Source organism: Nostoc sp. JL33 (genome assembly GCF_017114985.1).
Lineage (GTDB): Bacteria > Cyanobacteriota > Cyanobacteriia > Cyanobacteriales > Nostocaceae > Nostoc.
Window position 1 is genome coordinate 1 of the sequence record NZ_JABXKP010000060.1, and the last position, 57,671, is coordinate 57,671.

Genomic DNA, 57,671 nt, shown 5'->3' on the forward strand with positions numbered 1-57,671 from the left:
CAAACCAGAGCCAACAGCGATCGCACCTGCAAATATACCACCAGTACTCAAACCACAGCCAACAGCGAGCGCACCGACTATTAGATCACCAGTACCCAAACCAGAGCGAACAGCGATGTCTACAAGGGGCTTCTCTACGAGAGGCTACGCCAACGCCAACGCACCTGCTATTAGATCACCAGTACTCAAACCAGAGCCAACAGCGAGCGCACCTGCAAATATACCACCAGTACCCAAGCCGAAAAAAATTGCAGTAGTGCCTAATATTACACCACCGCCAGCCCTACCGCGAAAAACAGCGATTGCACCTGCAACCATACCACCAGCACCCAAACCTAAGAAGTTAGCCCAGGCGGGAACTAGATTAAGTGGGCGAACACCGTCTCAAGCTCAGTCATCTCGGAAAACAGGAGCAGCAAGCTTGCTGGGTGGTACTGTGAGTGTATCTGGTCGGAATTTTAGCCGTGATTATCTGGCAGGTTTACCTAATTCCAACCGCGATCGGCAAGCGACTTCTGGTATTGATGCCAGCAGTCAAAATATAGATATCACCTTTTACTTAAAGCAACTACAGCAACAAGTTAAGCAGCAGTGGCTACCAGAAGTGAGCCAGTCTTCCCGGCGAACGGTGCTTAACTTTACTGTCAATCGTTCCGGGCAACTAAGCAATCTCCAGCTTGCCCAAACTTCTGGATTCAGCGTAACTGATCAAGCGGCACTCAAGGCTATACAGCGAGCTGCACCTTTTGCACCTTTGCCCACAGGATATACGAGCAACCACATCGATATTCAATTTACATTTAATATCAATGTCTATGGGCAGCTAAATTTATCGGGGGATGGTGGCTGACAACAGGCAAGCAATTAATTCAAAGATTGAAGAAGAATACATTCGTCAGAATCAAGACGCTCGTTCCTCTCTACCGCTACGCTATCAGTCTCTTATTCAGACCCGCGACTGAATTGTTGCACCACAAAACAAGAAAATTTAGTGGGGGTGCAAAAACGCCGATTATTCAGACGCTACGCACAGTCGCTCTAAGCGTTCGCGTAGCGTCTCCAAGAGTTGCCATACCGTAGGCTTTACGCTACGCTATCCGCTTTATCGAACAGAATACCTTTCCTGTATTCTGTTCGATAAATTCGCTTGCTCTGGGACTTTTTTAAATAATGGAACGCAAGAATCTTCTCTTTTTAGGCAACGCCCAACAATTCCATTTTCCAAAATTTAAAATCTAAAATTCGGTGATATAGGAATCCTATTTGATTTTTGAAAAAACTCAGTACAACTCGAAAAGGCTGATTCCCCATTCCCTACTCCCCATTCCCTACTCCCAACCTACGCAAATAAGTTCAAAAATAAAATCAGATTGCTATAGAAGCATTACTACCCAATCTCCAATTTCTATTAACTGGATAATACTCCTGCAATACTCGTCAATTCCATAATTTTCTCAAACTGAAAATCATGAGCGAAATTCTTGATAGAATTTCGCAGTGCAGCATTTTCAGAAGGAATTTGCTCAATCAATTCTAAAATCAGGTCATCACTGCATTGGGCTGCCGCAGTGTAGACCTGTTTCACCCATTCAGGCGACATTTGAGAGAATAGAGTCACCAAATCCGTAAGCGTCAATATTGATTCTATTTCCTCTTGCCTTGTATCTGCTATCTGATAGCTTTCTTCTTGATAAATATATTGAACTCCTAAATATTCGCTCAATTTTTCTAGTAATTGTTCCTCGCGGAAGGGCTTGTTAATATAATCATCACAACCTGCTTTGATCATTGCCTCTCGCTGTTCCTCAAAGACATTAGCAGTTAAGGCAATAATAATAGTATGGTGACTCGGCAAACTGTTTTCTTCATACTCCCTTTCTCTAGTTTTAATAACTTTTGTGGCTTCATAGCCGTCCATAATCGGCATCCGCATATCCATCAAAATTAGGTGTGGTTGCCATTTCTGCCAAAGTGCGATCGCTTCACTACCATTTGTTGCTTCCTGGACTGCAAAGCCGATAGATGTGAGAATTTTCATTAGCACTAAACGGCTGTCTGTAGAGTCATCAACCACTAAAATGCGGTATTCACTTTGATCAGGCGCTAAACTGATAACTTGGCGTCTAGTTTCTTTGATCTGGATTTCGCTGGCTGCGGCTAGACCAATTTGAATATTAAAGGCAAATTTACTTCCCTTGCCAATAATGCTGGAGACGCTAATATCTCCCCCCATTAGTTGCACGTATTTGCGGCTAATTGCTAAACCTAGTCCTGTTCCCTGTTGCGATTTCCTTCCGGTTTCAGTTTGCCCAAAAGCTTCAAATAGCAAGTCAATTTCTTGTGAGGCAATACCGCGACCAGTGTCTTGTACCTCGAAGAAGAGATGAGGAAGAAGTTTCTCCCCCTGCCCCTCTTCTCCCCCTGCCCCTCTGCCCCCCTGCTTCCCCTGCCCCATCCGCAGGATCACCCTCCCAGTATCGGTAAATTTGATTGCATTTCCTAAGAGGTTAAGTAACACTTGACGCAGTTTACTTTCGTCAGCTTGGACGTACTGGGGGAGGTAAGATTTATATTCAAAAACTAATTCTAATCCTTTGGAGGTGGCGCGGGAGCGCAACATCTCTTCGAGGTTTTCCAAGAGACGAATTAAGTCAAAACTGTTGAGATTTAATGTTATTCTACCGGCTTCGATTTTAGACATTTCCAAAATGTCGTTGATTAAGTTGAGGAGATGTTCGCCAGCACGATTGATGATTGTTAGATTTTGCTGGTGTTCAGTGGATAAAGCATGATCATGGCTCATGATTTGGGTAAAACCGAGGATGGCGTTGAGTGGGGTACGCAGTTCGTGGCTCATGTTGGCGAGGAATTCGCTTTTGGCGCGGTTGGCAGCATCAGCAATGATCACAGCTTCTTGCAATGCTTGTGACTGCCTTTGGGTTTGTGCGAGCAATTGTCCCTGCTGTAAAGCAACACCCAACTGATTGCCAATTTGAACTACGATGTTGACTTCTTCTGGTTTCCATTGACGGGGAGCGGAATTTTGATAACTCGCCAGTAATCCCCAAAGCTGACTACCATAGAAAATAGGAACAATAATGTAGGCTTTAGCTTGAAAGCGCTCTAAGAGGTTGATATAAATAGGATGAAACCCAGCGTTGTAAATGTCTGGGACACAGAGGAAACTTGTACCTGGGGTTACTTGCAGATCAGGATTTTCCACCTGGTTATCCGCGCTATCCAAAATTTTTGCTAGGCAACGCCCATCTTGTAAGACACCTTCTGTGAGATGAGGGTCATTGTTGTATTCTTCAATCAGAGAAATCCAACCATTACCCACCGACTCGGAGGCAAATTCGCCACTCCAGTGGGAATTCAAACGATAGACAACAACCCGATCGCAGTTGAGTACTTGCCGTAATTCTTGGGTTGTAGCCGCAAATATCGTCTCTAAATCCAGTGTTTGGCGCATCCTTTGAATCACTTGGGCGATCGCTCTTTCTCGTTCTGCACTCTCACGCAAGGCTTCTTCTGCCAATTTTCTCTCGGTAATATCTGTAATTGTACCGATGTAACCTTGAATTTCTCCATGTTCGCCAAATTCTGGCAATGCTTGAGCAATTACCCAGACAACCGTACTATCATTACGCAAGAATCGATGTTCATATTTATACATTTTTTGGGCGAATCTTGCTTGATTCCATACCAACAATAGCTGCTCGCGGTCGTCTGGATGTACGGCATTTACCCAACCTGTTAAGAGAGACTCTTCTAAACTGCATCCAGTAATCTCGCTCCAGCGTTGATTAAAATATAAGATATTGCCATCTATATCTGCGTGAAATATACAAGCTGGTGAGGCTTCTGCTAAAAGTTGATATCGCTGTTGACCTGACTGCAAAGCTAATTCTGCCAATTTGCGATCGTTAATGTCTGCCCAATAACCAACGCATTCTATAGGATAATCAGCTTCGTCACGGATTAACCTCATCTTTTCGTAGAACCAGTGATAAGTTCCGTCAGCGTGTAACCACCGATATTCGTAGGAGATGTACTGCTGCTCAACAAGCTCGTTAAATTTTCCCGATATCAGTTCAATATCTTGGGGGTGGACATGCTGGAGCCAGAAACTGGAATCCTCGATAAATTCCCGTGCTTCGTAGCCCACCATTGCTTTAATGTTCTCACTGATAAAGGTAGTGCTAAAATCTTCTGATGTTTTGCTGCTATAAATGACTACAGGGCTAGAGGTGAGGAGATATTGTAGACGTTCGTTGGCTAAACGCAGTTCTTGTTCGATACGTTTGCGTTCGCGCAACGCGGCTTGCAGTTCACTAATTTCTACTAAAACAGTGCCGATACCAGAGGGGCGATCGTCCTCACCAGGAATCGGAAAATAAGAAGCTAGGAAGTGGCGGATAATATTTGGTTGTTTAATTGATGCGCCGCTTAATTCTTGATTGAGAATGGGTTGACCAGTCAACAGAACTTGTTGATAAATTGGTTCCACTAGAGAGGCCATGTGGGGTAAGATTTCATGGATGGTCTGGCCAATATGATCTTGCTGGGGTAGTCCATTAATCTCCGCCAGTAATTGGTTGATTTGCACAAACCGCAGCTGGTTATCTACAATGTTCATGCCGAGGGGGGCACTACTAAAAAAGGCATTCAGGCGAGCTTCTCTGAGTGCTAGTTCTTGTTCTAGGGTTTTGCGCTCAATCAACCCACCTAACTGAGCAGCAACAGCACTTACTAGCAAGAGCAAACGTTTATCTACCAATACTGAGCTACGTTTAAAAAACACTAAAACAGCTAATACTTGGTTTCCAGCCAGTATGGGAACACCAAAACTAGCTTTTAATCCTACCTTTACGGCTTGTGGCGATGCCTGCGGGGGGCTACGCCGGAGCAAAAAAACTGGCTGTGTAACTTGCGAAACATCTTCTATCCATTCTGGTTCCTGGCTTTGCCAAATTCTTCCTGGTAGTCCCACTCCCAGAGCAAATTTTACAGTTTGGCTTTGGCGGCAGAATTCTGCTAAACTACTCTCCTCACCGTACCAGCTCAGACTGTGTTCTAAAACAGTACCATCTTTATTAGGTATCCATGCTTCACCAAAATCCCAGCCAATGGTCTGACAAATTAAGCGCAAGACCACTGCTAAAGCGCTGTTGACATCACTGGCGCGAGCGATCGCTTGGGTTGTCAACAGTAGCAAACGGCTTTCATTTTCTGCCTGCTTGCGTTCAGTAATGTCTTTCGCTGTACCCAGTACGTACCATTCCTGATCAATCTCGATCATTTCCGCACTAAACAGTGTCGTCCTAATTTCTCCTGTTGAAGTGCAGACATCAACTTCGTAGTTGCGGATGGCTTTTGTTTTTTGCAGCATCTGGGCGAGGAAATTATATTCTTCTGGATTGGCCCAAATATTCAAGTCTTGATCGGTGCGATCAATCACCTGAGAACGAGGATAACCAAAAAACTCACAAAAGCTGTCGTTAACTTCGACATAGCGTTTGTTGCGAACAGTAATTAAGCCAATTGGGTCAGGAGATGACCGAAAAGCTGATGCTAACTTTTCTTCAGAAGCCCGTCGCGCTGCTTCTGCGCGTTGGCGTTCTTTTGCCTCCAACACCAAGGATACTAAATTGCCCAGAGAGCGAGCAAAATTTTGGTCTTCTAGCGTCCAATGATGAGTAAGTCCTACTGCCTCCAGACATAAAACTCCTACGGTCTTGCCCTCCAGCCTAATAGGTGTATCGAGTATAGAGGTGATGTTTAATCTTGAGTAAAATGCAGAAAATTCTTTAGTTCTGGGATCGGTATGGGCATCATCTGCGGCGATTGGTTGGTCTTGCTGCAAAGCTGCAAAATAAGCTGGATAGTCTGTCGCTGATAAGGAAAGTCCTTGGCTATGTTGATTGCGACTGGCCTCAAATAAGTCAAAACACTCGATTTTCATCTCTGTTTCGTCATACAGCCAGATACTGGTTCGTTCCACCTCAATATTTTTGACAGCCGTTTCTGTGATTTTACTCAAAGCTGCTTTCAAGTCACCCTGATAAAGCGTCTGATTTTGTGCCAGTTGGGTTAGGACTAGGTTATGATTGCGGAGCTTAATCGCGCTTTCTTGGAGTAATTTTTCTACTCCGCGACGCTGCGTAATATTACTAGCAGTGCCTGTCATGCCTATAACCAGACCCTCTTCATTGCGTAAGGCGATCGCATTAAACATTAGATAAAGTAAACTACCATCTTTAGCGACACAAGTAGTTTCATGCTGAAAGATCGGCTTTAAAAGAAAAACACGCTCAAAGGCTACTTTATCTTTAGCAACTTGTGTAGGCGAGATGAAATCAGTCAAGGTACGCCCGATCATTTCCTGGGGTTCGTAGCCATAAATCTGCTTGACTGCCGGGTTGACAAAGGTAATTAGTCCATCAATATCCACCGACCAGATCATATCCTGGGATGTCTCCACTAAGTGGCGATATTGACTTTCACTCTTTTTTAGCGCGGCTTTGGCTGCGCCAACGCTTTGATAAACTTCTCTACTAGAGGCTTTGCCAATGCTAACGGGAATTTCTTTGAAAATCTCTTTTATTTGTTTGTTCTGAATATTTAACTCAACAGCAACCCGTTGACGCTCTTGAATCTCCTCTTGCAGTTGGGCTTTTTGTTCTTTTAACTGTTTTTTTAGCCTTTGGAGACTGAGTTGATTTTGTACGCGTAATAAAACTTCTTTAGTTTGGAATGGTTGACTAATATAATCAACATCACCTAAATCCAAGACGTTTATTTTGTCAGATAATTTATCTAAAACACCGAAAAAAATTATCGGAATCTCTTGAGTTTTATAGTTAGCTTTCAAATGTTGACAAACTTCATAACCATCCATCTCTGACATGAGAACGTCTAGCAAAATCAAATCAGGAGGAGAAGCCAGCGCCGTATTGATTGCCAATTGTCCAGAAAAGGCACTTTGCACCTGATAACCTTGATCTTGAAGGATGTCTGATAAAAAATGTAAATTCTCTAGCTTATTATCAACTAATAAAATTTTTACTTTTTGAGCATTCATATCAATTACTAAGTTACAGAAATAAATTATTAAATAAAACTGAACATGAAATTAGAAAGCAAAACTCTGTTACAAAATTGTAAATAAAATTATCGTCTCTTACCACCATACTTCAGCGCCGGGTGTAAGTAAGTCGGCGAGAAAAAATCAATGTATATGAACAAATATAAATTAGCCTACGGCTAACGCACCTTGGATTGTTGACGGTGCGTTGCGCCCTGCGACAACACACCCTACATTAAAATTCCTTAACATAGCTGGAAATATTAGCACCGCCAGAGTTCACGGCACAATCACCCTTCACCACAGCTGATGTCTAAGAACGTTCTCGCTTCAAGTTAAACTACAACTTCTACAATAGCTCTGTCTGTGACAAGAACACGGTTCTCAAGAAGCATGTCATTTTCGGCTATTGTTTGGGTAAGTCCTGCTTTTTTTGTTTGATACGGTAAATTCAACCTATGTCTGTACGGTTTACCCAACTGCTTTTAGATTTTTATTTTACTAAATTACTTACTAGAGAGAAGAAACAAAGTAAATAAAGCTCCTCTCAAAAAAACTAGAGGTTCGATAATTGCCTAAATATCTGAAACCTCTAAATACCTCTAAAACTTTGTTTGATTACCCAAACTTGAATTAGAAAGTTAAGGAGAGATTGAGATATGGCATTCATTCGTTGGGAACCATTCCGTGAAATGGAAATTCTGCGTCGTCAAATGGATCAAGTATTCTCTGAGCTTACAGCAGTTGAGCGCGGCAACTCCGAGATTTCTTCATCACCGAGAACAGCGTGGGTTCCTGCTGTGGAATTATCTGACAATGGTTCCGAGTTGCTATTAAGAGTTGAGATTCCAGGTGTGGAAGCTAAAGACCTGGATGTTCAAGTTACTCAAGATGCTGTTTCGATTGCTGGTGAGCATCGTTACGAAAAACATTCCCAATCTAACGCTAAAGTTCATTCGGAATTCCGCTATGGCAACTTCACTAGAGTAATTCCTCTGCCAACCAAAGTTCAGAATCAGCAAGTTAAGGCAGACTTGAAAGATGGGATTTTAATATTGACTTTACCCAAACTGGAGCAACAGAGTAAGGTATTCAAAGTGAATTTAGGCCAATCTCAAAGTCCTACAGCTTCTATAGAAGCTGGCAATGGTAACGCACAACCCAGCATTACATCACAATAAAGCCTTCAAACTCCTGAGAAGATGTTCTATTTTCTGATTCAATGCTTCCTATATCTTTGAAATAGGTCAATTTCGATATAAACCCCAGCTAAACTTATCGGCTGGGGTTTTTATTGCTTTTTTTACTCACCACTGTTTCAGTAAATTCAGGGAAAGGGTGCTATTCCTCTTGCACATCAACCCAAATACTTCCTTCTTCCACACGAATCGGAAACACTGGCAATGCTTTTTGTTCTGAAACCAACGAGAGTACCTTACCTACGCCAGGTGGCCAAGAACACCATCCTTGTACCTCACCAGTCCGCAGGTCAAAAGCGCTGCGATGGAAGGTACAAACAATTGCTCCATTTTCAGTGATTTTCCCACTTTTGAGTGGTAATTTTAAGTGAGGACAGTTGCTATCTACAGCATAAAGCTGATTTTCGTGATTCAAAACCAGAATTTTCCGGTTGCCAACTTTCACCACTTGTCGCGCACCTGGGGAAAGTGCTTCGACTGCAAGAACTTTAGTCCAACTCATTAGGTTCTCCTCTCCTAATATATCTGCTTTCAGTTTCCCGCAATTTTGACCAGCGCGATCGCCTTTCAGTTGTAGAAGTAGGCAGAGACGCGATTAATCGCGTCTGTACTGGGGAGTAGGGAGTGGGGAAGGATAAAGTCAGGAGTTCACAAACTTTTTCCAAAAGAGCGATGTCTACGACGGGCTTTGCCTACGCTGATGAGATGTCAAAACTATAAAATATTACATATAATACCATTTGTACACTGACTACTGATTTCTGGCTAAACTAAAGAGAGCGCTTCCTGTCCCAGCATAATCAGGATTGTGGCTCATAACAGACAATTTTGAGCGATATAAAAAATGATTAAGACAAGTTACGAATTTGACCAGTCTATCCTACCCGCAGGATCTTCATTAAAGACTAATATTCTGCTACGTTTTCGGGCTGAGGTAGCTGAATCTCCCCGACGTAACCTTAATCTTTCTCTGGTAATTGACCGTTCCGGCTCTATGGCTGGCGCTCCCTTGCATCACGCACTCAAAGCCGCTGAGTCTGTGGTGGATCAACTTGAGCCAGATGATATTCTCTCAGTAGTTGTTTACGACGATGAAGTGGACAGCGTTGTGCCACCCCAGGCTGTGACTAACAAGGCTGCACTGAAAAATTCTATCCACAAGGTGAGAGCCGGCGGTATTACCAACTTATCGGGGGGATGGCTCAAAGGCTGTGAACATGTAAAGACGCGACTTGATCCGCAAAAAATAAATCGTGTTCTTCTGCTTACCGATGGTCATGCCAATATGGGCATTCAAGACCCGAAGATACTGACGGCGACATCGGGGCAAAAAGCTGAGGAAGGCATTATCACAACTACGTTAGGCTTTGCTCAGGGTTTCAATGAAGACCTGCTGATTGGGATGGCAAGAGCCGCCACGGGCAACTTCTACTTCATTCAAAGCATTGATGAAGCAACGGAAGTGTTTAGTATTGAGCTAGACAGTCTTAGAGCAGTAGTGGGACAGAATCTCAAGGTGATACTTGAGTTGGCTGATGGTGTCAGCCTTGTTGATACCTTAAGTCTTGCTAAAGTTAGCCAGAATGACGCTTCTCAAGCTGTCCTCACCTTGGGAGAGCTTTATGAGGGCGAAGACAAACTTCTCGGTTTGAGTTTGGTGATATCAAGCGCTCAAATTGGTGAGTTACCTGTGATGAAACTACATTACAGCGCCGATGTTGTGCAAGATGACCTGATTCAAAGCGTATCAGGTACAGTAGATGTCATCGCCAAAGTTGGTACTGTCGAGGAAGCAGCTTTTGCCTCTACGAGCCATATCATTCTGGAACTGAGTCGCCTGACGATCGCTAAGGCCAAAGAGATTGGACTGAATCTAGCTGAACATGGCAAGCATCAGGAAGCTGAACAAACCCTGCGGGCGCTTGTGAAAGAGTTGCGGGATAAAGGGTTGAACGAGAATTTTGAAATTGCTGAAGAGATCGATCAGCTTGAGTATTTTGCAGGTCGGATCGCCCAAAAAGCTCTAGGCAATGCCGGACGTAAAGAGATGCGGGATCAGTCTTACCAGACGATGACGCGCAATCGCAGCGATCTGGTGGGTCGCGGTGTCACTGCTGGCGATGAAGTCTACGCGATACCGATTGTGAATGAAGTCGGTTCAGGTGTTGAATTGTACTGCGTTCGTGAAGGGGGTAAACTGCGGATCAAAGTCATGTCCGAAGGCTACGATTCAACCAAAAACATCCAGTTTCCTCGCGCCATTCGTGCCGAGGGAGCACGCTATGTTGTTGAAGGACTGGAACTCTCAAGCGAACGCACTTTCTATCGTGTACGTGGTAATATCACCCGTTTTGCTCAACCCGGTGAAGCAGATATCTTCGTTGCCCCTAGACAATCGAATCTAACTAACACAGGCAAAGCCTCCAAAGGCCCTGCCAGTGCTGCCGATCTGATCACAACTGACAGTGTAGGGGACAGCATTTTAGTTCAGTGTGTCAAAGATGGCAGTAAGCTACGTGCTAGGGTAGTTTCCGACGGATATGAACCGGATTGGAATATGCGTTTTCCGCGATCGGTTCGCGAGGAAGGAATGCTTTACGTCGTTGATGAAGTCAAAACCGCACCTGATGGCAAGTCCTATATTGCGTGTGGTGAAATTAAGCGATTTGTGCAGCCTAACAGTACTAATTAGACATCTCCAGAAATTAATCATACGTTACCTGAAACCCTTGTAGAGACGTTACATGTAACGTCTCTGCATTCTTTTCGGAAAATCCCGAATTGAGGTTATATCATCTTTGCCAAATTACCCATAATAAAAGAACCCCACTCCTAACGCCTAAGAGCCAATACGGTTCAGTTAAGGCTTAACTCTTTGTCAAAATCAATTTTTTTAACGAACCGCGTTCGCGCAGCGTCTCGTAGAGAAGGACACGTTCGCGTAGCGTCTCGTAGAGAAGGACGCAAAGGAAGAGAAGAAAGAGAAGGAAGAAATGCTTAACTGAACTGTATTGGCCTAAGAGCCTGCTCTTAGAGGAGACAAAGCACAGCTTTGGCTCTTTGGGGTTCTCCGGGTTTAATAAGTGATCAAGCGGACATAATATTACGCCTCGATCGCAGGGTTATAATCATCTGGGTTATTAAAGCCTGCAATCCAGGCGGCTGCCTGATGGCAATTTCGCATATTCGGGGGAACGCGCAAGATATGAATATGTCCTGTGGATGGACAAGTAACTTTCAAGACCATCAGTGGCTCGTCATCCTCAAAAGGAATGTAGACTAGTTGACGTTCTCCACCGGCATCGCGATCGCGATCGCGAATCAACCCGCCCACTTGCTGCAAAAATGTCTCGTATCCCAGACGTTCAATCAGCACGCGGCGCAACTCAACATTCTCTATATTGAGGATATCCTGCCCCGTTATCGACTGGGATTCAAAGGCAATCTTATCTGTCACATGTACGCCTCGCCACCGCAAGACAAAACCATGCCCCGCAGATAAACTGGTAATCCCACTTCCGGCCAACTCGATCCAATAAGTGATGTGGAGTCCTTGGGGAAGGGTAGTGAGGTTTACACAGTCGCTAATATCAATACTTTCACAGGTGAGATTTTCAGGTAGATTGTAAAGATCCAACGCACCGCTTAAATCCAGATGGCCTAAAACGCGCATACCATCCCAGGCGCGATGCTCAAGGATCAGTTTTCGAGCGCGTTCAGCCGATACAGGCTCGTGGCTTTCGTTTGGGCGCTGCAAAACTTGTTTATTCGGCACACGTCCCTTCGACATCATCTTCAGCATTAGTCTATCACTTCCACGTAAGCGTCAGGGCGATATTCACGTTGTCTCCAGACGCGGTAAAGCCCTTGGGGTAATTCAATCGCCCGATGTTCTTCATGAACTAAAGTGGCACTTGTTTCTTTAACCTCAAGAAAAAGGTCACTATCATCTACCCACAATTGAACAGCATTGGATTGCTGAATGCGATGGCTGTGTCCTGTGATTTCACCATGAGCGAGAGTAACACCTACACGCCTTTGAGCACCGACAGGTAAGCTAGCAATACGTCTAATTAGAACGTCGCCATGTCTGTAGAGAACACTAGCTTGGTTAGCTTGGGAGTTATTGCTGTCGTTAAACATCTTTTCATCATACAATACCTTCGCCAATTTATGAGTCTTGACACTGACTAGTTTTTTCTACGATTTTTCTCACCTTGATCGTGACTGGTTTCAAAAATTTTTTGATTTGTTGTCAGCAGAACTTGGCGATGATGTTGCAGTTCTTCAATTTGACCGAGGTTCATTTCACACAATTAAAACTCTTGACTGTCCAGAGAATATTATGCCCATTTTTCAACCTCCCCACTCTCCAGAATTGAACCCAATCGAGAGGTTTTGGGAGTTTCTCAGAAGCTTTCCTTGAATGGAAAAATTGCAAAACCCTTGCCCAACTACGTAAAAACTTAACCGAAGTATTGGAAACTATTACTCCAGAAATGATTGCTTCTTTAACCTCTTAGAACTTTATTCGTGAAGCTTTATTTAGCGCAGCTTCATCAAGAATTGGTATGAGTATCTTTGACCGTTACAAGTAGTAAGAATTTCCTCTAAGCTGAATCTCCCACAATAATTAACAGTGCATATCCGTGGGTAAATTTCTCGCTTATTTTCATATAGGCTCGCACTTATTACGGCACTGATGCTAATGCCATGAAGTATCTGTTTCAAGAAGTATTGTAACAGTAGTTTGCTTCTCTGGTATATGTGTATTTAGAAACATCTGTATGAACGTCCAAAGAGTTTGACTGTTTTATTTATACACGAAAAAGCGCTTGAGGTTTTGCTCACTCAAGCACTTTCCCGTAAAAGCTTATACCAACTCACTCGTTTGATGTAACATTTGAAATCTGCAACACTCCCTTAGGAGGAAGTATTGCGGGGATAACTTGTGACAAACATCTGGTGAAATGGTATCACTCCTTGCACTAACTAAGAATATCTCTTTTGCAATAATACCGGGGATCTGGTGAGTGACAGTTTATGAACTGAACACTAGTTAAAAATGACTCACCATGAATGGTAACTAACAAGACTAAGCACGATTGTAGCAAATTTCTAAGTATAGTATAAAAACTTATAGTTTATTAGCCTAGGCGTAGCCCGCCGTAGGCATCGCTTATTGCTGAGTGTAGTTTCACAATGTGCAGCAATTAGTAGCATAAGTATCTCAACTTCGGCGGCAAATGAACCGCCATCAACTAAGCCAGAGAAGTTTTGGATATTAGCATCGAAGCGATTTGGACTCAAACAAATCATCACCAACTCCATAGATGGAAGTATTCTTTAGAGAATGGCAACCCAAGAACAAATCCTCGACCCAAGCAGATTGAAAACTTTGGGTTGGGTATCTTCTATTTCTTAGCAACCGATGACATCCAAATCTTCCGCATAGTGTAGGCGGTTACTTCCTTGGTTGAAGCAAAACGCAGCTTTTTCACCGACGATTCCCGTGATATTGAAAACGATTTCGCGTATTTGTATAAAAACAGGACTTACGCAAAAAGGCAGTGAAAGCCTTGATTTACCGTAGGGGCAATTCATGTAGACGCAAAGCGGTGAGGGGGTCGCAGTCTTCTCTACGAGACGCTACGCGTTGGCAAAGCCTCTCGTAGAGAAGGCGGTTTCCGTCGATTGCGCTAGCGCTAGCGGTAGCGACTGTGCGTAGCGTCACCCCCGTTAGCGAAACGGTAGCGACTGTGCGTAGCGTCACCCGTTCGCGTAGCGTCTCCGACAGGAGAAGGGCTTCCCGCAGGGTATTGCCCCTACATTTCGTACTTGATGCGTAAGTCCTAAAAAACAACAGAGGCGGATTATGGGTAAGATTTAAGAATTGATCATACCAGTGCCTAAAATTGTGAGTGCCTAGTACCGCAAGGTGGAATTCAAAATTCTTGCATTCCAAATTAATGCACCATAAGCGTTTCATTGATTTGGAATGGGTGGTTTATTTCCGCCGTGCTGTACTAGATAGATGCTTCACCCTTGGCTAAAATAGCCACTCGCCGACGAGGAGACGCCTTAACCTGGCGTCTAGGTATGTGGTAAGATTGCCTAGAACAGAGGTTTCATCTGAGTTGGAGTCTCGTATAAATTGCAAAGCTCAAGCTGACCGATGATTAACTCCCACGATACTTTTCCTATGGATTTGGAAAATATACAACAAGACTGGTGACAAACTAAGTGTAATTTGTAGATCAATATCTAGAATTTGCTACTAGACTTAACTAACTTCCCCCAATTTTGACTTTTATTTGACTTTAGGATACACACATGAACGATAAGCTGATGCTGATGATTCCAGGCCCAACCCCGGTGCCAGAAGCTGCTTTACTGGCATTAGCCAAGCATCCGATTGGGCACCGCACCAGTGAATTTAGCAACATATTGGCAGAGGTAACGGAAAACCTCAAGTGGCTGCACCAAACTCAAAATGATGTGCTGACGCTAAATGTCAGTGGTACGGGTGCTGTAGAAGCTGGAATAATTAATTTTCTCTCTCCAGGCGATCGCATTTTAGTTGGTTCTAATGGTAAATTTGGCGAACGCTGGGTAGAAGTTGGTCAAGCCTACGGTTTAAATGTAGAAGAAGTTAAGGTTGAATGGGGAAAACCCTTAGACCCCGCAGTATTTGCCGAAAAACTCCAAGCAGATACCCAAAAGCAAATCAAAGCCGTAATCATTACCCACAGCGAAACCTCGACGGGTGTGTTGAATGACCTAGAAGCCATCAACCGCCACGTCAAAGAACACGGTGAAGCTTTAATTATCGTTGATGCCGTTACTAGCTTGGGTGCATTCAATTTACCCGTAGATGCTTGGGGTTTGGATGTAGTCGCCTCCGGTTCCCAAAAAGGTTATATGATTCCGCCAGGATTGGGTTTTGTTTCTGTCAGCCCCAAGGCTTGGGAAGCTTACAAAACTGCGAAGCTACCGAAATATTATTTGGACTTAGGCAAATATCGCAAAGCCACAGCCAAAAATACAACTCCATTTACTCCGCCTGTGAACTTGATCGTAGCGCTGCACACCACGTTGCGAATCATGAAAGAGGAAGGCTTGGAATCAATATTTGCTCGACATGAACGGCTTAAGAATGCTACCCGCGCCGCCATTCAAGGGTTAAATTTACCCCTGTTTGCAGCAGATAGTTCCGCTAGTCCGGCGATTACGGCTGTAGCACCACAGGGAATTGAACCGGATAAGATTCGGTCATTTATGAAAAAACGTTTTGATATTGCCCTAGCAGGCGGTCAAGACCATTTGAGTAACAAAATTTTCCGCATTGGTCACTTGGGTTTTGTGAGCGATCGCGATATCCTCAGCTGTATAGCATCTTTAGAAGTTACACTCTCAGAACTTGGCTACGAAGACTTCACCCCTGGATCTGGTATAGCAGCAGCAGTTAGAGTGTTTACACAATAGTCTTTAGTCATTTGCAAAAGACGAAGGACAAATTAAAAGAGCGAGTTGATAATTTAACTCGCTCTTTTAATTTTTATATAAATGAGTAGAAACCGCCAGAGTGAATAGACTTATATATCAAGTTTTGCACAAGGTAGAATGGAGCTAAATTATACCAAGCTGCCTTAAATACTATTATTTGCTCTGGAGACAGTCCTACAGCATCTTTGATACTAAACAAGACTAACTTTAGCAAAGTATGATACCAAATTGGCATACATAATATAGTAGAGTTTGAGATTTCGGTAACAGCCTTATGGTAGAGACTTTTAATCCAAAATCCAAAATCCAAAATCTAAAATCCAAAATTATTATGACCTATGCCGTCTCCAGCCAATCATAAATTTGGTCTAACTGCTCTAGAGTAACCAATCCATACTGCCAAAGAATCATTGCCAAAGGGCCTGGATCTTGCTCTCGATGACGAAGCACCACCGCCAATGATGCTGTGGAAATTGCCAAATCTTCTTGCAAAAAATGAATCAGTCGGGAATATTTTGATGGTGACATTTGTATCTCACCTCCTTGTGCAGAATGTATTGTCATATATGAGTTCACCATTGCTCGGTAGCCAGTAGCCAGTATTTCATCTGTCACTGTGCCGTTATCGGCTATACACCCCAGCACAGTTTTTTGGATCTGCCTTCAAGAGAGGCTTCTCATAAAAGGTCTGAGAAATATAAATTTTCCTACAAATCATCTGCTCGATTTTCAAGCAGTATTTTTACTTAGTTAAATTTGCTCCATCTTGTTTACTTTTGTGCTTTATTTAATTACACATGTAGTAACAAAGATTCCATAGCCTATATTCTCTTATTGGCGACTATTTACACTTGCGCCCAAGGGAATATTTTTGCAACCAAACCTTAAGACCGCGATTTTAGGTTGGAGACTGTAGAATTTTAGATTATTACCACAGTTGTTAAATAGTAGCGTTACAGATGACTGTTTTGCCACAGACAGTGATATTTTTTACAAAAACAACATAAATTTCGACAGTGTAGGTTCTCAACAGAGTAACCATTCAAATTTTAATCCCCGCAAAGTACGGGAGCCTCAAAACTTAATTTTGACAATATCGCCGACTTTCAACTTCAATTCAGCAGCTCTTCCAGAGCGAAGTTCAATCACTTTATCGATTGGTGTATTAGGGCCATAGGTAGGACAAGGCTCACTTGCACAAGGAGGTGCAGCAGCCTGAATATATTTAACTACACCATTACGTAAAAATACCATATCCAAGGCCACAGGTACATTCTTCATCCAGAAACTGACTGGTTGTGCCGAAGGGAACCCAAACAGCATCCCTCGGTTATCTTGCAAAGCTGGTCGATACATCAACCCCATCTGTTGCTGTTCTGGGGTCTGCGCTACCTCTAATTGAATCGTTGTGCCATTAGGAACAATGGCTTGAGCAGAAATTGGTAGTGTTTGACCTAAACTTTCTGGTGCTGTTTGAGAACCAGACGTGAGGCTGGGAGGTTTAGCTGTTGTTGGCATAGAACAGCCCATCAGGAAAATACTCAGCAACATCGAGAGCAAACTTAGCCGGCGACTCATAATTATTTTCGATTTTGTAATTTAGATTTCAATTTTACAGTGTTGTAAGCAGAAATCGGTTGGATGGGAGGCAGCAGCGCTGCAAATGTGCATTTCCTGTCTCAGACTCTTACCGAGGCCGCGAGGTAAACCTCAATTAACTAGATAAGTTGCTCAAACAACTTGTCAAAGATAGGCAAACTGACGCCACAGTGTACTAGGATTCTCTTAAAACGTATCCTACGCCTCGCACTGTTTGAATGAGGCGCTTTTGACCTTCATCTTCGATTTTTAACCGCAAGTAACGGATGTACACTTCAATTACATTCGACTCACCCAGAAAGTCGTAACCCCAAACATTTTCCAGAATTTGTTCGCGGGTTAACACCTCACGGGGATGTTCCATTAAGAACTTTAATAGTTCAAATTCCTTCATTGTCAAGTCAATTGCCCGTCCGTTGTGTATAGCACGGCGGGTTGCTATGTCTAAAATTAAATCCCCAAAGCGCAACTGCTCGGTAGTATCCACATCCGGTTTTAAGTAGAGGCGAATCAACTTCAAAAAATCTTCTGAGCGGTAAGGCTTGAGGATGTAATCATCCGCTCCAGCTTCTAGACAAGCTACACGATCATCGACTGTATCCCTTGCCATTAAAATCAACACAGGCGATCGCATACCAGTGTTTCTCAGATTTTTGCACAATGAGAGTCCTGATTCTCCTGCTAGCATCCGGTCTAAAACAATTAAAGCAGGCTGGCGATCGCGACAGTATTGCAAACCACTCGTCGCATCATGAGCCAAAATTGATTCATAGCCCGCTTCTTGCAAATCGCAAGAAAGTTGATTTGCTAGGCTGTCATCGGTTTCAATCACCAAAACACAGGGACTTTGAGCAGCTGTCATAACAATTAGGGATATTGGATTTGGGATTGTAAAGATATTCCAGAGAAAATCTTTACATCAGTTATAAAGTGCAATTACGAGTTTTTAGTGATGTAGCAATCCTGATTTGACACGCTGCTAAGGATGTTTTAGCACGTTCAGGTGTCAGCGATCGAATTCTCCGATGCAATCTTAATAACTAACTCCAAATACCATTCCTATACCAGTAATTCTGGAAGGAAATTAACAAGTTGGGCATGGGACATGGGGCATGGGTATGGAGAATAGGGGGATGAGAAAGTGAGGGAGAAGAATTAATAACCAATGCCCAATGCCCAATGCCCAATGACTACGGCAATTCTACCGAAGTTGGTTTAGCGATATGTGGCAAACCCCAACCTAATTTTTCTCGCAAAATTCGGAAAAACTCAGGCGGTTGCAGGCGAATAAATCGGACACTATATTGCGATCGCTCCATATACACTCTATCCTCTGGTAAAATATAGCACCCGCCATTGCCATCTACCACCATCACCAGCCGAGGAATGTTTACTGGGTAGATGCTAACCGATTCCGTATCTGGAAATACCAATGCTCTAGAAGCTAGGGAATGGGGACAAATGGGTACTAGCTGTAAAGCAGGTACGCCAGGAGTCACCACTGGGCCACCAGCACTCAATGAGTAAGCTGTAGAACCAGTAGGCGTAGAAACAATCACACCATCCGCCGCAATATCTACTGGCGCATGACGCCCTATGGCAATTTCAAAATGGCACATAGAGGTCAAAGGTTCCCGATGCAGAACCATTTCATTCAAGCAGAGGGCTTCCCACAGCACTGCTTCTCCCCGCAAAACTTTGACGGTGAGCATAGCTCGTTCTTCAATTTCATACTCACCCGCCATTGTCTGTTCTAGTGCTTGGGGCAATTGATTCAGGAAGGTTTCTGTCAAAAATCCCATGTGGCCGGTATTCACTGTTAGCAGTGGAATACCACAGGGGGCTACCTGACGAGACGCTGCTAAAACAGTGCCGTCTCCCCCTAACACCACTGCAAACTCCATATCTGAGTCAAAACCAGGGGGCGTTAGACCGTCAATGGGGGTGTGGCATACAGGACTCTCTGGGGTAGAGTAGCCCAATATTCCACCGATACTCGATGTGACACACACATCCCAACCGGCTGCGGTTAGCTTGTCTTTCAACTCGATAGCGACACGGCCCGCTATCGGTTTAACGTCATTGTAGATAATGCCTGCTTTCGGCACACTCAAATATCCAAGTTTAGGCGGTGCTCTTTATTATGTAATCCTTACACATTTTGGTCATGTAGTCATTAATCTAGAGTCAAATATCCAGAGTCTAGAATTTAACGACTAATGTCTCTTTTGTAATGACTATTGACTATTGGCTTTTGAAGACTGTTTAAAAGGAGTTTTTTTAGGTTTCTGCTTCTTGCTTTTATTTTTCTGGTAGTCTAACTCTTTGAGCTTCTTCATTATTCGGCTGAAGTACTCTTGTAGATAGGTTTCTAGGGTTGTGGTTTGTTGCTGATCTAAACCAAATACTGTGTATACTTCATCCATTGAAGCATTTAACTGTTTACCACTAGCCAATACTTCTGTAAACGCTAGCCTGTCTGCTACGTTCCATCCCCACTGAAAGAACCGCATTAAGCCCCGCACAGCACGCAGCAAGTTTATTGGCATCCGCGTTACCCTGGCGTCTTTTCCAGATAAGCGTTCGCACAGGTTGATAATTTCCTCTGCACTCCATGCACGAGTCCCGACTACAGGAAAAGCTTGGTTTTCCGTTTCTGGTACACTCAATGCTCGGATAGCAAACTTCGCAATGTCCTGAGTATCCATATAGGCGATGGGAGAAGAATTGCCTGTCACCCAAACTGGCTGTGATTCCAAAATGGGAATCCCGTACTGACCGATTAATCCTTGCATAAACCCAGCTAGCCGCAAGATGGTGTAATTCAAGCCAGACTCAGCCAGGAAGAGTTCTGTACACCGCTTAATTTCCATTAGCGGCACTTCTGGGTATTTATCAGCATCTAAAATCGAAAAGAAGATAAAACGCTCTACACCTGCTGCTTTTGCTGCTTGAATCAATGCTACTTTACCATCCCAGTCTACTTGTTTGATACTGAGTGAATCTGTAGGGCGAGATGTTGAGGCATCAATAACTTGGGTTACACCTTCTAATGCTTCGGCTAAGGTATCGGGGTAACGTAAATTTCCTGGTACGAGTTCTGCACCCCATTCTTTCAGAAAAGCTGCTTTTTTACTGCTTCGCACAAGACAGCGTACTTTATATCCCTCATCGATTGCACGACGAGCCACTTGTCTTCCTAAGGTGCCAGTGGCACCGACGATTAATAATGTCATGAGGGTTGTAATAAATTTTAATGTTTTATGAAAAGAATGTTATCAGAATAACCTATGCAAACAAAACTTTACATCTTTTCTCAGAAAATAAATTTATTTGGAGAGACTTATGGGAAAATCGCTGTCCAGTTAACGGACAAGCTTTTTTCCCATTTCGGTGAAAAAGGGGAGTGGGGAATTGGGAATTGGGAATGGGGAAGTGGGAGTGGGGAGAATAATAACTCCTGTACAGACGCGATTAATCGCGTCTGTACTCAATTATTCTTCTGTGCCCTGAATTTTCAGTAACAACGCGCCTAAGCCCCAGCCCACGAAGATTAAACCGAAGGATAATAGAGCTGCATTCAAAAGTTCGCCGCTCATTGGTGTGATTCTCCTTATGCAAAGTAGTGTGTGTAAACTAGTCCTACCAGAAGCTTTTCAATAGTTGCTGTAGGATTAGACCTGTGTAAATAATTTTAAACTAGTTTAGCAGGTAATCCCTACTGCTTGAGGGGGCAATCCCTACTGTTGCGAAAAGGGGGAGATGGGGAAATTAGGAAAATTTGATGATAATAATTATGAAGGAAAATTAATTTATGTATGAAAATAATCAAGGTAATTTAGTTAGCAAAGAGAATCATCCGCGTTTGGCGCTGACGTTGGGAGATCCTGCGGGGATTGGGCCGGAGGTGATTTTGAAAGCTTTAGCAGATCCGGAAATTAGTAAAAAATATGACATTACAGTGGTGGGTAACAGGGATTTGCTGGCACAGACTTATCACGAACTGAATTTAACTGAGAATTTAGCACCTTTGGTAAATCCAGAGGTGTTGTCAGTCAGTAATGTGCAGTTGGATGGGAAAATTAGAGGTGAAATTCTCCCAGGAATAGGTAATGTGGCGAGTGGTGCGGCTAGTTTTGCATATATGGAATATGCGATCGCTCAAACACTGGCTGGTAAATTTGATGGTATTGTCACCGGCCCGATCGCTAAATCTGCTTGGAAAGCCGCAGGGTATAATTATCCAGGGCAAACGGAACTTTTGGCACAAAAATCAGGTGTTGACCGTTTTGGGATGTTATTTGTGGCGCGATCGCCCCATACTAATTGGACACTCCGCACCTTACTTGCTACCACACATATTCCCCTACGTCAAGTAGCAGATACATTGACACCGCAGTTGTTGACACAGAAATTGGATTTGCTGGTGGAGTGTTTGGAGAGGGATTTTGGTATACATAGAGGGAGAATTGCGATCGCAGGTTTAAATCCCCACAGTGGCGAACAGGGACAACTTGGACATGAAGAACAAGATTGGTTAATCCCCTGGTTAGAGCAAGAGCGGCAAAATCGACCACAATTGCAACTAGATGGGCCGATACCGCCAGATACGATGTGGGTTAAACCTGGTCAAGCTTGGTATGGAAATTCTTTAGTACAAAATCCGGCTGATGCTTATCTAGCACTTTACCACGACCAAGGCTTAATTCCTGTGAAGCTGATGGCATTTGATCGGGCAGTTAATACTTCTATTGGTCTTCCTTTCGTTCGGACTTCACCAGATCATGGAACAGCGTTTGATATTGCGGGTAAGGGAATTGCTGATGCTACGAGTATGAAAGCAGCGATACATTTAGCGGCTGAGTTAGTTAATCAAAGGCTGGCGGCGAGAAAACTATGAATTATTTCATGATTTATAACTAGACTTGTCCAAAGAATCATGGAAGTGCAACCAAGAGAAATTAGGAATTATCTGACAGTAGATGGAAAAAATATTTTTGATGAGTGGCTTGATTCTCTGCGAGATAGAAGAGCAAAAGCTAAAATAAGAGCCAGACTTGACCGAGTTGAAGATGGTAATTTAGGTGATTGTAAGTCAGTTGGAGAAGGTGTTTTTGAATTGAGAATCGACTCTGGCCCAGGCTACCGCATATACTTTGGAGAAGAAGGGATAACAATTATTATTCTTTTGTGTGGTGGAGATAAAAGCACTCAGAAACAAGATGTTGATAAAGCTCAGGAATATTGGAAAGACTATAGGAGTAGAGATAATGCCTAGAAGTGTAAGCTATCACGAAGGACTAGTTAAACATCTCCAAGATCCACTAGAAGCAGCATCTTATATCGAAGTAGTTCTAGAAGAGGGCGATCCTAAAATGTTAGGAAAAGCGCTCAAAAATGTGATTGAGGCACAGGGTGGAATTGATCGGTTTCCATCGGAAGTTAAGCAATGCTATGAGCAACTCGACTTGATGTTATCTGAACAAGGAGAAATTGAATTTTATTGTCTGAGGAAATTACTGGATGCATTGGGATTACAGCTAGCAGTAACAGTGAAGTTAGTATGAGGTGATTTTTTAAGGACAGTTTAAATCGCTCAGTCTTATACCTTACCAATTTATTTTTACAATTTATAAATTTCCTCTCGAAGTTATTTACTAATTTCGAGTGAAGCTAATTTGCATATCCCAGTCATTCACTAGTTGTTTGTCTGGTTTTTTTTTCCTAATTTTGGAAGCTGTCATTTAACAGTATATATGAAAATTCTAATTTATTACTTTAACTCTTTGACTTTATCATCGAACCTATTTCCTAGCTTCAAGTAAAGGTGATTTATAAATACCAGCCATCTGTTTTTCGGACGACTGGTATTTATTTTTTGTGCTTTTGTGGTTAGAGAAAGAAGAGGCTAACGCCTAAAGGAAATGAAGAAAAGAATTAAAGAGTTGTACTCCAATAGTCGTGGTGTCCACATGCCTTTAAATATTTTTTCTTAAACGCTTCGCGCTGAAGGGGGAGTGAACTGACTAATTGTAACCGTATTTCCTATTGAGTCACTCTTTGGCTCATAGAGGTTTATTTTTTTTTGACAACTCATGAGGTTTTAATATGCCAGAATTCTTGATTAATCTTTGTGAAATTCCCGGTGTTCCTGTTGGACGTATCTTTGTTCCTCACTCTTTCACAACTAAGCCTAACTTTCTTCGTTGGTATCAATCTGTGGAGATTCGCCGCGTCACTCCTTATGTTAGTGGGAAAGTGATTTGGTTTATTGCTCCTGTTTCTGAATATCATCGTCTTGCATCTTTTTATCCACACCATCGCCATGCAGCTTATACTCACTATCTTTTGAAGTCTGCTTCTACATTCTTTAAGGGGCTGAAATCACCGCACCTGCTTGATAGTGAGTATCTTGACTAATCTTAGTTATCACTCTATATTAAATCTTTGTAACTTGCGCTCCCATCGGAAATACAAACTTTCCCCATCCACCTCATCTGTCTCTTCACTTTCATCAATGAGGTCTTGGTTTTTCTCCTCTAATTCGCGCATATACTGCCTGAGTATACCCCCAATAGCGATCGCTCTACTTTTATGCAGTTGACGGGTTAACTCTAAAAACCATTCTTTATCACCCACCAAATCTGACTCTTTCACTTGATACTTGAGAATTTCTGGGATGAGTAGTGATGGGTTATGATGCTTTGCGTAGACGCGAAGCGGCTTGTCGCCAGACATCGCGCTAGTATGAACAACAGGCTGGTAATCAATCCGTAAGCACTGCTGCCACAACGCTACCCATTTGGCATGAGAAAGATACCCATGACTGAAATACGAAGGCGGCACCATTGCCAAAATATGTAAATGCGGGTGTGCTGAGACTCCATCTCTACCTTTAGTTACTTCTGTAGATTTCACCCAACCTTTCGCAGGCCATGCTTTCAATTCAGTAAATCGCTTAAAAGCTTTATTTATCGAATCCAAGTTTTCCCTGAGTTCTTTAATCTGGCAATTCTTTACAGTTAAGGTGACAAATAGCCAACGGTAATTGGGGTAATCAGTTACAACCTGTGGGAGAATTTTGTAAGCTCTTGCTTTCCACATTAGCGATGTCTGACGACAAGCCGCTTTGCGTCTACGCCTCCACTGACAAACCGGACAGTGGCGAACCCTACAGAATCGTGCATCTGATAGCTTTAACTTGAGAATACCTTCCGATTCGTCTGGCACTAATTGAAACTTAAGCAACTCGGAACACATTCTCATCCGCCAAGCATATTGCTGAAAATAATCTTCGTCTGCTTTGGCGTAATAATGCAAGACTTTATCAGTATTAGCTCTGTGTTTATCCCAGATTTTACCTATACGCGAAACTTCGGATAAGCTTTGTACATTTTGATTTTGTTGGAACTTATTTTGAGACGATATATTAAAAGCAATAAAGTTACTGTCTGAGGCTTGAGCAGACACGAAATTACCAAATCAGTTTGTATCAACTTCCCAAATTAACGCAAGTTATACGGTCAAGCCTCAGTAAAAGTATTTAGGTAAGTCAGATGTCATGAGAATTTATAATTATTACCCTATGCATAAATGCGCTTTTTTGTCTTCATTAATAAACAATGGTGCAACTCTGATTAATTACGAATTATGTTAGCGTAGCGTTAGCGACGTAGGAGCGTCATTACGAATTAGTATTCTCGTCTGGCACTTCAAACTTGTAACCATAGCCCCGCACAGTTTTAATAAACTCCGGTATGCTGGTATCGATTTCCATCTTCTTACGAAGCTGACCAATATGCACATCAACCACTCGGCCATCTCCTATGTAGTCACAACCCCAGATTTTTTGGATTAGCTGTGGGCGACTCCAAGCCTGATTAGGATGACTTGCCAAAAAATGTAAGATATTAAATTCCAGCGCTGTTAAAGCCAGAGCTTTATCGTTAAGTGTTACCTCCCTACCCTCTGGGTTAATTACTAGCTGCTTGAAAATGATACGTTGTGTCGGAGAGGGGTTGATGTAGCGTATCCGTCTCAAAAGAGCTTCTACTCTAACTTCAACTTCTGCAAGACTAAATGGTTTAGTCATGAAATCATCAGCACCTGCGCTTAAGATTTTAATTTTATCAGCCTCGTCAGTCCTACTAGTCAGTATCAGCACTAAAACATTAGTACGACTCTGCATTTCTTGGCAGAGGCTATAACCATTAACATCCGGCAAATTCCAATCCAGAATCACTAAAGCTGGGTTGAATTGCTCAAATAACGATAAAGCACTCTTACCATCTGCTGCCGACTCTATTTGATATTTGCGACTTAAAAAACGATAGACGAGATTTCGGACGCCGAAGTCATCATCGACGATCAAAATTTTGGGAGTAGTAGCGGTAATCATAACCATAATGCTGCCTATTCTAGATTGGGCGATTCGCTATTGCACCAGTTTTGCTTTACGTGTTTCTTGGAAGTGTATTCACTCGCGTCTGTGCTGAGTACGATCGCTATTGTAGTACTTGTATACAATTAATTTTCAATGAAGTTTATGAAAACTTTAGGCATCGTAATGCTGAGAAAATGTATAATTTTTGTATGATTTTTGTATATTTTTGAATTTATATTCTACAATATTGAGCTTTTCTACTTAATCAGGTGTAATTGAAGACCATGTTTATACCGTAAATAGTACAGAGAAACACCAAACGCCACGGCAATTGCTACAACTTTGTCAGAACAACGCACTCCCTGATTCATTAGATATCTACAAAGGCTTACAAACTAAGCTATAAGCCAATCTAGATTCTAAACTCATACTTACCCAAATCTACTCTAGCCAAGGGGTATGTCTCCTTGAAGAGGGTCTACGAAAATTTACTCAGCGTGCATTTACATGTAGCTACCCTCTTAAGCATATACTATACTACAAGTTTCCGCCTGAGGCTATATTAATTAATGTTTTAGAGGAGATAACCAGCCTGCAATGGCGAGAAATTTCTGTAAATCCAGCCAAGTTATATGAGCAAGCACTGAATATTTTACTGGGAAGATGGGATGAAGTCAGAGGAATTAAACGCGATCGCGTTGCTCATAATTTGACTTTGGTAAGTAAGAAAAAACTGCTTTTTCAACTGACAACTATCAGTTTTGAGCAAGAAGATTACTTTTTATAACAAGAAAAAATGCTGCAACTTATAAGAGATATGCTGATTAAATATCGCAATATTGGTTACAACTTGCAGTTCAATGAACAGCAAAAAGAATTGCTTCAGCAATATTATGATATCAATAGATTGCTGGTAGATTGCCTCAATAGTGCTGCTTATGCCACTCCAATAGTGCGGCAAATTGAAAAGAAATTATTGTTAGCGATCACAGATATTGAAAAGGTACGTAATTCCTGTAGTAATCGCTAAATATTTTTAATTTTTAGACTATTTTTTGATTAATTAGGTAGGGGATTTAATAAATTTTAATTTATTTACAATGTATATGAATTATTTAATATTTTAAATATAAAGTTAAAATATGTTTAATAAAATTAATACAAAAGGCTGCCTCCCCTATAGTCTAAGTTGACTGTATTTGCAATGGATTAATTGGTAGAAAATATTTTAATTAGTCACTCTATCTCAGGAGAGATTTTCAGGATATTCATCCCAGAGAAAGAGCAATTAAGTATGCTTAGTCCGTTAAATTGCTATTAATATCGTTACTTAGGAAGGAATAAATATGGTTAACAATTTAGCAGGCGGCATCATTCCCCCACAACCACCGATAGAATCACAATCTGATGCTCATGTGCTGAAGTCTCGTCTAGAATGGGGCGAACCAGCTTTTACAATACTGGATGTGCGCGATCGCAACACGTTCAACGAAGGTCACATCTTGGGAGCGATGCCGATGCCAATAAATGAATTGGTAGAGCGTGCAGTAGCTTCTTTGAATAAAAGCCGTGATATTTACGTTTACGGTGCTAATGAACAAGAAGGTACCGAAGCCGCACAACAACTGCGTTCTAATGGATTTGAGCATGTCTCCCAACTCAAAGGTGGTCTAGCCGCATGGAAGGCGATCGGTGGGCCAACAGAAGGCATTATTGAATCAACAACTCCCCCAGGTGCAGATGACTACAATGTTGTAGATCGGCTAAAAAATCACCAAGAAAATCTGCAAAAGGAAGGCGCTAGCCCGACGGAGGCGATTAAAAAAGGAGCTAGTAACCTTAAAGAAAACATTCAACAGGGAGCCAGTAACCTCAAAGACAACATTCAAGAGGGAGCCAGTAACCTCAAAGAAAACATTCAAGAGGGAGCCAGTAACCTCAAAGAAAACATTCAAGAGGGAGCCAGCAATATCAAGGAAAATGTTAGTGAATCTAAAACTCCTACAGACACTGATGATTCCAATAAGGGATCTTAGGCAAAAATAACTTAGCAAAAATACCAGGCGATTAAAAATCGCACGCCAGTTGCTCATGGGGAGCCAGTGCGTTGGGGGGCGAACCACTCTTGTAACTGGTGTGGAAACCCCCCAGCACTGGCTTGGCTACACAGGCAAAGTCCGCGCAGGCGGACTTATCCTAACTTGTGAGTGAGCGTGAGGCAGGGCAATTTGCAAAAATGCGATGCTCCGTTTGCAAGAGGTTTGCTGTTTTTTTCAGTGTTCAAATAAATCCTTAAATTGCAACAAATCTAAGGAAACTATTGTTGGCAGAAATTCAAAACATTCTTGAGCAATTTCCCAACGTTCTTCTCGTTTGAGCATTTCTATTAGCTTCTGCTGCACACTAAGTAAGTAGCGCACATCATTGGCAGCATAACTCAGTTGAGCTTCAGTTAAACTAGCGGCGTTACCCCAATCAGAACTTTGAGAGCTTTTATCCAGTTCCACTTGTTCTAACTCTTGTACCACATCTTTGAGTCCGTGGCGATTTGTGTAAGTACGGGCTAATTTACTAGCAATTTTGGTGCAAAAAACAGGCCCAACCTGAATTCCCAGATTGGCTCGTAAAGTAGCAAGGTCAAAGCGAGCAAAGTGAAACACTTTTACGACATTCGCCGCTGACAAGAGTTTTTTTAAGTTTGGTGCGTCAGCTTGTCCTTTGGCTATGCGGATTGCAGTCACTTTCCCGGATTCGTTGCACAGCTGGACAAGACACAAGCGATCGCGCAGTGGCAATAATCCCATCGTTTCTGTATCAACTGCGATCGCTCTAGATTCTAAATACTGGCTAAGGGCTGCATCACTGAGGTCGCGATCGCTCACCTGAAAATCTTGTAATATCATGAATTGTTCAAAAATAATAGCAGTGTCCAGCAGACAAAAGCCTTGTCAGACACTACATTATTATTGTGCAAAAAATCACCAAATAAATCTACCTAGTGTGGAAAAAAAGTTGTGTCAGGTAGACATCGCCTTGATTATTAGTAGCAACGCCAATTCCAGTCAGGTTGTAATTTCCTTTAAGGTTCTTTAGATGTCCGGGACTGTTTATCCAACCAGTAACAGCTTCGTCCACAGGGTTGCTATATCCCCGGTTGAAAGCAACATTTTCCGCCGCACTGTTGTAGCGAAAAGGGATAGCTTTGACTCGCCGTTCAAATCCCTGATGGCTAAATGGGGTTTTACCTTTAGCCATGTTTTGACTATGAATTCTTGCCTGTCGAGTGATATTTGCATTTAGGGTCAACTTTGGCAGTCCTTTAGAAGCCCGATATCGATTAATTTGGTCGAATACTGATTTTTCTAACTCAGTAGTTTTAAAAGTAGGAGTCGATATTGCAACCTGACTGGAAAAAAGCGACAACAGCTTATTACGGGTGGATGTATTCGTAGAAGGATAATTTGGGATCGGAACAGTCGTTAATCCACTAGCAAGGACAAGCGCACTTAAAGCGATGCCAAAAGCAGTTTGTCGGAACATGGAGAATTGCGTAATGTGTAGAGATATAAGACTTCTACTCTACCTTATTGTTCCGACGATATATACCAGGATACTATTAAGGATTGATGAATTTCGGCAATCTGGCAATATCGTTGGTATCAGGACTATAAACAATCTGAACAATTGTCAATACTTCAATAGTTCACCTTCATGAAAATCACGGTTATTTTTGCTGAGAATTTAAGATTTTCATGAATTACTAAAAAAATAATCTCGTATTCACTAGACAAATGTCATTTAAACTACATTATTCAACATCCAGCAAAAGCTTTGCTAAATGTTGAAGTCTGCGGAATTTGAGAAAAAACCTAAATATTTAGCAGATATATCAGCGAATGAAAATTTGTGTGAAGTAGATTCCGCCTGCACTGTTGCTAGCGACACCAATCCCCGTCTTATTATAATTACCTCTGATATTGGCAAGATGCCCTGGACTATTGAGCCAGCCTTCAACAGCTGTTTTCACTGGGTCACTATATCCCTGGTTGAAAGCAACATTTTCACCAGCTGCACTGTAGGGAATACCGATTGCTCTAACACGTTCTGAAAATCCTGTATGTCCAAAGGGAACTTTACCATAAGCCATGTCCTGACTGTGAATCCTGGCTTGTTTATCGATGGCAGAATTACGAGTGTGCGCTGGTAGCCCTTGGGAAACTCTGTACTTATTAATTTCCTTGAAAACCAACTGTTCGAGAGCAGCAGTATCGACACTAGCTGCTACGATTTTAAAAGTATAATTTGATACTTTTAAAGATGGCGGTGTAAAAGTTGGATTTGTTACAGGAGTAGCGATCGCTCCACTAGCGAGAACAATAGTACCTAAAGCAATACCGTAGATTGTTGTATTAATCATTGTGCTGAAAGTAAAGTTCCAGACAATCTAACTAAACTAATGTGAATGTGACAAATTGCTTATAGGTCTATATAGTTGTATTTATACCGTTTTTTGTGCAAAAACTACCAGCAAGCGTTTAAATTCGCGACTTTACGAAAACTTTTTAATCTTTATGAAAAATTCACATCTACCATTGGTAGGATTTTTCCTATGCATTTTTTGTACTTCATTTTGTAATACACGAAGATTTCCAATATCTGGCTAATGGTAGTTAGAGTACAATCACAAATCACCAGTATTTCTCAGTACTAATACTTAATAGTGATCATGATTAGGAATTATTATTTAATCTCAAGAGATTAAATAATTAAGTATTAATACTGGTTAAGCTAATCGGCATTTAAGTTGCATGATCAAGGCGGGCTTTTCGGCCCACCCCACAAGAATTTGATAAAATTTAATATGCTTTCTTAGATGTATTTTAGGTTAAAGTGCGGAATATGGAATATAAATGGCATAAATTTCTCCACGAAAACCTCTGAGCGACTAGCTTCGGTTGAGAATTTCTAACTCTTCCTGTACCACGCGCAACACTCGCGCAATATATTCCGCCCGCCACTGTTCCCGCTCTTTAATTACTTTGGCATCCGGCTCGTAAGTTTCAATCTCACTAGGCGATAAAATACCTTTAACCTCTAGCAACCGTTCAACGGTATCTAGCCGCTCATGCAGCACGGACACCTCACCAGTCAAAGCCATAACGATCGCTAACAATTTATCGATTTGCGGATTGTCTAAGTAAACAGGTCGTTTACCCTTAGCTATTTTTGTCATCTTAATACCAATTCTCCAAAAATCAGACTACACATACAAAATTCTTGCATTCTTGCATTGTCCCTGGCGCGTCTCGTAGAGAAGAAAGTTTTAGTCGGGGTTTAAATCCCGACTGTAGCTTGCTTCCCGCAGGGTAACTAAACAAAGTTGGAGCACTCTGCCTCCAAGCTACTTGTTGACATTCGGCCTTAAACCCTTGAATTTACGATAAAATCTGACTTTCTCAATTACGAATTGGTATACTTCCTCTGCTTACTTAGTTGCAGCAACTACAAACCAAGTGCCTCGGCTGCCTGAGTTACCATTTTTAAACAGGCTATTAGTTACGTTTGCTTTCCATGCCCCATTAGGGACAAATTTCTCGAATGTTTTATCTGATGCAAAACCAGCCTCAACAGCTAGCGTCACCAAATCCAAATCGCGTACAGCACTCCAGAAGGGTTCGTTGTTGTTAGCGGTTTCCCAGTCATAAACGAACTGCGTATAAAGATCCATGTGACGATACAGGGGTGCTTCCACATGGAGCATCATGCCACCGGGAGCCAGTAGACGATAAGATTCTTGCATAACTTTACGCACGGCTGGCGGGGGAATTTCATGCAGCAAAATGTGAGAAACCACTAAGTCAAATGATTCATCCGGAAAATTAGTGTGTTCAGCATTTTGCTGAGAGAAGTGTACCCGTTTGCCGAAAGATTCGGCTCTTGCATGAGCATAACGCAGCATGGGTGCGCCTACATCTATAGCATGGACTTCTGCATCTGGAAAACCATCCACATAGGGTAATGTGCTATTGCCGATAGAACATCCCATATCGAGAATTTTTCTAGGTCGAAAGTCGGGAAACTCTAGTAGGAGATAGTTTTGGACTATAGATAGCCCTATATCATCATTAAGCGGCCCCAACCAACCCAGTCCATAAACGTAAACGCCGCGATCGTAAGTTGCGCCGGCAGCGACATCATCATCTGTGAATTCACTGTGATATCCTCCAGGCATACAGTGAATATCTACAGCCTTTTGATGAGTAGGTATTTGAAAATTTGGGTCGAGGGTTAAAGTACCCAGTTCACCACCCTGATCTTTGGCACGCTCAATCAACTCTGGCAGTTGTCTGTCAACACTGGAATTTACAGCATCCCATAATATTTCTTGGTTGATCCGCTTGAGGGCACTAGCCCAACGATAGTAGGGTTCCTGCTGCATTACTTCCCGAATTTCATAACGATTCAGGGGAGGACGCTGATGTTGTTGTTCAAACTTCGGCTCGGCGAGTTTTTCATAAATTACTTTATTACCAACAGAGATATTTCTGAAAATGTGCATCCTCAGACTTTGCACAAAATTTTGGCGTGCCAACTCGTCATGAGTGGGTTGCGGTAGCATAGCATGTTGGAATTGTTCAGCCATTATTGCTTTTCCCCAGAAATTTTATGTATATTTACGCATCATTTAAAAACTTGGCTACTGTTTGTACATCCTTATCGCCGCGTCCAGAGCAGTTAATTACAATCCGGGGACTGTCGGTTAGTTGGGGACATAGGGTTTCGAGGTAAGCGATCGCATGGGCTGTTTCCAATGCCGGGATAATTCCTTCCAATTTCGACAATCGTTGAAATGCGGCTAAAGCTTCTGCATCTGTCACACTATAGTATTCGGCGCGGCCAATATCCTTCAAATAGCTATGTTCTGGGCCGACACCGGGATAATCTAATCCTGCGCTAATTGAGTGTGCCTCAATGATTTGCCCATCCTCATCTTGCAGAAGATAGCTCATTGCCCCGTGTAATACACCAACTCGTCCTTTTGTCAAGGTTGCGGCGTGTTTTTCGGTATTCACACCTTCTCCGGCTGCCTCAACCCCAATGAAGCGTATAGAAGACTCATTCATAAACTCATAGAATAGTCCCATAGCATTGGAACCACCACCGACACAAGCCAAGAGAATATCAGGCAATACACCCCACTTTTCGATTGCTTGGGCGCGAGTTTCCTGGCCGATTACCGCATGGAAATCACGTACCATCATCGGGTAAGGATGGGGCCCTGCTACCGAACCCAGGATGTAGTGAGTTGTTTCCACATTTGTCACCCAATCTCGGATTGCTTCAGAAGTGGCATCCTTGAGGGTTCCCGTGCCCGCCTCCACCGGACGCACTTCTGCCCCCATCAACCGCATTCTGAACACATTCAAAGCTTGGCGTTCCATGTCATGAACGCCCATGTAAATTACGCATTCCAGTCCAAAACGAGCGCAAACTGTAGCTGTGGCAACTCCATGTTGTCCAGCACCCGTTTCGGCAATAATCCGTTGCTTACCCATGCGCTTTGCCAACAATACCTGACCAAGAGCATTATTAATTTTGTGAGAGCCAGTATGATTTAAATCTTCACGTTTTAAGTAGATTTGTGGCCCCGTGCGATCGGGTCGGGCATAATGAGCAGTCAGGCGTTCAGCGAAATACAATGGTGTGGCACGTCCTACATAGTCCCGTAACAACTGCTGTAGTTCTGCTTGAAAACCAGGGTCATTGCGGTATTGCTGATAAGCTGTTTCTAGTTCAGTAAGAGCAGGCATCAGCGTTTCAGGTACATACTTACCGCCAAAGCGTCCAAAGCGACCTAGCGTATCGGGAACCTGAGCAGTTGAATTTGGAGAGAGGGGAGTGGTAGTCACGAGTTAATTTTGATCAGGAGGATGACTTAATTATTATAGAAAAGTCTGAGGCATATCTGGCGAGTGGGGGATCTCACTTGTTTACTGAGAACTGTTTTGCCCTATGCCGAATTTCTTTAAATCCCTTGCAATGGATTTGTGATGTTAGCCTAGAAATTGATTTCCCAGGAGAACGGTTACGTAGAAATCTCCACTGCTTCTGATTTTTCCTTAATAAAGATTTTTATGTCTTCTTCCAATCCCAAATCTTCCGATAAAGGCTTTGTCTACCGCGAATTTGGCAACGACAACTCCGCCGCCACAGAAAGACCAATTCCAGAACTGCCCCCACAACAACAAAATCTCAAAGTACAAGCTTCCCGCAAAGGACGCAAAGGCAAAACCGTCACAGTGATTAGCGGTTTTCAAGCCAAACCGGAAACTTTGGCAGATTTGGTGAAGCAGTTGAAAACCCAGTGTGGGACAGGTGGGACAATTAAAGACAATGAAATTGAAATTCAGGGCGAACACAAACAGAAAATTGTCGAGGTTTTGACCAAGCTAGGTTACAAAGCTAAAATCAGTGGTGGCTAATCTTGAGTGCGGTTTACCGCATCTTAACCCTGACGTAAATTGAGAGCGGCAATGTTATCTTTGAGAGGTACAAATATACTTGAGCAGTGGTGAATCACTTCACCGAGAAGCTGTCTTTTGTGAGACTAACAGGAGGTTCAAATGGATTTAGTTCGGCTTCTGTGTGCCATTTTCTTACCGCCTTTGGGAGTTTTTTTGCAAGTAGGTTTTGGTATAGACTTTTGGATTAATATAGTTTTGACGCTTTTTGGTTACATTCCTGGGATTATTCATGCGGTGTGGATAATTTATAAGAAATAGTTCTTTGTAGCTGTAGGTTGTGTGTACCAATCTCGGCGTTCCTGATTCTGAGTAATATTTGCACAGAGGCAATTGATCAATTGCCTCTAGAGAAAGTTTTATGAATTGGATGTCTGCAAATTATTCAAGAAGAATTTCTCAGTCAGATCATCTCTGGTAAATTAATTGTGATATGTTATTGCGATCACTTCACCCGCAATGACAAGCGTTTAACCGGATATGATATCAGAATAAATTAGGGACTTCCAATAGACATAGGAGTGAAAAAGAATTGTTTTGACGTAGCAGTGCTACGACCCTACAAGGGTTATGGGTAATGCATATTTAATTTCACGCCTATGTCTAAGGGACTTCCAAATAAAAAAATATGCAATTATTTATTGTGGGGTGGGCATCTTGCCCGCCCAATAACCAAAGGCGGGCAAGATGCCCACCCCACAAGATTGAATAATTTATTTCTTGGAAATCCCTAATGAAAAAAATATCCAATTTGTAGCGTGCGTTAGCCAGAACGATAACGCACGCTTGTATTCGTAACTCTAATTGAACAAAAATCTACAATAATTTACAGGACTTACGCATTGACAATAAATACCAAATAGGTATAAGTGAAAAACCACATCTTTCGTAGGGGTTTAGCATTGCGCTTTACCCCTACAGTATCGTCATACGACCAAAAAATAATTAAGAAAAGCCTGAAACAACCTATTTTTGTTAACTCACATCATGATGAATTTGTACAGTGCGTAAGTACTAATTTAGAACTTTGGCGTGAATATTACAATATTGTGGCAAAAAAAACAACTATTTATTTCACTTAAAATAAAAGTTGTAAAGACACTATTTATTACGTCTCCAATATATATTTTGTGCGGCGGTAAATACCGAATTATTTCTCATTTTTTAACATGGCGTAGAGTCTCAACTCTAAAAGCAAGGGACAGATATGCAATTGCCATTGCACAGTTGAAACGTTCAAATCTTTGATCAACCCAGTGCCTATATCTAGTACCCAGCCATGAACCATAGGCGCTTTTCGCTCATAAAGTACCTGACGCATGATCGAAGTTTGGTAAAGATTTTTCACTTGCGCCACAACATTTATTTCCGCTAAACGATTCAGACGTTCTTCTCTTGTTGGCAAGGCATCAATCTCTTCTTGTTTTTGTAAATACAGTTCTCGAATCGGATTTACCCAGTTATCAAGAATTCCGATGGTTCTCCCTTCTAAAGCTGCCTTAATTCCTCCACAATCGTAGTGACCACAAACGATAATGTGTTCCACCCTAAGATGTAAAATTGCGTATTCTAAAACGGCTAAAAAGTTAATATCCGTCAGAGAAACTTGATTGGCAATATTACGATGTACAAATAACTCTCCTGGTTCTGTACCGGTAAACCTTGTTAATGCCAGACGACTATCAGAACAGCCGAGGTATAGAAAAGGTGGTGTTTGTCCGGTAGATAATTCTTTAAAGTAAGTTGGGTCTAGAGCCAGTTTTTCGGCAACCCAAGCTTGATTATTTCTAAGGAGTTCATCGATGCTGTTATATTTCATCTTTGGTCAAATTCGAGAGAGAATCTCATCAATATTTTAGATTTTAGCTGATCTACAGTTTCCTCTATATCAATATGAACTTTTTCAGAGCTAAAATTTTATCGAACAGAATACATGCGTCAGTCGTCAGAATACAGGAAAGGTATTTTGTGCGAAAGAGTGGATGAATCCAGGGGTTTAAGACCCCCACTAAATATGCAGATTTAGTGGTCTTCTCTACGAGACGCAAGCGCGAACAATCAGTGGCGGGTCTGAATCCCCCACTGATTTATTCTGACTCCTGAATTCTGACGAATGAATTCTTCTTCAACAATATGACAATTTTTTTCTACAGCATTAATAAAATTATTGTATAAATTGTAAAAACCTAAGTAATATCAAGTTCGGGTGATTACTTATAATAAAATCTTTCAATGTCGCTTGGGTTTCCCTGCCGTTAAACCCAACATGAACAAGGATCAAATGCTGAGTTACTCTGCGGGAGGAAAGCTACGTTCCTCAATCGAATCTACAGATATTATAAGTGTTTAACCAAACCTGATATTAGTAGTTAGATAAAAAAATAACTATGTATAACTTTAGGAAACTAGCTAAATAAAGTAAAATTTATATCAACTAAAATCTGAGCGTTGAGACTGGCGATTTTAAATCTTCATCTAGCATTTATAGATATTTTTACAAAACAGAGAAACTTCTGTAAAAATCATTTTAAATCACACTCCAAACTGTGCATTTGAATCAAGCAAGCGCGGCAGAAGTTTTGAGTACTAGTCCCTTCAATATTTGAGCTTGAGATATTAAGTGATTAGCTTCAATCTGGGGCAACAGCTTTGCTATCGTGATCATGATTGATCGACCAACGGTAATCAATAGTTACAGAGGAAAACTCGCAAATTTCTTCAAGTCGTTTTTGTTGCACAGCAGCTTTGCGGAGAGTAATAATTAGCTGATTCACCTGATGCCGTAAATCAGGATTATCATTTACCGCTAACATGGTTTGTCTTTCTAAAAGTTGAAGTATAAGTTCGTAGTGAATAGGTGAAGGTAGAGGAATTTGCTCCATGAAGTTAAATTTTGATTTCATATTTGGGATTTTGTATTAGTCAGATTTTCTTTCTTGTGAATGAATTGTTACATATGAAATAACTAATTGCTTATAGCTTTGATATGAGTTGTGATGAAGATTTGGCAAAGATATTGATGATACTTAACGGCAAAGTGCTGCGTATCTAGGCATAGTCTGCCCGATCGCCCAACAATTCTGTGTAGTTACCCTGCGCTAAGGGGCGCAGGGGAGGTGTTTCTTTCAGAAATTCGTCGGCAAGATACGGGCGATCGCTGCGCCAGGATCTGGTTGTTTTACCAAAGCTTCTCCAATGAGTACAGCAGATGCGCCTGCTGTAAGTACCAAACTCAAATCATCTGGGTTGTGTAGTCCTGATTCGCTGACAACAAGGATGTTTTTCTCCTGCAATTGGCTACCCCTTGCAGCTAAAAGTTCGCAAGTAGTTTGCAGGTCAACAGAGAAATCCTCCAAATTGCGATTATTAATTCCTATTAAGGAGACCCCATCTAAGGCTAACACACGGTCAAGTTCTGCCAAACTATGGACTTCAATCAAGGCTGCCATTTTCAGTTTGTTAGCGATTTTCAGGAAGTATTTCAAATCTTGATCGCTAAGGATAGCTGCAATCAACAGAATTGCATCTGCACCCTGAACCCGCGCCAAGTATATCTGGTAAGCATAAATGATAAACTCTTTGCATAGTAGGGGCAAATCTACCGCAGCCCGAACCTTGGCTAAGTTGTCAAAACTACCTTGAAAGAACTTGACATCGGTCAACACAGAAAGACAACTGGCTTTGGCTTGCTGATAAGAAAGGGCGATCGCTACAGGGTCAAAATTTTCTCGTAAAACGCCTTTACTGGGTGAAGCTTTTTTAACTTCCGCAATCAATGCTGGCTTAGTCTTACCTTGGCGCAAAGCGGCGACAAAATCGCGGGTTGGCGGCGCAGTCAGTACCTGCTTGACTAATTCCTGCAAAGGAACCTTTTCCCGCATTTGGTCATATTCTGCTTCTTTCTGCCAGACAATTTCCTCCAAAATGTTGTTTGGCGCCCCGTCAGGCACGACAGCCTGATAACGCAATATCGATACAGCAATAGCTGGGTTAGGTGAACGGCGACGGATTTGCATAATTAGTTATTGGGCATTGGGCATTGGGCATTGGGCATTGGGTATGGGGCATTGGGCATTGGGAATAACCTATGCCCCATGCCTCATTCCTCAATCCCTAAATAGCGATCGCTCGTTTATAAGCTTCGTCCAGGACTTCCGAAAGTGTCGGGTGGGCGTGGACTAGATGTGCAAGGCTTTGGACAGATTGACGGTTTGCGATCGCAGCTGAGGCTTCATGAATTAAGTCTGAGGCGTGCAATCCGAAAATGTGAACGCCCAAGACTTCTCCTGTGTCTTTGCGATATATCACCTTGGCAATACCGTCGGCTTCATTTTCTGCCAACGCTTTGGAATTTCCTTTGAAGTAACTCTTACTTGTGCCGATTTCAAACCCTTCGGTTTGTCCCAACTCCTTAGCTGCGGTTTCTGTTAAGCCCACATAGCTGACTTCTGGGTGGGTAAACGCCGCCGCCGGGATGCTGCGATAGTCTACTATTCTTTCCCTCCCAACTATATTTTCTACCGCGATGATGCCTTGAGTAGAAGCCGCATGTGCCAACATCATCTTTCCATTACCGTCACCAATTGCCCACAAATGCGGCACTACTTCACCTGCTGATAGCACTGCCATGCGATCGTCAACTGGAATAAAATTCCGCCGATCGAGTTCTACACCTACAGACTCTAAACCAAGATTTTTGGTCGCCGGGATACGTCCCGTAGCCACCAAGCAAGCATCTACTTCGATGACATCTACATCTTCTTTGGTTTTGAAATCTGCTAACTCAATTACCACAGGTGAACCTGGGATAACTTTTTTGGCGTAAATCCCGACTTTCGTTTCAATATCGCGGGGAGTAATCAGCACCCGTTCGGCAAGTTTGGCGATATCGCGGTCAAATCCTGGCATTAACTGATCTAGGGCTTCAATCAAGGTGATTTCACAACCCAAAGCTGAGTAAATATCAGAAAATTCCAAGCCGATGTAACCACTGCCAATAATTGCTATCCAGTCTGGTAACGACTCTAACTTGACACCTTGATCGCTGGTAAAGACAGTTTTGCCGTCTACTTCAATGCCTGGAGGCACAAAAGGAATTGAACCAGGCGAAAGGATAATGTCTTTGGCTGTGATGGTTTTTTCACCACCGTCTCCGGTTACAGAGACTTTTTGCGCCCCAGCGATTTTTCCCCAACCCTTGATGATATCGACTTTTAGACGTTTGAGGCTGTTAGTTAAGTCGCCTTGAATTTTCGAGACGAGATTATTAGCATGATTAGCGATCGCTTGGCGATCGAATTCCACGCTACCAATTTGAATTCCCAGTGACTTGAGGTGGTGGGCATTGCGTAACTCCCGCACACGTCCAGATGCTGCCAGCAGCGCCTTAGAAGGAATACAGCCCCGATTAACACAGGTTCCTCCCATATCAGCAGCTTCAATAATCGCTGTTTTCAAACCACAACTTACAGCGTGTAAGGCTGCGCCATGTCCGCCTACACCAGCGCCGATAATGACTAAATCGTAATCAAATCCTTGACTCACCTTAGTTTCCCCGTGTGCTTCGCCTATTTATTCTCAACTTGACCGACAATCAACGCAACCCCTTTAACAGTTATCAGTTTCGTTCCTGGGTTTAAGTCCCCAGTACACAGTTATCTGTGATCAGTGGGAACTGGTAACTGATTTAAATTCCTTACCATACGCCTGATAACTATTTACTGATTTAACGTTGGGGTTTTGCTAATTCAATTTATGATTCACTGACTTCTGGCGAAAAGATGGATGTTTTCAGTAATTATAGTCAAATCTAGATACTTATTTTTTTTATGCTCTAAAGGGAGTTAGGAATATGTAGCTTTAATTTCATTTGGTTGAAACAAAATCTTCACTTGTTCTTTTAAAATGCCGAAAGTGCCGAGTTCTAAGTTACCCAGAACCCTTGTAGAGACGTAGCACTGCTACGTCTCTACATTCTATTTCTCCCGTAGCCGCAGATAACGGATTTCCAACAAATAAATTATCCAATTTTGTGGGGTAGACATCTTGTCCGCCTTGGGCTAGAGGCGGACAAGATGTCCACCCCACAAGAAGTAGTTGAGTATTTTTTTATTTGTCAGTCCCTAATTCCAACATATCTGCTTCATATCTGCTTGCTTATGCAGATCGAACACCACTGATACTTTAAAGTCTGCATTGACACTCCCCTGGCTGAACAAAGATGACATTTACAGCAATTTTCATGTGTTTAAAACACATATGTTCTAGGCAATATTGCTGTCTCCCAAAAGCGCGAGTCTATTTAAGACAAAAATAGCTGTAAATTTAAATTTGCCCAAAGTATTAACTTTAGGGACAAAAGATGAAGTAAGATTCACAGCTGAAGCAGTCGCCATATAATCCCATAGTTTCTGACAAAAAATAATTCAGTGCGATGATTGATAAATATCCTCAGAATCTTATAGTGTCCTGCTTACCTCTGAGTATGCTTCTATTACTGGGCAGCATATCTTTTAGTCCACTCAAAGCTCAGGCTGTTGATACTACACAATTACCAACTAGTAATTTTATCCTGTCGCAAAAACTCCCACCACCACAGGATGTCCAACCACCCCCACCTTCGCCACCTCCCTCACCTGAACTGCCACAGCCACTTCCTCCACCAGCAGAACTATTTCCCCCGTCTGCCCCAACTCCCACACCTGAGGAAACACTCCCTGGCAACTTTCCTCAAAATATTGTTGTTGAACGGTTTGAAGTTGTTGGTAGCACAGTCTTCAGTGCTAAAGAGTTAGCCCAAGCCACTGCTGAATTTACCAAACGACCGATCTCACTGGCCCAAGTGTATCAAGCACGTTCTAAAATCACTGATCTATACATCAAAAATGGTTACATTACCTCTGGTGCCTATATTCCACCCCAAACAATCCAATCCGGTGTTGTTAAAATTCAGGTGGTGGAAGGTAAATTAGAAGATATCCAGGTAACTGGGACTCGACGGTTGAATCCGAATTATGTCCGCAGCCGACTAGGGATAGCGACATCACCGCCTCTGAATCGTCAGCGTCTACTAGAGGCACTGCAACTTTTGCAACTTAATCCTTTGATTCAAAACGTCTCTGCTGAACTTTCAGCAGGATCGCAAAGTGGTGTGAGTCTATTAGAAGTCAAGATCACTGAGGCAAAAACCTTTAGTAGCCAAATAGTTCTTGATAATGGGCGATCGCCTAGTGTTGGCAGTTTCCGACGCGGATTAAGATTGAATGAAGCCAACTTACTCGGATTGGGAGATGGTCTGAGTCTAGGATACACCAACACTGATGGTAGTAACTCCTTTGACGCCACCTATACATTACCACTCAATCCCAAGAACGGAACCCTCACTTTCAACTATGGCACTACGTCGAGTAATGTCATTGAACCTCCTTTCAACGTTTTAGATATCGAATCGGCATCTCGCTATTACGAATTGACATTCCGCCAGCCCATAGTTCAAACTCCTACACAAGAATTCGCCCTTGGGTTGACAGCCTCCCGACGGGAAAGTGAAGCCTCCTATTCCCCCCCCCTTTTGGAAGAGCGGCTAGCTTTCCCCGGTTTAGGCGCTGATCAACAGGGACGCACCAAGGTATCTGCGTTGCGATTTTTTCAAGAATGGACGAGTCGTAACAGCCGTGAAGTCATCGCCCTCCGCTCTCAATTTAGTTTGGGCATAGATGTGTTGAATCCGACGATTAATCAAAATCCTCCCGATAGCCGTTTTTTTGCTTGGCAAGGGCAAGCGCAGTGGGCACGCCTTTTAGCTCCTGAAACCTTACTATTACTTCGTTTAAATACGCAACTCGCATCCAGAACGCTTTTACCTTTAGAGCAATTTGGCTTAGGTGGGCAGGAAAGTATTCGGGGCTACCGTCAAGATTACCTGCTAACGGATAATGGCACTTTTGTTTCTGCGGAAGTTCAAGTACCAATTCTGCGCTTACCCCAGATAGATAGCACCTTACAGGTTATCCCCTTTGTGGATTTTGGTGTTGGCTGGAATAGTTCAAATACAGAGAATCCCGACCATAATACTCTAGCTGCTGTTGGTCTGGGGTTGCGTTGGTCGCAAGGCGATCGCTTCACCGTTCGTCTTGACTGGGGCATTCCTTTAATATCTGTTGACTCAAATGAGAGAACATTACAAGAAAAGGGTCTGTATTTTAGTTTATTCTATAATCCTTTTTAAAATTTAGAACTGTCAATCTCCTTCCCTTTACACGTAGCTCGTCCTGAACGGTTAGGTTCCGACTTCCGTTGGGTTTGTGCAGTCGCCACAACGGGGAGGCAGTCCCTTGCGTGTCTTTGACAAAACAAGGAACTGCCGTGGGAAAATATGCAAGGCACTACTCTGAGTTTCAGCCCAGGTTTAAATAAGAGTCTGAAACTCTCTTCAATGCAAGAATGCAAGAATTTTGAATTTTGAATTGTTAATCTGGGTATTCTAAGAAAGACAAGGTTGGATGATATAGACGAAGGGACAAAGTTTATAACTTATGTATGAGTGGAGAAAACGGCTAGTACCGCAAGGCGGAAGTCACGCAATCACGCAATCAAAAGTCACGCATTCAAAAGTATTATGGAATAAGCTATGAGAGGAATTTTAAATGGTTGCTCTATTTACGCCGTGGCGTACTAGAACTTCTACCGCAAAAACTGATTGAACAATTAGCCATCTCATTCCAGAAGATCAAGAGTGCTGAATTCCAAGTGCTGTTAGCGGATAGCTATGGTTTAGCCCATACTGAGTTAAAAGACCGCCCACAAAGGGAGCAACAGAATAGCGGGGTATGTACCAAGTAGACAACTACTGAGTAATTTTTAATTCACTCAGGAATCAGGAATCAGGACTGAGTGCGGTTAAGCATCAAGAGAGGGGCTAGTTTGCACCCTCATACCAATTTTGCGATGCTTGCGGCGGGCTACGCCGGAGCAGACGGTGACAACTTTGATTGAGCAAATTTTCGCATAAGTTAAGACTTTTAAGCTGAACTTATGGGAGTAATACTTTTCAGATTAAGACATAAAGATATGAGAATTTGAGGAACAGCCATGCTAGGAAATGAGCGGGAAAAAATACGCCATCTGTTGGTCATTCAAGACCTAGAAGGGGAGCGAACTGTCCCCTTGCAAGAGACTACTTATTCTCTGGGGCGGCATCCCGCAAACACTATTGTATTGGCTTCCCGGTCAGTATCAATGCAACATGCAATTTTATTGCGAGTAACTGTTCCAGAGACTGACCAATACGGCTTCCAGATTATTGATGGCAACTACAAGGGAAAAGCAAGTACTAATGGCTTATTTGTCAATGGCACTAAATGCTTTTCTCATAATCTCAGAAACGGAGATATCATTGCCTTTGGCAGTAATAAAGCTCAAGCTAAATATTATGCTGTTTCCAACCTCTCAGAACAAGCATTTTCAGAATCTGGCGATGTTGAAGACTTATCTGGTTTCCTATCAGAGCAAGCCAGTCCTGCCAATCCTTTTCAAACCCTAGCTATCGATCCCAGCTTTGAAGCCGCTACTGAATCCGCCCTAGCTCGCCTAGCATCCTTCCCTGAACTGATCCCCAATCCAATTATTGAGATGGATTTCGAGGGAACAGTTACTTATCTCAATCCAGCCGCAGCTCTCAAGTTTCCCAAACTTCGGGAAATTGGGACGCAACACCCAATATTAACAGGACTCTTGAGTGGAGTTAAGAATCAAGAAAAAAATTCTTTTGTGCGGGAGGTGGAAGTAGGCGCAGAAGTTTTTGAACAATCCGTTCTCTACCTTCCTGAAAGTGATTTAATTAGAACTTTTATTATTAGGGATATTACAGAGCAAAAACAAGCCACAGCCGAACTGCGTCAGCGCGATCGCTTGCTACAAGCAGTTGCGGAAGCCGCCAATTATTTGCTAGGGGAAATGAATTATGAAACTGGTATTGATCGAGCTCTAGCTGTATTGGGCGAAGCTGCCAAGGCAGATCGTGCCTATCTCTTCCAGAACCATCCCCATCCTGTTACAGGGGAAATAGCAGTCAGCCTACGGTTTGAATGGACGCACTCCTTTATTGAATCTACCCACCAGCATTGGCAAAATCAGCCTTATCAAGCTTCTGGATTAGACCGTTGGTACGCTGTTCTCTCTAGCGGCCAGCCGATTAACGGACTCACCCAAAAATTTCCGGTCGCCGAACAAGAATTCCTGATTCGAGATGGCATTCAATCCCTTCTTTTGGTGCCTCTTTGCTTCGAGAATAATTTCTGGGGTTATCTTGGCTTGGCAGACTGCACCCTTGAGCGTCATTGGTCAAGGCACGAAGAATCTACCCTTTTGACGATGGCCGCCAGTATCATTGGTTCGCGGCAGCGTCAGCAAGTAGAAGAAAAGATTCGCTATCAAGCCCTTCATGACGTGCTGACAGGGCTGCCCAATCGCCTACTATTTAATGAGATGCTCAGTAAAACTCTACCCAACGCTATTCGGAATGGCGAAAGTTTAGCTGTGATCTTCCTGGATCTCGATCGCTTCAAGGTGATTAATGACACTCTGGGGCACACTCTGGGAGACCAACTGTTACAAAGCGTCGCTCAAAGATTAAATGGCTCACTCCGAGGCGGAGATACCATAGCCCGTTGGGGAGGTGATGAATTCACTATCTTACTCCCGCGAGTCAATGATATTGAAGAGGTAACTCTGGTGGCGTACAGAATGTTACAAGCCTTAGAGGGTGCTTTCCATCTCCAAGGGCATGAACTTTATGTGACTGCCAGCCTCGGTATTGCCTTGCTTGATAGCAACAGTTCTGACGCCGAAACACTAATCCAGCACGCAGATGCCGCTTTATACTACGCCAAGGACAAAGGGCGGAATAACTACCAATTCTACAGTGTTTCTCTGAGCGCTAAAAATCCTGAACTCCTGACTTTAGAAAAGAGCTTGCGCTATGCCCTAGAACGTAAAGAATTTACAGTATACTATCAGCCTCGTGTGAACATTGCCACAGACGAAATTACTGGTATGGAGGCTCTGTTGCGTTGGCAGCAGCCAGAGATGGGGTTGGTCGCACCCACTGTCTTCATTCCCCTCGCCGAAGAAAGTGGATTAATTGTCGCCATCGGCGAATGGGTGTTGCGGACAGCCTGTAGCCAAAATAAAGCCTGGCAAGATGCCGGATTGCCACCCATAACGATCGCTGTCAATCTTTCTCTCAAGCAGTTCCGCCAACCCAAATTGCTAGAGACTATAGCCGAAGTTTTAGAACAAACGGGGCTAGAAGCCCGCTTTTTAGAATTAGAAATTACCGAAAGCACAGCCGTTGAGAATTTAAATTTTACGAGGAAGGTGTTAGAGGATATACAGCAGATGGGTGTTTTCATCTCCATTGATGACTTTGGTACGGGTCATTCCTCGCTCTCGCGCCTACAGCTTTTGCCACTCCACAATCTGAAAATAGATAAGTCTTTTATTCAACATTTGACGCACGATGCCAAAGTAGCTCATATTGTCAAGGCCATAGTTAGCTTGGGACACAACTTGGGATTGAAGTTGACAGCCGAAGGGGTAGAAAAAGAAGAGGAACTGGAGTTTTTGAAATCTATCAACTGTGACGAGGTACAGGGCTTTTTATTCTACCGGCCGCTTTCTGCAAAGGTTGCAACAGAAATCCTCGAAAGTAAACGACCAAAGCTCTAGTACAAGGAAAAACTGTTTGTACCAGTGAGGATAAAATAGCATTGATTGTCCTGCTGCCAACCTTTTTCGTTCTATGCTGCCAGTCATCTATTCCGACGAGTTTTTAGATCACAAAACTGGAAAATACCATCCCGAAAGACCAGAACGCTTGACGGCGATCGCTACTGCCCTAAAAGCAGCTATATTCGCAGATCAAATTGTCTGGCAAAAGCCCACACCAGCATCAGAACAGCCATCACTGATGTCTATGTTGGTGAAAGCGCATAGCCCAGCTTATATGAAAAAACTTTGGCAAATCGCTTCTAGTGGCGGCGGCCCTTTGGATGGAGATACGCCAGTTTCCCCGCGCAGTTATGATGTGGCATTGTTGGCAGTCAGTGCCTGGTTAGATGGAGTTGAGGCTGTCTTAAAGTCGGCTAATCCGGCTTTTGTACTGGCGCGTCCCCCAGGACACCATGCAGAAAGTGATGCGGGGATGGGCTTTTGCCTATTTTCTAATGCAGCGATCGCAGCTTTATTTGCCCTAGAACAACCCGGAGTTAACCGCGTCGCCATCCTCGATTGGGATGTGCATCACGGTAATGGTACTCAGGCGATCGTCGAAACCCAAGCACGCATCGCCTACTGTTCCCTACATCAGTACCCATGCTATCCCGGTACTGGAAGAGCGACAGAACGCGGCTTTCATAATAATGTCTTAAATTTACCTGTACCCCCTGGTAGTGATATTGCAGTATATCAACCATTATTTGAAAGACAGGTTGTACCGTTTTTAGCAAACTTTCAAGCAGATTTACTGATTGTGAGTGCTGGTTACGATGGCAATGCCGCAGATCCTTTAGCAAGTATCAATTTGCAGCCAGAAGACTACGCTTTATTTACTGATTATTGTCTAGGGGTAACTCGTAAAATTCTGTTTGGCTTAGAAGGTGGTTACGACTTTAATACTCTTTCTCAATCAGTTGTAGCGACGATTGAACGCTGTTTACTTTAATCTCATTGCCGGGGACTGGGGAGCAGGGGACAGGGGGAGCAGAGGGGAAGTTGCAGTAAGTCTTTCCCCAATGCCCTGTTTGGCCTGTTTGCCCAATGTATTTTTTTGTAAAGTTCATCAAATCTTCAGAAAGAAAAAGTTTGAGTGGGGTTCTGAAAGAGCTAAAGTTTTGTTAAGATGCAATTGCTAGCAGTTTCTCAGCGAAATTCACCTATCGGGGTGTGGAGAAATAAAAAGTACTAGCAGCACAAATTTCCAAAGGTGAAGCAATGACCACCTATATTTTTTTCGATGAAGCCCTCCGAATGCTGACCAACGCCTATTTGATATCAGGAGTATTGTTAATAGCTGCTTCTGCTATAGGTTTGGCGGTAATTGAAACAATAGAAAAGGCAGGAGAACCCTAACTTTACACATGGCAGTGTAGTTATTGCCAAAAACCATTGGGTGCAAGTGTTCGCCGTGAAGAAATACTGGGAACACTAAAGCATGAAAGTCTCACAGCGTTGCAGTCTTACCTGGAAATCTACCAAACACACAGGTAACTGTAGCGCTATTGAGACCCTAAGCAAGGAGTTACTACAATGGGTCTATTCGACGCTCTGTTGGACATAGAAAGCCAAACCCAAGCAGCACTCAATCCAGAGGAAGCTTTTGCTGTCATTATCTTGACGGCAACAGCCTCAGACGGTTACCTTTCTATTGAGCAAGCAAATTCTATCACTTTTATGCTGTCCCGGATGAAACTTTTTAAAAGTTATCCCCATGAGATGATGATCAGACTGTTTGACAAAATCTTGGGCATTCTCCAGGGTGATGGTTTTAATCCTTTATTTAATGCAGCAAAAGATTCTCTATCTCAAGACTTGCGGGAAGCAGCTTTTGCAGTAGCCACTGATTTAGTTTTAGCTGAAGGTATTGTAGCTGAAGAAGAAAAAAGCTTCTTAAATGATTTATATCAAGCTTTAGGTGTTTCTAGTGAGATCGCAATACAAATTGTGCAAGTAATCTTGATTAAAAACCGGGGATAGGGTGATAGAAGATATGCCTAATTAAACTATATAAATAGCTTATAAACAAAGTGTGCCAAAGGAGCCTAACTCCTTTGGCACTATTTTTAGTGTTATTCTGACTAGGCTTAGATTCCCGACTTTTCCCTTGAAGTCGCAAATCTTGTTGTTCAATGCACTATTGTGTCATAATCCGATTTTATAATTTTGAACTTTAAATTGTAAATTAGTTATGCGTTGTTCTGCCACCCTAACCCAACTGGTTGAAGTTCTTTTGGCCCAGACTGTAAACTTATCTGAAGCTGCTTTAAGGCAAGTAAGTATTGGTATAGAAACAGATAGCCGTACCCTGAAGCCGGGTGAAGTATTTGTAGCTTTGCGAGGCGATAAGTTTGATGGACATGAATTTGTGCCAACTGCGATCGCCAAGGGTGCAATAGCTGCAATTGTCGATTTTGAATACGAAAATCCTGGATTTCCTATATTACAGGTAAAAGACACGCTCAAGGCATATCAAAAAATTGCCAGATGGTGGCGCGATCGCTTTAACATTCCTGTAATTGGCGTAACAGGTTCTGTGGGCAAAACTACAACCAAAGAATTGATCGCCGCAGTTTTAGGAACAAAGGGACGAGTTCACAAAACTTATGAAAATTATAATAATGAAATTGGTGTCCCGAAAACTCTCCTAGAACTTGGCGCAGAAGATGACTACGCCGTAATTGAAATGGCGATGCGGGGTAGGGGACAAATTGCCGAACTGACGCAAATAGCACGTCCAACAATTGGAGTGATTACCAATGTCGGGACGGCGCATATTGAGTTACTGGGTTCTGAAGAAGCGATCGCTCAGGCAAAATGTGAGTTATTAGCCGAAATGTCTGCTGATAGTGTGGCAATTCTCAACTACGACAATCCCCTATTAATTACCACGGCGGCTTCAGTTTGGCACGGAGAAGTTTTGACTTACGGCTTTTCTGGTGGGGATATTCAAGGGCAGTTAATTGATAACCAGACTATGGAAGTCGCAGGAATCCAACTACCTCTACCGCTACTTGGTCGTCATAATGCGACTAATTTTTTGGCAGCTTTAGCGGTGGCAAAGGTGTTGGGAATCGATTGGGCATCTCTAAAAACAGGTGTGATGGTGAATATGCCCACAGGGCGATCGCAGCGATTTACCTTACCCAATGACGTGTTAATCTTAGATGAAACTTATAATGCTGCACCAGAAGCGATGATCGCAGCGTTGCAATTATTGGCAGACACACCCGGAAAGCGGAAGATTGCCGTATTGGGTGCAATGAAAGAATTGGGAGAGCGATCGGTGCAGTTGCACCAGCGAGTCGGAGAAACAGTGCGAAAGTTGAATTTAGACGGCTTGTTGGTTTTAGTAGATGGACAAGATGCCGAAGCGATCGCCCTTAGTGCCGAAGGTATCCCATCGGAGTGTTTTGCAACTCATGCTGATTTGGTGGCTAGGTTGAAGACATTTGTGCAAGCAGGCGATCGTTTATTATTCAAAGCCGCCCATTCGGTGGGATTAGATCGGGTAGTCAATCAGTTACGTGCAGAATTTCCCAAATGAATCTACCCCTAGAAACCTTAGCAATATTGTATGACTTTTTTAGTGTTCTACAAACGCTGTATAACTATAAAAAAGTTGTACAATTTACGCGCCTACAAGCACTATTATATCGTTAGCTACTCAGAAGTTTTGAAAAAATAAAGTTCTACAATTTCATCATGCTACCATCCAAAAACAAATAAAAAAGTTGTATAATTTTGCAACCGTTTTCCCTGTAAGGATTTGGGAATATTTGCTTCAAAATTCAGTGGCGATCGCATCCAAGTGCAAAGCTGAATCAACAGCTTGAGTTTACGAGGAATGCGATGCCTGCGGCGGACGGAGCCATCGCACTCTATTTCACTTTACCTATAGCCGCTAGCATGGAGCGATCGCCTAACCTCTCAAAGCCAATTTCCTTTTCCATAAAGGAATTCAAGAAGTATTATCTTAAGTACGCTTCGCTTCCAATGCCTTGCAGGTGAACAACGCCCGCAAGCTTGAGGTAATCGCATAATTGTTGTTTGATTCAGCAATGCAAACTTAGTTTCTTTTGTAAAAGCGACATGACGAACTACAGATCCCGGATACAACTAACCTACTACACCAATGGACTCTTGCAAGAATTGACCTTGTTCATCACAGAGTTGTTTAGCAAAATGCTGATGAGCATAGGAAACTGCTTTCTTATATTCGACATCTAGTTCTATGCCATCAACACCGTCAACTTTTAATGACTTGGATTTTTTTCCCTTAAATTTAACAACCTGATTATGTTGGAGGAATGTTGCCGTGATTCCCAGGTGAATATTAATTTGGGTTTCAATATTGATTGAATGCCTATTTAAGCCTGTCAACGAAATCAGACCTTCTTCATTAATCTGAAAAGATTGCTTTAGCAGCCAGGTTCTTGATAACCCTGGATAATCACTATACGCGATCGCAATCTCTCAGCAGGCTCAAGCAAATAAATTTCAGGAATCCCCAAGCGAATTGTATGCTTGCCAATTTTGAGCGACTTACCTGCTAACGGATAAACCAAACGCACTTGATCTACTGGTAGCCGAATCCGAAGCCTAGAATTTTTAGTTAGCTGAATTACGCCTTCCTTGGGAATACCTACAATAGTATGAATTCCAACTGTATTTAACTTATGAAGTTCAGGTTCAAAGTGGGCGATCGCAGAAAATAGCTCATGGCCGTGGTCGAGAGGTACTGTCTCACCAATCAGGTTAAAAATTAAATCTATGTTATGTTAACTGAGGTGTTAAAACCTTTGTTGGCTTTGTTAGATTTAAAGGTGACTCTGAGAGAATCTGCATAGGTAAGCTGCAATCAACGATCATCTTTACCACCCTATCTTTAAGCAGATATACGATAGAGGCAACTAATTATTATTTAGACTACCTTAGTGATTAATGTGAGAGTACTTTAAAGCGTCAAGCAAACATAATAATTTTTACTAAGTTAGTATTGTTTTATATTCATTTAGCATTTCTAAAATTTCCTTGAAGAATAGGAAAAGCCTCATTTGTACCAACTCGAATTACTGGGACTCCTACAGTATTGTCCTCAATTGAAAATTTTTTCCACAATTTCCTGGCATTTTGTGACATTTCTGAAGATATTTGCCGGATAGGAAGTTGGAAATAGGTTGCTACTTTCACTCATAATACTACCCAAAAACTCTGAGGTCATAGATTGAATATTATCAATTTGTACTGGGGTTAAATCAGATGATATGCTAAAAAAATTCTCTGGTAAGGCTTTGTAAACCAGGTGTAGTATGAGACGATTACTATGAGTAGCAAATAACTTTTCTCTTCCATCTCGTTGTTTTTGTACTTCTGATAATTTATTCTCTACTACTCTTAAGATTTGAACTAATTTCCAAAGGTTAGAACCATTTACTGATCTATTAAAGAGAGTTTTGTATGGAGGTTTTTCTATATCTTCCCATAAAACACCAATTTTATCTTTAACTCGCGTGGCGAAAGAAACCTCATTCTGTTTGCACGCTCGACTAATCGTAGCTTCATTTAAATCAAAACCTTTTTCTCCATCTGGGATTGATTCACCTGACTTATAAGTATAAATAATTCCTTCTAAGTGAAGTTCATTTTTTATTCTTTCTTGCTCTGGATCGAGAGCTACAAATTCTCGACGATCAATTCGGTTCTGAGTATTGTTGAATCGAGTAATTTCTGTAGCAAATTCTTCAGGACAATTTTCTAAGGAGATAAAACGAATAAGAACTCTTGCTTTTTCAACCTGCTCAGGAGAATTTTGATATGCTCTTGCTATCGATCCAACAGTCTGAGCGCCATTAACTACTTTGACATCTTTACATTCAAATATGCCCGTGTCTCTTCCACTACCGCCAAGCGGTTTTTTCCCAATACTAGAACACAAAGCTGTTATGCCATTGTTATAATACCAAAATTTTTCCGGTTCTTTTTTTAGTGTATTGATAATACCTTCATTAACTTCACTATCTTTTACAAAAAGCCTAATATTTGAAGAGAACAATTTAGGAGAATGTTTAGTCCACCAATCAGCTACTTCCCTAGCAGACACTTGCCCATAATATGATTGATAGGGTTCTTTTGTTTGTCCCCACTCAAACAGGCAAACATCTAAATTTATAGGATTGCCAGATGCTCCTTGAGATATAATGTTATATATATTTGCCTGGTTATAAACTCTCATACTAACAATATCTGATGAATCGTTCATCTCACCTAATAGATCATCCAATTCTCTTTTTGGTTCATCTGCTAAGGGAGTTTGACCTGAATAGACAAGGATTATTTCAAATCTTGTTCCTGCGTCATTCAGCGCTTCTTCAATATCTGGAGTTTTATTATTAAATTTTGAGTTGAATCTCTCATATCTAGCATTTACCAAGTCTTTAAAACCTCTAGTAAATTTCATTACCTCATCTGTTTTAACACTACCTTTACTGTCTTGTTTCCATTTGGACTGTAATACATACATTATTTTTTCTCGCCTGTCAAAATAAAGCGAATCTATTCCATTATCCTGTCCACCATCAACTATCGATTTTGATGCTTCTTGAGGAGAGAGATCAGCTAAAACCATCAAAGTAAATGCAGCTAGACTTCTTGTTAAGAAAATTAACTCTCTGTCTGTTTCAGATTTATTTTGATAATCTGATAAGTCAATCAAACCATTAAATGTTTTTTGAAGGTATGACTTTATTTGACGTAGGTGGATTTCACTCATAATGTTGGTAGATGTAATTAACTTGAATGTTATCGGCTCAAATTTTTACAGACTTGTCTGTAGTATAAAGACGTTGTAAAAATATACATTCGGGTTTTTGCGATCGCATTTGGATAATTTTACCCTTTACTGCAAATCCAGCGAATACTTACTTAAGTATTAATAAATATATTATACTTATAATCATTGCCATAAAAATGGCTTCTGCAAGCCATACAACTTCTTCAGAAGCCATTATACCTAAATTTTACGTATAAAATTATACTATTCTACGGTAACACTTTTAGCTAGATTACGAGGCTGATCGACATCCAAACCGCGACGGGCGGCAATATGATAAGCCAACAATTGTAAGGGAACTACTGTGAGGATGGGAGAGAGTAATTCTTCTACATCAGAGACGGGAAGAAGATCGTTAAAGATTTCCGCAGCTTCGCCATCGTTGACGGGAGTCACGCCAATTAACCGAGAATCTCTGGCTTTGGCTTCTTGGGCATTGGAAATAACTTTTTCGTAAACACTACCAGGTATTGCGATCGCAACTACTGGTACTTTTGCATCCAAAAGAGCGATCGGGCCATGTTTCATTTCTCCAGCCGGATACCCTTCGGCGTGAATATAGCTGATTTCTTTTAATTTCAACGCCCCTTCCAAAGCAATAGGAAAGTTAATCCCCCTACCCACAAAAATGAAATCTTGGGTTTCGGCGAATTCGTGGGCTAGCTGTTCAGTTAAACGTTCTTGAGTTTCCAAAGTTGCCTCAATTTGTTTGGGAATCTGCCGCAACCCATTAATAATCTTCTCTAATGTGTCTTTTGAAACTGTTTGACGACGAGCTGCTAAATCCAATGCCAAAGCATAAAACGCCATCAGTTGGGCGGTAAAAGTTTTCGTCGCCGCTACGCCAATTTCAATTCCCGCTAAGGTACTGATAATATGCGACACCATATGACCAAGGCTACTTTCGGGGCGATTGGTAATGCCCAGTAGTCGCGCTTGATATTTAGATTCTTTCCCCTGGCGACGTTCTTTTTCCATCCCCAAAGCTGCTAGGGTATCGGCGGTTTCGCCTGATTGGGTAACGCCAATGATCAACGTGTTAGCCGTCACGGGTGATGGTGCATAGCGATACTCAGAAGCGTAATGTACCTGAGTTGAAATTCCTGCTAGTTGTTCAAGTAAATATTTTCCGATTAATGCTGCGTGCCAACTGGTACCACAGGCGACAATATGAATTTGTTCTAAATCGTTGTAGAAATCCGCAGGTAAACCAAGATTGATTGGCGATTCGGTAGATTCGGCTGGATTAAAGTATGCTTCTAAACTAGCTCTTACTACCCCTGGCTGCTCATGGATTTCTTTGAGCATGAAGTGTTTGAATCCCTGCTTTTCTACCATTGCAGGATTGTAGTTAAGCAGTCGGGGTTGTTTTTTCAACCTGTCGCCAGCAAAATTGTAAATCTCAACGCCCAAAGGAGTCAGGCGGGCAATTTCGCCATTTTCCAGAGGTAGCACTGCACGGGTGTAGGCAACGATCGCTGGCGTATCAGATGCACAAAAGAACTCCCCTTGCCCAAAACCAATTACCAAAGGCGCTTGCTGGCGAACAACAATCAATTCATCGGGGTAGTCAGCAGAAATAACTGCGATCGCAAATGCCCCCTGCAAGTGGTTAACAGCTTGGCGAATTGCCTCTAGAAAGCCAGATGAGGGGGGAAGATTCTTTAAAAATTCGGCTATGAGATGGGGAATAACTTCTGTATCGGTTTCAGAAAGAAACTGGTGTCCTTTTTCTTTGAGTTCCTCGCGCAACTCGCGGTAATTTTCGATAATGCCATTTTGCACCACCGCCACTCGCTTTGCCGTATCCATGTGGGGATGGGCGTTGTACTCTTCTGGTTTACCATGAGTTGCCCAGCGAGTATGACCAATACCAATTTGGGCGGGGGTTTCTATTTGTTCGAGTTTAGAACGCAGGTTATGCAGTTTGCCCTTTGCCCGCACACAATTAACCTCACCTTCCCAAATAGTGGCGATTCCAGCAGAATCGTAGCCCCTGTACTCTAGTTTTTCCAGCCCAGCCAATAAAATGTCTGTCGCCGCTTGAGTGCCTATATATCCAACGATTCCGCACATTGTTCACACCACTTTTTTTCAGGATGATTAAATCCAGTATAGTTCTTAGCACAAATTCGACATTTTGCAAAAAAAAAGGGAGTAAATTACTCCCTCTACCACTAGGTATTACTAAAGGTACTTTCTATTAAGAAACTTTAAAATTCTTGAGGACTGAGTTCTGAGTTCCGAGTGAAGAATCAAGAAATTGTTTTTTTTGATTTACTTCTTTTGTCTCAGAACTCAGGACTCAGCGAGAACTCTGGGCGGAGGCTTTATTTGATGGTCTGTATCACTGCCGAGGGGCGCAAAAGCTTGCGCCTTTCTCTTATGCCCAAAGGAGACAACGCAACCGTTCTGGAAAGAACAGTTGGGCAGTAGACCCGCATCACGATCAGAAGTCCGGTGACTCAGCACTGAGCTTTTTAGTAAGCCAGACCCATACTGCGAGTTGTTTCAGCGCCCAGGTAAACCCGGATGCTCAAAAAGTCGGTGGGACAAGCGGTTTCGCAGCGTTTACAGCCCACGCAGTCTTCTGTACGGGGTGAAGAGGCAATTTGAGCAGCTTTGCAGCCATCCCAAGGAACCATCTCCAGTACATCAGTTGGGCAAGCGCGGACGCATTGGGTGCAGCCAATGCAGGTATCGTAGATTTTTACAGTATGAGACATTGAAAAAACCGCTCCTTTCGAGTGTTCTTCTCTGCGAAAGAATCATAATCAACGCATAGTTTACCGCAGTGGTTGATAGGCCGTAATCAAAAGGCTACATAACTTCAAACAATGTAATGAGCACCCTTGATATTGGTTTTTGCGAGATTGCCCCTATTGACTTATTAATCAGCAACATCATCGGAGCGTATTTACCCCAGTGCAATACCATAATATTGGTTCAATAGTAAAGTGTTCTGCAAGAAAAGTTAATCGAAAAGATAAGATGGGGAAGTTATCGAAACAGAATTCATGCGTCAGTTGTCAGAATAAAGCCATGAATTCTGTATGATAGGCGGATAGGGCAGCTCTCTACCTTGAGGAGTCCGCTTAGAGAGCGCGTCTGGTAGAGACTCTTTTTAGACCCCCACTAAATCTGCATATTTACTGGTCAACTTTCGTAATGGTGGGTCTGAATCCCCTTTGGCACTGGTGGGCGGGGTTTGAGATCGTTTTATAGTGAATGAGCGATCGCACTCAGCAATTTTTTTAGCGATCGCTCACGGATAACTTATATATTTGACTTTTTAAGTCTGGCAATCTCATAATTTTTACTTTTACAGATCAGAGGATTTCAGAAATCGCAAACTCATCCTTTATAGCAGCAATTTCTGCTGGAATCTTTGGCTGACTGACCATCACTTCCAGTTGTTCTTCGGGATTTTTGGCATCAGTAAATTTATCTTTTGTATACTCAGTTTCTCGGATTTGTCGAGCAATGCTTTCTAGTAGCCAAAGTTGTTCTTCCACAGACAAGGCACGGACGGAGCGCTCGATTTCTTGTAAATTCGGTGATATCATTTTGCTTCTGATTCCAAGCGGGGTGTATTTTCAAAAATATTATATTCAGTCTATCTGGTTAACCTAGAGCATCGCAAATTCCCCATCGTTCTCCCCACGCCTATCTTTTCATAAATCAAATGAGATTGCTATAAATAACCAGAAGCCAATTTTATGACTTTTTAATTAGGTATTCCTGCTGAAGCAAAATCTACGCTAAACTGACTACATGAATTACGAAACAGCTCGGAAACTCCTCATAGATCAGACAATCATAACCGAGGAAAACCCAGATGCGCTGTTAACGCGTATGAAACACGGTTACCCGCCGGTACCCGGTCAGATCACCTCGATCTTGTTGGCATTGAAAGTGGTGTTTGAAGCCCTCAAAGATGCAAAGAGCCTAGACCGAGAACTGGCTTTAGCTCTTTATCAGTTAAGCATTAAGGCGCAACAGCTATTTTCCGCAGGGCGTAAAGCCGGGGTTGATTGGCCGCCACTACTGAAAGAAGATTTGCTACGAATTTCCTTAGCATCTGAAAGTATCTTTTCGGGTATATGGCAAATCCTAGCTCCTATAGGGTTGGGGAACTTGTAGAACACCAATTTAGTAATCTTTAAACAAGAAAAGATAAGGGGGATGAGGGAGACAAGGGAAATGCCCTGTTTGGCCAATGCCCATTAACGACTTTGCAGTTCCCTTTCTAACTTGTCTAGGTCAGTTTTGAGCAAAATCGTCATTTGACCGGTAAAAGCTTTGGCAGCCTTGGGTTCGGCAATTTCCACCCAATATACATAGCGATCGCCTACTCGTAATTCTCCCTTTAAAGCTTCCCGAATCGGAGTTTTGGCAAAACGCGCCGAGTTAATTACGCTCTGGTTGGGATACTGGTACACGACTTGGGCGCGATCGTAGTCTTGATAAATCTCCAAGCCATAAATCACCCGCAAGGATTCCTGGAGACGCGCAAATGTCATACCGTTAATGGCATCATACATAGCAATGCGCTCAGTCCGAATTCTGCTACGGTCTTTAGAAAATTCTATCCTACCGGGAGGCAACACCGACGCTTGAAAACTGAATCGTTGAGCAGCAGTATCAGTTTTTTGCACAAATAATTGCTCCCCGCTCCTGGGGCGAAGTGTAGGATGTGCTTTAATCCAGGCGCTTACTTCCTCTGTACTTTGCCCTGGTAAAGCATTCGCTTGGGAATCAAAAAGCGTTC

General features: G+C 42.4%; 54 protein-coding genes and 1 pseudogene (1 of these 55 running past the window's edge). 25 read left to right on the forward strand and 30 right to left on the reverse strand.

The genetic code is table 11. From position 1 onward, the window contains the following. Positions 1 to 850: energy transducer TonB family protein (locus HWQ23_RS16425; RefSeq protein WP_292830014.1), on the forward strand; the 850-nt coding region annotated here is incomplete at its 5' end. Continuing rightward, positions 840 to 962: a hypothetical protein gene (locus HWQ23_RS16430; protein ID WP_292830016.1), complete on the forward strand. Its 123-nt coding sequence runs from the start codon at positions 840 to 842 to the stop codon at positions 960 to 962. The genes HWQ23_RS16425 and HWQ23_RS16430, both read left to right, overlap by 11 nt. Positions 963 to 1,408: 446 nt before the next feature. Here the strand turns inward: HWQ23_RS16430 and HWQ23_RS16435 are convergent, their stop codons facing one another. After that, positions 1,409 to 7,084, reverse strand: a complete 5,676-nt coding sequence (locus HWQ23_RS16435; protein ID WP_292830018.1) for a PAS domain S-box protein — start codon at positions 7,082 to 7,084, stop codon at positions 1,409 to 1,411. A gap of 662 nt (positions 7,085 to 7,746) precedes the next feature. On the opposite strand from HWQ23_RS16435, the gene HWQ23_RS16440 reads away from it, so the two are divergent. Next, the gene (locus tag HWQ23_RS16440; protein WP_292830020.1) at positions 7,747 to 8,268 is read left to right on the forward strand and encodes an Hsp20/alpha crystallin family protein; all 522 of its coding nucleotides are present in this window, start codon (positions 7,747 to 7,749) and stop codon (positions 8,266 to 8,268) included. A gap of 160 nt (positions 8,269 to 8,428) precedes the next feature. On the opposite strand, the gene HWQ23_RS16445 is transcribed toward HWQ23_RS16440, so the two are convergent. Beyond that, on the reverse strand, positions 8,429 to 8,788 hold the full coding sequence (locus tag HWQ23_RS16445) for a Rieske (2Fe-2S) protein (RefSeq protein ID WP_292830022.1): 360 nt from the start codon (positions 8,786 to 8,788) through the stop codon (positions 8,429 to 8,431). 342 nt (positions 8,789 to 9,130) lie between these two features. On the opposite strand from HWQ23_RS16445, the gene HWQ23_RS16450 reads away from it, so the two are divergent. After that, entirely contained in the window at positions 9,131 to 10,978 is a 1,848-nt protein-coding gene (locus HWQ23_RS16450) for a vWA domain-containing protein (protein WP_292830024.1), read from the forward strand. Between the two features lie 183 nt (positions 10,979 to 11,161). Continuing rightward, positions 11,162 to 11,287, forward strand: a complete 126-nt coding sequence (locus HWQ23_RS16455) for a hypothetical protein (RefSeq protein WP_292830026.1) — start codon at positions 11,162 to 11,164, stop codon at positions 11,285 to 11,287. Positions 11,288 to 11,389: 102 nt separating this feature from the next. Here the strand turns inward: HWQ23_RS16455 and HWQ23_RS16460 are convergent, their stop codons facing one another. Next, positions 11,390 to 12,088, reverse strand: a complete 699-nt coding sequence (locus HWQ23_RS16460; protein WP_292830028.1) for a DUF6745 domain-containing protein — start codon at positions 12,086 to 12,088, stop codon at positions 11,390 to 11,392. Then, entirely contained in the window at positions 12,088 to 12,429 is a 342-nt protein-coding gene (locus HWQ23_RS16465; RefSeq protein WP_292830030.1) for a hypothetical protein, read from the reverse strand. Before HWQ23_RS16465 ends, HWQ23_RS16460 begins: the two co-directional genes overlap by 1 nt. Before the next feature lie 37 nt (positions 12,430 to 12,466). Between HWQ23_RS16465 and HWQ23_RS16470 the strand changes: the two genes are divergently transcribed. The 3 genes from HWQ23_RS16470 to HWQ23_RS16480 all read left to right on the forward strand — a co-directional run bounded on the left by HWQ23_RS16470 (position 12,467) and on the right by HWQ23_RS16480 (position 15,771). Then, complete coding sequence (locus tag HWQ23_RS16470) at positions 12,467 to 12,712, forward strand: transposase (protein ID WP_292830032.1); 246 nt, start codon at positions 12,467 to 12,469, stop codon at positions 12,710 to 12,712. An 851-nt stretch (positions 12,713 to 13,563) separates the two neighbouring features. Next, positions 13,564 to 13,746 (forward strand): hypothetical protein, encoded by a 183-nt coding sequence (locus HWQ23_RS16475; RefSeq protein ID WP_292830034.1) that lies wholly within the window; start codon positions 13,564 to 13,566, stop codon positions 13,744 to 13,746. A gap of 873 nt (positions 13,747 to 14,619) precedes the next feature. Continuing rightward, on the forward strand, positions 14,620 to 15,771 hold the full coding sequence (locus HWQ23_RS16480; RefSeq protein WP_292830036.1) for a pyridoxal-phosphate-dependent aminotransferase family protein: 1,152 nt from the start codon (positions 14,620 to 14,622) through the stop codon (positions 15,769 to 15,771). A gap of 357 nt (positions 15,772 to 16,128) precedes the next feature. Here HWQ23_RS16480 and HWQ23_RS16485 read toward each other — a convergent pair whose 3' ends face one another. From HWQ23_RS16485 to HWQ23_RS16505, 5 genes are all read right to left on the reverse strand, one after another. Beyond that, positions 16,129 to 16,356: a DUF2949 domain-containing protein gene (locus HWQ23_RS16485; protein WP_292830172.1), complete on the reverse strand. Its 228-nt coding sequence runs from the start codon at positions 16,354 to 16,356 to the stop codon at positions 16,129 to 16,131. A gap of 510 nt (positions 16,357 to 16,866) precedes the next feature. After that, positions 16,867 to 17,370, reverse strand: a complete 504-nt coding sequence (locus tag HWQ23_RS16490; protein WP_292830038.1) for a DUF192 domain-containing protein — start codon at positions 17,368 to 17,370, stop codon at positions 16,867 to 16,869. A gap of 196 nt (positions 17,371 to 17,566) precedes the next feature. Then, positions 17,567 to 18,253: a response regulator transcription factor NblR gene (nblR, locus tag HWQ23_RS16495; protein WP_292830040.1), complete on the reverse strand. Its 687-nt coding sequence runs from the start codon at positions 18,251 to 18,253 to the stop codon at positions 17,567 to 17,569. A 328-nt stretch (positions 18,254 to 18,581) separates the two neighbouring features. Next, complete coding sequence (locus tag HWQ23_RS16500; protein WP_292830042.1) at positions 18,582 to 19,499, reverse strand: NAD(+) kinase; 918 nt, start codon at positions 19,497 to 19,499, stop codon at positions 18,582 to 18,584. Positions 19,500 to 19,628: 129 nt separating this feature from the next. After that, positions 19,629 to 20,627 (reverse strand): SDR family oxidoreductase, encoded by a 999-nt coding sequence (locus HWQ23_RS16505; RefSeq protein WP_292830044.1) that lies wholly within the window; start codon positions 20,625 to 20,627, stop codon positions 19,629 to 19,631. Between the two features lie 54 nt (positions 20,628 to 20,681). On the opposite strand from HWQ23_RS16505, the gene HWQ23_RS16510 reads away from it, so the two are divergent. Next, complete coding sequence (locus HWQ23_RS16510) at positions 20,682 to 20,915, forward strand: hypothetical protein (RefSeq protein ID WP_292830183.1); 234 nt, start codon at positions 20,682 to 20,684, stop codon at positions 20,913 to 20,915. Here HWQ23_RS16510 and petM read toward each other — a convergent pair. Further along, positions 20,886 to 20,990 (reverse strand): cytochrome b6-f complex subunit PetM, encoded by a 105-nt coding sequence (petM, locus tag HWQ23_RS16515; RefSeq protein ID WP_099103320.1) that lies wholly within the window; start codon positions 20,988 to 20,990, stop codon positions 20,886 to 20,888. The genes HWQ23_RS16510 and petM overlap by 30 nt on opposite strands. A gap of 215 nt (positions 20,991 to 21,205) precedes the next feature. On the opposite strand from petM, the gene pdxA reads away from it, so the two are divergent. From pdxA to HWQ23_RS16535, 4 genes are all read left to right on the forward strand, one after another. Beyond that, a complete protein-coding gene (pdxA, locus tag HWQ23_RS16520) occupies positions 21,206 to 22,291 on the forward strand; it encodes a 4-hydroxythreonine-4-phosphate dehydrogenase PdxA (RefSeq protein ID WP_292830047.1) in 1,086 nt (361 codons plus the stop codon). 39 nt (positions 22,292 to 22,330) lie between these two features. Next, entirely contained in the window at positions 22,331 to 22,669 is a 339-nt protein-coding gene (locus tag HWQ23_RS16525) for a type II toxin-antitoxin system RelE/ParE family toxin (protein ID WP_292830049.1), read from the forward strand. After that, complete coding sequence (locus HWQ23_RS16530) at positions 22,662 to 22,958, forward strand: helix-turn-helix domain-containing transcriptional regulator (protein ID WP_292830051.1); 297 nt, start codon at positions 22,662 to 22,664, stop codon at positions 22,956 to 22,958. Before HWQ23_RS16525 ends, HWQ23_RS16530 begins: the two co-directional genes overlap by 8 nt. Before the next feature lie 541 nt (positions 22,959 to 23,499). Beyond that, positions 23,500 to 23,811 (forward strand): hypothetical protein, encoded by a 312-nt coding sequence (locus HWQ23_RS16535; RefSeq protein WP_292830053.1) that lies wholly within the window; start codon positions 23,500 to 23,502, stop codon positions 23,809 to 23,811. A gap of 9 nt (positions 23,812 to 23,820) precedes the next feature. Here HWQ23_RS16535 and HWQ23_RS16540 read toward each other — a convergent pair whose 3' ends face one another. Both HWQ23_RS16540 and HWQ23_RS16545 read right to left on the reverse strand, forming a co-directional pair. Beyond that, on the reverse strand, positions 23,821 to 24,861 hold the full coding sequence (locus HWQ23_RS16540; protein ID WP_292830055.1) for a protein rep: 1,041 nt from the start codon (positions 24,859 to 24,861) through the stop codon (positions 23,821 to 23,823). A gap of 214 nt (positions 24,862 to 25,075) precedes the next feature. Further along, positions 25,076 to 25,795 (reverse strand): response regulator transcription factor, encoded by a 720-nt coding sequence (locus tag HWQ23_RS16545; RefSeq protein ID WP_292830057.1) that lies wholly within the window; start codon positions 25,793 to 25,795, stop codon positions 25,076 to 25,078. 775 nt (positions 25,796 to 26,570) lie between these two features. Between HWQ23_RS16545 and HWQ23_RS16550 the strand changes: the two genes are divergently transcribed. Beyond that, complete coding sequence (locus tag HWQ23_RS16550) at positions 26,571 to 26,804, forward strand: NACHT C-terminal helical domain 2-containing protein (protein ID WP_292830059.1); 234 nt, start codon at positions 26,571 to 26,573, stop codon at positions 26,802 to 26,804. A 316-nt stretch (positions 26,805 to 27,120) separates the two neighbouring features. Next, positions 27,121 to 27,570, forward strand: a pseudogene (locus HWQ23_RS16555) (rhodanese-like domain-containing protein); the annotation flags it as partial. 477 nt (positions 27,571 to 28,047) lie between these two features. Here HWQ23_RS16555 and HWQ23_RS16560 read toward each other — a convergent pair. The 6 genes from HWQ23_RS16560 to trpB form a co-directional block, all read right to left on the reverse strand. Then, positions 28,048 to 28,677, reverse strand: a complete 630-nt coding sequence (locus HWQ23_RS16560; RefSeq protein WP_292830061.1) for a ribonuclease D — start codon at positions 28,675 to 28,677, stop codon at positions 28,048 to 28,050. Between the two features lie 88 nt (positions 28,678 to 28,765). Beyond that, positions 28,766 to 29,314, reverse strand: coding sequence for a CAP domain-containing protein (locus tag HWQ23_RS16565; protein WP_292830063.1), 549 nt, complete (start codon positions 29,312 to 29,314; stop codon positions 28,766 to 28,768). Between the two features lie 349 nt (positions 29,315 to 29,663). After that, positions 29,664 to 30,191, reverse strand: a complete 528-nt coding sequence (locus HWQ23_RS16570) for a CAP domain-containing protein (RefSeq protein WP_292830065.1) — start codon at positions 30,189 to 30,191, stop codon at positions 29,664 to 29,666. Positions 30,192 to 30,719: 528 nt separating this feature from the next. Then, complete coding sequence (locus HWQ23_RS16575) at positions 30,720 to 31,007, reverse strand: hypothetical protein (protein WP_292830067.1); 288 nt, start codon at positions 31,005 to 31,007, stop codon at positions 30,720 to 30,722. A gap of 252 nt (positions 31,008 to 31,259) precedes the next feature. After that, complete coding sequence (locus HWQ23_RS16580) at positions 31,260 to 32,417, reverse strand: class I SAM-dependent methyltransferase (protein ID WP_292830069.1); 1,158 nt, start codon at positions 32,415 to 32,417, stop codon at positions 31,260 to 31,262. A 31-nt stretch (positions 32,418 to 32,448) separates the two neighbouring features. Further along, positions 32,449 to 33,684: a tryptophan synthase subunit beta gene (trpB, locus tag HWQ23_RS16585; protein WP_292830071.1), complete on the reverse strand. Its 1,236-nt coding sequence runs from the start codon at positions 33,682 to 33,684 to the stop codon at positions 32,449 to 32,451. 225 nt (positions 33,685 to 33,909) lie between these two features. On the opposite strand from trpB, the gene HWQ23_RS16590 reads away from it, so the two are divergent. Further along, on the forward strand, positions 33,910 to 34,257 hold the full coding sequence (locus HWQ23_RS16590) for a translation initiation factor (RefSeq protein ID WP_292830073.1): 348 nt from the start codon (positions 33,910 to 33,912) through the stop codon (positions 34,255 to 34,257). 141 nt (positions 34,258 to 34,398) lie between these two features. Further along, on the forward strand, positions 34,399 to 34,557 hold the full coding sequence (locus HWQ23_RS16595; RefSeq protein ID WP_292830075.1) for a YqaE/Pmp3 family membrane protein: 159 nt from the start codon (positions 34,399 to 34,401) through the stop codon (positions 34,555 to 34,557). An 889-nt stretch (positions 34,558 to 35,446) separates the two neighbouring features. On the opposite strand, the gene HWQ23_RS16600 is transcribed toward HWQ23_RS16595, so the two are convergent. From HWQ23_RS16600 to HWQ23_RS16620, 5 genes are all read right to left on the reverse strand, one after another. Next, positions 35,447 to 36,115, reverse strand: coding sequence for a carbonic anhydrase (locus tag HWQ23_RS16600; protein ID WP_292830077.1), 669 nt, complete (start codon positions 36,113 to 36,115; stop codon positions 35,447 to 35,449). An 811-nt stretch (positions 36,116 to 36,926) separates the two neighbouring features. Then, on the reverse strand, positions 36,927 to 37,178 hold the full coding sequence (locus HWQ23_RS16605; RefSeq protein ID WP_292830173.1) for a DUF5340 domain-containing protein: 252 nt from the start codon (positions 37,176 to 37,178) through the stop codon (positions 36,927 to 36,929). Between the two features lie 243 nt (positions 37,179 to 37,421). Continuing rightward, positions 37,422 to 38,312, reverse strand: a complete 891-nt coding sequence (gene trpC / locus HWQ23_RS16610; RefSeq protein ID WP_292830079.1) for an indole-3-glycerol phosphate synthase TrpC — start codon at positions 38,310 to 38,312, stop codon at positions 37,422 to 37,424. A 97-nt stretch (positions 38,313 to 38,409) separates the two neighbouring features. Beyond that, a complete protein-coding gene (gene lpdA / locus HWQ23_RS16615) occupies positions 38,410 to 39,840 on the reverse strand; it encodes a dihydrolipoyl dehydrogenase (RefSeq protein WP_292830081.1) in 1,431 nt (476 codons plus the stop codon). A 384-nt stretch (positions 39,841 to 40,224) separates the two neighbouring features. Further along, positions 40,225 to 40,383, reverse strand: coding sequence for a hypothetical protein (locus HWQ23_RS16620; protein WP_292830083.1), 159 nt, complete (start codon positions 40,381 to 40,383; stop codon positions 40,225 to 40,227). 397 nt (positions 40,384 to 40,780) lie between these two features. On the opposite strand from HWQ23_RS16620, the gene HWQ23_RS16625 reads away from it, so the two are divergent. The 7 genes from HWQ23_RS16625 to HWQ23_RS16655 all read left to right on the forward strand — a co-directional run bounded on the left by HWQ23_RS16625 (position 40,781) and on the right by HWQ23_RS16655 (position 49,615). Continuing rightward, entirely contained in the window at positions 40,781 to 42,523 is a 1,743-nt protein-coding gene (locus HWQ23_RS16625; protein ID WP_375466584.1) for a ShlB/FhaC/HecB family hemolysin secretion/activation protein, read from the forward strand. A gap of 422 nt (positions 42,524 to 42,945) precedes the next feature. Then, positions 42,946 to 43,137, forward strand: coding sequence for a hypothetical protein (locus HWQ23_RS16630; protein ID WP_292830087.1), 192 nt, complete (start codon positions 42,946 to 42,948; stop codon positions 43,135 to 43,137). Positions 43,138 to 43,386: 249 nt separating this feature from the next. Further along, positions 43,387 to 46,023, forward strand: coding sequence for an EAL domain-containing protein (locus HWQ23_RS16635; RefSeq protein WP_292830089.1), 2,637 nt, complete (start codon positions 43,387 to 43,389; stop codon positions 46,021 to 46,023). A gap of 73 nt (positions 46,024 to 46,096) precedes the next feature. Further along, positions 46,097 to 47,017: a histone deacetylase family protein gene (locus HWQ23_RS16640; RefSeq protein WP_292830091.1), complete on the forward strand. Its 921-nt coding sequence runs from the start codon at positions 46,097 to 46,099 to the stop codon at positions 47,015 to 47,017. Between the two features lie 269 nt (positions 47,018 to 47,286). Continuing rightward, a complete protein-coding gene (locus HWQ23_RS16645) occupies positions 47,287 to 47,424 on the forward strand; it encodes a hypothetical protein (protein ID WP_292830092.1) in 138 nt (45 codons plus the stop codon). 177 nt (positions 47,425 to 47,601) lie between these two features. Next, positions 47,602 to 48,048, forward strand: coding sequence for a tellurite resistance TerB family protein (locus HWQ23_RS16650; protein WP_292830093.1), 447 nt, complete (start codon positions 47,602 to 47,604; stop codon positions 48,046 to 48,048). A 211-nt stretch (positions 48,049 to 48,259) separates the two neighbouring features. After that, positions 48,260 to 49,615, forward strand: a complete 1,356-nt coding sequence (locus HWQ23_RS16655; protein ID WP_292830094.1) for a UDP-N-acetylmuramoyl-tripeptide--D-alanyl-D-alanine ligase — start codon at positions 48,260 to 48,262, stop codon at positions 49,613 to 49,615. Between the two features lie 572 nt (positions 49,616 to 50,187). On the opposite strand, the gene cas8a1 is transcribed toward HWQ23_RS16655, so the two are convergent. The 6 genes from cas8a1 to HWQ23_RS16685 form a co-directional block, all read right to left on the reverse strand. Beyond that, positions 50,188 to 50,451, reverse strand: a complete 264-nt coding sequence (gene cas8a1 / locus HWQ23_RS16660) for a type I-MYXAN CRISPR-associated Cas8a1/Cmx1 (RefSeq protein ID WP_292830096.1) — start codon at positions 50,449 to 50,451, stop codon at positions 50,188 to 50,190. A 38-nt stretch (positions 50,452 to 50,489) separates the two neighbouring features. After that, a complete protein-coding gene (cas6, locus tag HWQ23_RS16665; RefSeq protein WP_365741721.1) occupies positions 50,490 to 50,843 on the reverse strand; it encodes a type I-MYXAN CRISPR-associated protein Cas6/Cmx6 in 354 nt (117 codons plus the stop codon). A 323-nt stretch (positions 50,844 to 51,166) separates the two neighbouring features. After that, positions 51,167 to 52,840: an AIPR family protein gene (locus HWQ23_RS16670; RefSeq protein ID WP_292830098.1), complete on the reverse strand. Its 1,674-nt coding sequence runs from the start codon at positions 52,838 to 52,840 to the stop codon at positions 51,167 to 51,169. 264 nt (positions 52,841 to 53,104) lie between these two features. After that, a complete protein-coding gene (glmS, locus tag HWQ23_RS16675) occupies positions 53,105 to 54,976 on the reverse strand; it encodes a glutamine--fructose-6-phosphate transaminase (isomerizing) (RefSeq protein WP_292830100.1) in 1,872 nt (623 codons plus the stop codon). Between the two features lie 404 nt (positions 54,977 to 55,380). Beyond that, the gene (psaC, locus tag HWQ23_RS16680) at positions 55,381 to 55,626 is read right to left on the reverse strand and encodes a photosystem I iron-sulfur center protein PsaC (protein WP_012411495.1); all 246 of its coding nucleotides are present in this window, start codon (positions 55,624 to 55,626) and stop codon (positions 55,381 to 55,383) included. Positions 55,627 to 56,229: 603 nt separating this feature from the next. After that, the gene (locus HWQ23_RS16685) at positions 56,230 to 56,466 is read right to left on the reverse strand and encodes a hypothetical protein (protein WP_292830102.1); all 237 of its coding nucleotides are present in this window, start codon (positions 56,464 to 56,466) and stop codon (positions 56,230 to 56,232) included. Between the two features lie 208 nt (positions 56,467 to 56,674). On the opposite strand from HWQ23_RS16685, the gene HWQ23_RS16690 reads away from it, so the two are divergent. Continuing rightward, positions 56,675 to 57,043 (forward strand): Dethiobiotin synthetase, encoded by a 369-nt coding sequence (locus HWQ23_RS16690; RefSeq protein WP_292830104.1) that lies wholly within the window; start codon positions 56,675 to 56,677, stop codon positions 57,041 to 57,043. An 83-nt stretch (positions 57,044 to 57,126) separates the two neighbouring features. Here the strand turns inward: HWQ23_RS16690 and HWQ23_RS16695 are convergent, their stop codons facing one another. Beyond that, positions 57,127 to 57,671 carry the 3' portion of a hypothetical protein gene (locus HWQ23_RS16695; RefSeq protein WP_292830106.1) on the reverse strand. It continues 67 nt past the right edge of the window, so 545 of the gene's 612 nt are visible here — the last part of the coding sequence; its start codon lies beyond the right edge, outside the window — the gene reads right to left on this strand; it ends in the stop codon at positions 57,127 to 57,129.

What these genes read in the sequence shown, in the direction of transcription:
- HWQ23_RS16430 (WP_292830016.1), top strand. Translation starts at nt 840, where the DNA reads ATGGTGGCTGACAACAGGCAAGCAATTAATTCAAAGATTGAAGAAGAA.
- HWQ23_RS16435 (WP_292830018.1), bottom strand. Translation starts at nt 7,084, where the DNA reads ATGAATGCTCAAAAAGTAAAAATTTTATTAGTTGATAATAAGCTAGAG.
- HWQ23_RS16440 (WP_292830020.1), top strand. Translation starts at nt 7,747, where the DNA reads ATGGCATTCATTCGTTGGGAACCATTCCGTGAAATGGAAATTCTGCGT.
- HWQ23_RS16445 (WP_292830022.1), bottom strand. Translation starts at nt 8,788, where the DNA reads ATGAGTTGGACTAAAGTTCTTGCAGTCGAAGCACTTTCCCCAGGTGCG.
- HWQ23_RS16450 (WP_292830024.1), top strand. Translation starts at nt 9,131, where the DNA reads ATGATTAAGACAAGTTACGAATTTGACCAGTCTATCCTACCCGCAGGA.
- HWQ23_RS16460 (WP_292830028.1), bottom strand. Translation starts at nt 12,088, where the DNA reads ATGCTGAAGATGATGTCGAAGGGACGTGTGCCGAATAAACAAGTTTTG.
- HWQ23_RS16465 (WP_292830030.1), bottom strand. Translation starts at nt 12,429, where the DNA reads ATGTTTAACGACAGCAATAACTCCCAAGCTAACCAAGCTAGTGTTCTC.
- HWQ23_RS16480 (WP_292830036.1), top strand. Translation starts at nt 14,620, where the DNA reads ATGAACGATAAGCTGATGCTGATGATTCCAGGCCCAACCCCGGTGCCA.
- HWQ23_RS16485 (WP_292830172.1), bottom strand. Translation starts at nt 16,356, where the DNA reads ATGACAATACATTCTGCACAAGGAGGTGAGATACAAATGTCACCATCA.
- HWQ23_RS16490 (WP_292830038.1), bottom strand. Translation starts at nt 17,370, where the DNA reads ATGAGTCGCCGGCTAAGTTTGCTCTCGATGTTGCTGAGTATTTTCCTG.
- nblR (WP_292830040.1), bottom strand. Translation starts at nt 18,253, where the DNA reads ATGACAGCTGCTCAAAGTCCCTGTGTTTTGGTGATTGAAACCGATGAC.
- HWQ23_RS16505 (WP_292830044.1), bottom strand. Translation starts at nt 20,627, where the DNA reads ATGACATTATTAATCGTCGGTGCCACTGGCACCTTAGGAAGACAAGTG.
- HWQ23_RS16510 (WP_292830183.1), top strand. Translation starts at nt 20,682, where the DNA reads ATGCAAACAAAACTTTACATCTTTTCTCAGAAAATAAATTTATTTGGA.
- petM (WP_099103320.1), bottom strand. Translation starts at nt 20,990, where the DNA reads ATGAGCGGCGAACTTTTGAATGCAGCTCTATTATCCTTCGGTTTAATC.
- pdxA (WP_292830047.1), top strand. Translation starts at nt 21,206, where the DNA reads ATGTATGAAAATAATCAAGGTAATTTAGTTAGCAAAGAGAATCATCCG.
- HWQ23_RS16525 (WP_292830049.1), top strand. Translation starts at nt 22,331, where the DNA reads ATGGAAGTGCAACCAAGAGAAATTAGGAATTATCTGACAGTAGATGGA.
- HWQ23_RS16530 (WP_292830051.1), top strand. Translation starts at nt 22,662, where the DNA reads ATGCCTAGAAGTGTAAGCTATCACGAAGGACTAGTTAAACATCTCCAA.
- HWQ23_RS16535 (WP_292830053.1), top strand. Translation starts at nt 23,500, where the DNA reads ATGCCAGAATTCTTGATTAATCTTTGTGAAATTCCCGGTGTTCCTGTT.
- HWQ23_RS16545 (WP_292830057.1), bottom strand. Translation starts at nt 25,795, where the DNA reads ATGGTTATGATTACCGCTACTACTCCCAAAATTTTGATCGTCGATGAT.
- HWQ23_RS16550 (WP_292830059.1), top strand. Translation starts at nt 26,571, where the DNA reads ATGCTGCAACTTATAAGAGATATGCTGATTAAATATCGCAATATTGGT.
- HWQ23_RS16560 (WP_292830061.1), bottom strand. Translation starts at nt 28,677, where the DNA reads ATGATATTACAAGATTTTCAGGTGAGCGATCGCGACCTCAGTGATGCA.
- HWQ23_RS16565 (WP_292830063.1), bottom strand. Translation starts at nt 29,314, where the DNA reads ATGTTCCGACAAACTGCTTTTGGCATCGCTTTAAGTGCGCTTGTCCTT.
- HWQ23_RS16570 (WP_292830065.1), bottom strand. Translation starts at nt 30,191, where the DNA reads ATGATTAATACAACAATCTACGGTATTGCTTTAGGTACTATTGTTCTC.
- HWQ23_RS16575 (WP_292830067.1), bottom strand. Translation starts at nt 31,007, where the DNA reads ATGACAAAAATAGCTAAGGGTAAACGACCTGTTTACTTAGACAATCCG.
- HWQ23_RS16580 (WP_292830069.1), bottom strand. Translation starts at nt 32,417, where the DNA reads ATGGCTGAACAATTCCAACATGCTATGCTACCGCAACCCACTCATGAC.
- HWQ23_RS16590 (WP_292830073.1), top strand. Translation starts at nt 33,910, where the DNA reads ATGTCTTCTTCCAATCCCAAATCTTCCGATAAAGGCTTTGTCTACCGC.
- HWQ23_RS16595 (WP_292830075.1), top strand. Translation starts at nt 34,399, where the DNA reads ATGGATTTAGTTCGGCTTCTGTGTGCCATTTTCTTACCGCCTTTGGGA.
- HWQ23_RS16600 (WP_292830077.1), bottom strand. Translation starts at nt 36,115, where the DNA reads ATGAAATATAACAGCATCGATGAACTCCTTAGAAATAATCAAGCTTGG.
- HWQ23_RS16605 (WP_292830173.1), bottom strand. Translation starts at nt 37,178, where the DNA reads ATGGAGCAAATTCCTCTACCTTCACCTATTCACTACGAACTTATACTT.
- trpC (WP_292830079.1), bottom strand. Translation starts at nt 38,312, where the DNA reads ATGCAAATCCGTCGCCGTTCACCTAACCCAGCTATTGCTGTATCGATA.
- HWQ23_RS16625 (WP_375466584.1), top strand. Translation starts at nt 40,781, where the DNA reads ATGCTTCTATTACTGGGCAGCATATCTTTTAGTCCACTCAAAGCTCAG.
- HWQ23_RS16635 (WP_292830089.1), top strand. Translation starts at nt 43,387, where the DNA reads ATGCTAGGAAATGAGCGGGAAAAAATACGCCATCTGTTGGTCATTCAA.
- HWQ23_RS16640 (WP_292830091.1), top strand. Translation starts at nt 46,097, where the DNA reads ATGCTGCCAGTCATCTATTCCGACGAGTTTTTAGATCACAAAACTGGA.
- HWQ23_RS16645 (WP_292830092.1), top strand. Translation starts at nt 47,287, where the DNA reads ATGACCACCTATATTTTTTTCGATGAAGCCCTCCGAATGCTGACCAAC.
- HWQ23_RS16650 (WP_292830093.1), top strand. Translation starts at nt 47,602, where the DNA reads ATGGGTCTATTCGACGCTCTGTTGGACATAGAAAGCCAAACCCAAGCA.
- HWQ23_RS16655 (WP_292830094.1), top strand. Translation starts at nt 48,260, where the DNA reads ATGCGTTGTTCTGCCACCCTAACCCAACTGGTTGAAGTTCTTTTGGCC.
- HWQ23_RS16670 (WP_292830098.1), bottom strand. Translation starts at nt 52,840, where the DNA reads ATGAGTGAAATCCACCTACGTCAAATAAAGTCATACCTTCAAAAAACA.
- glmS (WP_292830100.1), bottom strand. Translation starts at nt 54,976, where the DNA reads ATGTGCGGAATCGTTGGATATATAGGCACTCAAGCGGCGACAGACATT.
- psaC (WP_012411495.1), bottom strand. Translation starts at nt 55,626, where the DNA reads ATGTCTCATACTGTAAAAATCTACGATACCTGCATTGGCTGCACCCAA.
- HWQ23_RS16685 (WP_292830102.1), bottom strand. Translation starts at nt 56,466, where the DNA reads ATGATATCACCGAATTTACAAGAAATCGAGCGCTCCGTCCGTGCCTTG.
- HWQ23_RS16690 (WP_292830104.1), top strand. Translation starts at nt 56,675, where the DNA reads ATGAATTACGAAACAGCTCGGAAACTCCTCATAGATCAGACAATCATA.